We start from the raw sequence: 47,313 nt of genomic DNA on the forward strand, positions 1-47,313 counted from the left end.
CCTGATCCCTTCCCGAACTCAGAAGTGAAACCTCTTCGCGCTGATGGTAGTGTGGGGTTACCCATGTGAGAGTAAGTCATCGCCAGCTCATTATTCAAACACCCTCAACTAACGTTGGGGGTGTTTTTTTATGCAAAAAAGAAAAGTAGAATGAATAAAAAAACCCTTAAACGTAATTTAAGGGTTTAAATTTATCTAAATATCAAATGCTTAGAAGTGTGCTTCTAAGCCTAAATATGGCCCTTTAAACTCTAATTGAGTTTCCTGATTGGAATCTTGATTGAGCTTAATATCTAAAATGCGATAGCCCGCTTTTAAACCCACATCGACCAAAACGGTATCGACAAAGTTATATTTAATTTCTGCCTGAGCATCACGAACTTCATTGTCGCTATTTTTGGCGTAATTAGCTTCAGCTTTGGCACTTAAACCCGTAAACGGTAATTTGACTGCTGCTTCTGCATACAGCATAGGTAAAGTTTCACTGACGTCTTGTGTCGAAAACAAATTCGATCTTAAGTCGCCTTCAAGTACTTTGGCACCAAATCCAACATCTGCTGCAACAATGTTATCTAAAATTTCATAATATAAAATGAAGTCTGAGTAATCTAAATCCAGCTGATTGATTTTTACACCAGCAGCGCTTTGCTCGCTTTCGGCCTGCAAATTGGCATGCTTAATTTTGGCATTGGGTAAAAAAGGAACAGGATGTTCTACTGCCAGACTGAAGGGTAAGGCAAAATCGTTATCTAAGTTTGGTGATAACTGGACCTGATTCCAGTCTGCGCTATATTTCCAATAATCTACACTGGCTTTTACCCCAATAATATCGGCATGCACCGCTGAACAACCAATTAAACTGCATGCTAAAGCAAAACGTTGTAATGTAAGCATATAAACCCTAAGTATTTTTCATCATCATTTGGGATGAATAGTTTGGTGTTGTGATGTTCTCGTGACAAAAAATCATGTGAAATATTGTCCAACTTAGCGCATCATACATTTTCTTGAATTAAAATTCTTGTAAAAATATAGCCTAATTCGCGCCAAAAATAGAGGATTTCAGTATGCAAAATGTCCATCCACCTGTCGATTACCCGCTCTATCTTGCCAATAAAGCAGTAGAAACAGGGCAATGGTTAGCCGTTCAGCATAAATATTCTCAAAAAGTATATGCGCGTGTTGCACTTGCCGATACGAAAAGTATTGAAAAAGCTATTCGTGCAGCAGTAAAAGCTGAAGCAGAAATGGCAAAATTACAGCCCTTTCAAAAACAAAAAATTCTCTTGCATTGTGTGCAGCGTTTTCAAAACATGCGTGAAGAATTAGTCGAAATTTTAATTGCCGAAGGTGGAAAACCACGTTTGGCTGCGATGGCAGAAGTCGAGCGTTTAATTAATACCTTCCAAATTGCGGCAGATGCTGTGTCTCAACTAGATGAAGGACGAATTTTACCGTTGGCGGTGACGGCTGCTGCTGCGAATTATCAAGGGATGGTTAAGCATGTACCGATTGGTGCTGTGTCTTTGATTAGCCCTTTTAATTTTCCGTTGAATTTAACTGCACATAAAATTGCGCCCGCGATTGCTGCAGGTTGCCCTTTTGTATTAAAACCTGCCAGCGCCACGCCTATTTCAGCATTGAAGATTGCAGAAGTGTTGGCTGAAACAGATTTACCTCAAGGTGCGTTTTCAGTATTACCTTGTGAGCGTGAGCAAGCCGATGTTTTAGTGACTGATGACCGTTTTAAACTGCTCAGTTTTACTGGTTCAGATGTGGTGGGTTGGGATATGAAAGCCCGCGCAGGACGAAAAAAAGTAACCCTAGAGTTGGGCGGCAATGCAGCGGTGATGATTGAACCCGATACTGAACTGAATGATGCATTGATTCATCGCTTAATTAGTGGGGCGTATAATCATGCAGGGCAGGTGTGTATTAGTGTGCAACGTATTTTGGCGCATGACGACGTGTATGCTGAACTGAAAAAGAAACTTGTGAGTCAGCTTAAGAAAATTAAAGCAGCAGATCCTGATTTGGACAGTACTTTAGTCGGGCCAATGATTAAGGAAGCTGAAGCGCAGCGCTTGAAAAAGTGGATTGATAAAGCGGTGAAAAAAGGTGCAAAAATATTGGCAGGTGGTGAGCTGAAAGGTGTGATGTTTGAGCCGACTTTATTAGAACAAGTCGATCCAAATTTGGAGGTTTATAAAGATGAAGTTTTTGGCCCTGTTGCCATTTTGGAAAAATATTCATCTTTTGAGCAAGGAATTGCACGTATCAACCAAAGTCGTTTTGGTTTACAGGCGGGTATTTATACACAAAGCTTGGAAAAAATGCTTTACGCATGGGATCAGTTACAGGTCGGAGGGGTGATTATTAATGATATCCCTTCTTTCCGCGTGGATAATATGCCTTATGGTGGCGTGAAAGATTCGGGTTTAGGGCGTGAGGGAATTCAATCTGCTATTCGGGATATGCAGGAAGAGCGTTTATTAGTGATTAAGCGTTAAATATTTAATATGATGATGTATTGGCATAAACAGAGATAAAGGTGGAGTTAACTCTGAATTTTGAGATGATTCACGAAAGCGCTGGAGTTCGGTGAATAATCAGCTACAGCGCTAGTGTAAAATAGATGAAAAGTAAAATAACTCAAATAGCATCACAATTTCATTCCAAATAGTTATAGAACGTATAACTAAAAAATCAAGTCAAAATGGAGTGTAATTTGAACGTTTGATTAAAATAAGCATGCAAAAAGCATCTTTCTAAGCAGAATTTACAGAAAAATTGTTCAAAAATGAGTATTGTTAAGCCATACAAAAGTGAATATTAGGCAAAGACTTTAAGCAAGATTTTCCGAATATTTTGCTGTTTGACCTTTAGATTTTGATGCTCAAAAGGTGTGACTCTAAAGCAAACACCCAGATTATTATTTTTTGCTGGATATTTTTTGCGTGCGCTAAAGTACCGTTATATAAAGTAAATTTAAGCTAATGAAAAAGCAAATTATTTATATAAAAGGTCAGAATTAAAAAACAAGCAGCAAAAAATAGCCTGAAGTTTAGGTGTTCTATGACAGATTCTCGTGAGAGTTGGTCCGCGCGATCAGGCTTTATTATCGCAGCCATTGGTTCTGCGGTCGGGTTGGGTAATATTTGGCGTTTCCCTTATGTTGCCTATGAAAATGGCGGCGGCGCATTTTTAATCCCTTATTTAATTGCGATCTTTGCCGCAGGTTTGCCATTGCTGTTTTTGGACTATGCAGTCGGGCATAAATACCGTAAAGCACCACCAACCGCTTATAAAAAGCTCATGAACAGTGAAGCATTGGGCTGGTGGCAGGTGATGGTGACTTTGCTGATTGGTATTTATTATGCTAGCGTATTGTCTTGGGCAGGCAGTTATATGTTCTATTCCATTGGTCAGCAATGGGGAACAGACACTGAAAAATTCTTTTTCACAAGCTACTTACAAAATGGTGAAGGTTTAGCCTTTGGTTTTGTACCAACCTTATTTATTGGCTTAGTCATCGTGTGGGCGGTGGTGATGTTCATTTTATATGGTGGGGTAAAAAAAGGCGTTGAGCTGTCAAATAAAATTTTTATACCACTTTTGCTGATTTTATTCTCTATTCTCGTGGTTCAAGCGTTACGTTTACCGGGTGCAGTCGATGGCTTAAATGCTTTCTTTACGCCTAACTGGGAAGCGATGACGAATTATAAAGTATGGTTAGCTGCCTTTGGTCATATCTTCTTCTCGCTTTCAGTTGGGTTTGGGATTATGTTGACCTACTCATCATACCTAAAACGTAAAACTAACTTGACTGGTTCAGGCTTGGTGGTTGCACTTGCAAACTCATCTTTTGAAATTTTAGCGGGTATTGGTATTTTTGCTGCACTTGGTTTTATGGCGTACAGCGCAGGTTCATCGGTAGATGAAGTGGTTTCGGGTGGTATTGGTTTAGCTTTTATTGCATTCCCAAAAATCATATCTAGCTTGGGTGCTGGTGGCGATTTATTTGGTTTCTTATTCTTCGCTTCATTGACGGTTGCAGGGGTGACTTCAATGGTGAGTATTCTGCAAGTGCCTATTGCTGCGTTCCAAGACAAACTGGGTTGGTCGCGTAAGCGTGCAGTAACCATTATTGCAGGTGGTTCAGCGATTGTTTCAACTATTTTATTCTCTACCCACAGTGCGATTACTTTTGTCGACATCATTGATTACTTTGCCAACAACATTGGTATTGTTGGTGGTGGTTTATTGTCGATTATTTTGGTGACTTGGTTCCGTCGTCCATTGCTCAAAGAATTGCAGCAACACGTTAACCAATACTCAAGTATTAAATTGGGTTTGGGCTGGAATATTCTATTAACCATCGTGACTCCGCTTTCATTGCTAGTCGCATTAGCTTTAACCCTTAAATCTATTTTTGCAGAAGGCTATGGGGGTTATCCATTACACATTTTACTCATCGTGGGTGGTGGTACCGTGGCGCTCTTTATTATTGGTGCGGTATTGTTTAGTCGTTTAAAAGATCAAGACACAGCGGAGAAATAACATGAATACATCTGCATTGGTGATGTTGATTATTTCAACAGTGGTACTTTGGGGTGGTTTGGTTTTGGCGATGATTCACCTGATCAAAAACCCAGATGAACTTGAAGACTAAGCATTTTGCTGAATGGGTGCGATGCTGTAAAGCATTGCACCGACTAAATAAAATAACCCTTGATTGATTCAAGGGTTATTTTTTTGGAAAGGCTATTAAATGAGAAGGATCGTTAAAACAAAAACACCTTAGGCGGTTTTTTCAATACGACAATAATAAAAACCATCGCCGCGTCCTTCTTGCGGTAATAATTGGCGTCCATATAATTGTGGAATACCCCAATCTGCATCTAGTTTGACTTCTTTGGCATTTTGATGCTCGGCAAAGAATAGCTGCATTTGCTGTTCATTTTCGGCTTTTAAAACCGAGCAGGTAATGTAAAGCAAGGTGCCGCCAACTTTGAGTTGCTGCCACATCTGCTGCAAAATCTGTTGCTGTAAAGCCACTGTTTGCTGAATATCACTAGATTGGCGCAGCAAACGAATATCTGGATGACGACGCAAGACCCCAATGGCAGAGCATGGCGCATCCAATACAATACAGTCCACCGCTTCACTGGCATTCCATGTGGTTGCATCGGCAGCCAAAATTTCGACTTGCGCTTCTTGATTCAGTTGCAGACGTTCTAGGTTTTCGCTGACACGTAACAGACGTTTTGCATCCTGATCTAAGGCAATCAATTTTTTAGGCTGAAACTTTTCAAGCAGATGTGCTGTTTTACCCCCAGGTGCTGCGCAGGCATCCACCACCACTTTGCCATCTAAATTTGGCAAGAGCGTTGCACACAGTTGGGCATGTTCGTCCTGTACTGAAAAAATACCTTCATCAAAACCAGGCAAGTCTGGAATGTGCACATTTTGCAGCATCACAATACCAACTTCAGACACGGTGCAAGCTTCTGCAGCAATCTCTTGTTCCTGCAAAATTTCTAAATAGTCTTCACGGCTAATTTGGCGTGTATTGACTCTTAAGGTTAGCGGGGCCGTTTGCTTTAACGTTTGCGTCAGTTGTTCTAGTTGTTCGGGCCAATCTTTTTTTAGGCGTTTATACAACCAACTTGGCAAACCATGTGCTTTCGCCAAAGCCGTTTGAAATTCCGATGTTTCACGTGAAACACGACGCAGAATCGCATTGACCACACCACTGAGCGGCTGATAGCCCAATTGTTTGGCTGCAGTTACGGTTTCGGAAATTGCGGCATGACTGGCTACACGGGTACACAGCACTTGATATAAGCCAACATATAAACAGGTTTCAACGGTTTCATTGTTGAGTGGTTTTACCAACAGCGGCAAAGTAATGCTTTTTAGGGCATACCATTGACGCAAGGTGCCCAAAACCAGCTCATGAAACAAGGCGCGGTCACGTTCTGATACTTTGTTTAAATGTACAGGTAAAATGCTCGCCAATGATTGCCCTTGTTGTACAGCAAGTAGCGTACGAATAACTTGGGCACGCAAGTTCAAATGTGAGTTGCCTGATTCAGAATGGCTCATGCGAGAACTTGTCCTGTTTGAAGTTTTTGGGTTTGAATGATTTGTACAGGATTCAGCGGTTTAGCACCTGGCCATTGCAACGAGCTTAAGCACACTGCTTGTTGATCACCACAAGCGACGTGTACACCTTGTTTGTCCAGTTTTAATATTGTGCCAGGCACTTGACCTTGTGCAGATTCATCTGATAATGCTGAACCCCACACGCGTAAGTTTTTAGTGTCGTCTAAAGGGATAAATGCCACCGGCCACGGGTTAAAAGCACGGATATTACGGTCAATTTCGGCTGCAGTTTGTGACCAGTTAATTTGCGCTTCGGCTTTGGTCAGTTTGTGTGCATAGACTGTTAAGGCTTCATCTTGTACTTCACGCGCAGCCAAATAGTCTTGTAATTTTTGTTCTGAAGCCAATACTTCAACAATTGCTTCGGCGCCTTGCTGCGCCAGTTTGTCATGTAAAGTGGCAGAGGTGTCTGTTTTAGTAATTGGGCATCGGGTTTTATACATCATATCGCCCGTATCTAAGCCCGCAGCCATTTTCATAATGGTGATGCCTGTTTCAGTATCCCCTGTGGCAATAGCACGCTGAATCGGTGCTGCACCACGCCAACGTGGCAATAAAGAACCGTGAATATTCAAGCAGCCATATTTAGGTGTATCTAAAACCACTTGCGGCAAAATTAAACCATAGGCCGCAACCACCATCACATCGGCATTCAATGCAGCTAATTCTTGTTGAGCCGCCAGACCTTCTTCAGTAGATGATTTAAAATGCAAAGGTTGATAGACAGGAAGATCGTGTTGAAGTGCCAATTGCTTCACCGCAGATGCTGTGAGTTTTTGTCCGCGTCCTGCTCTACGATCAGGCTGAGTGTAAACTGCGACAATCTCATGTTCGGTGTTCAGGAGTGCTGCCAAAGCGCTTGCAGCAAATTCAGGCGTACCTGCAAAAACGATTTTCAATGGAAATCAACCCATAGTTTTAGATGACGCGGCAATTATAACAAATTGCGGCCCAAAGGTCGGAACGGGTTGTAATAAATCCACCTTGTCGCTGTGCTGCGCTAAAAATCATTATGATAAAAATTAGTAATGCAAAATTTAAAAATTATTCATGAAAGTTTTGTATTGAATTCAGTATGATCAACAAAGTGCTGTGGGTTTTCGTCACTTTTTATCCATCATAAAGTCGCTAAAGCAGCAGCCTTACTACCTCAAGCTGTAGTAAAATAGAAAGATTCTTAAACTGTTTTGCAGTGATACAGATCTTGCAAACAGTATTATTTCGCCAGAATGAATTTCAGATTCATTTCAGCACAACCCAGTTGGAACTTTATAATGCCTGACTATCGTTCAAAAACATCGACACACGGAAGAAATATGGCGGGTGCACGCGGCTTATGGCGTGCAACGGGTATGAAAGACGAAGATTTCGGTAAGCCGATTATTGCGGTGGTCAACTCATTTACCCAATTTGTACCTGGCCATGTGCATTTAAAAGACCTCGGTCAAATGGTGGCAGAACAAATTCAGGCGGCAGGTGGTGTGGCTAAAGAATTTAACACCATTGCCGTAGATGACGGGATTGCCATGGGCCATGACGGCATGTTGTATTCATTGCCATCACGTGACTTGATTGCCGACTCGGTAGAATACATGGTCAACGCGCACTGTGCCGATGCTATGGTCTGTATCTCCAACTGTGACAAAATTACCCCAGGGATGCTGATGGCTGCCATGCGCCTAAACATTCCAGTGGTGTTTGTATCTGGCGGCCCAATGGAAGCAGGTAAAGTCAAAATTCGTGGCAATGAACACGCGATTGACTTGATTGATGCGATGATTGTAGCGGCAGATGATAACTATACCGATGAAGAAGTCGCTGAATACGAGCGCTCAGCATGTCCAACGTGTGGTTCATGCTCAGGGATGTTCACTGCCAACTCAATGAACTGCTTAACAGAAGCCTTAGGTTTATCTCTACCTGGCAACGGCTCAATTCTAGCAACTCACGCCAACCGTAAAAAACTGTTTGATAAAGCAGGTCAGTTGATTGTGGAATTGGCCAAACGCCATTATGAACAAGACGATTACAGCGTATTGCCACGTTCAATTGCAACCAAAGCATCTTATGAAAATGCTATGACGTTGGACATTGCCATGGGCGGTTCAACCAACACCGTATTGCACTTGTTGGCGGCTGCCAATGAAGCAGGTGTAGATTTCACCATGGATGATATTGACCGTTTATCACGTAAAGTACCTGTATTGTGTAAAGTTGCACCTGCCAAACAAGACGTTCACATGGAAGATGTACACCGTGCGGGCGGTATCATGTCTATTTTAGGTGAGCTGGATCGCGCAGGTTTATTGGACACTTCAGTAGGCACAGTTCACGAAGCGACTTTAAAAGATGCTTTGGATAAATGGGACATCATCCGTACCGAAAATGAAGACGTTTACCAGTTCTTCCGTTCTGCACCGGGCGGCGTACCCACCCAAACTGCATTCTCACAAGACCGTTACTATTCACGTTTAGATGGTGACCGTGACAATGGTGTGATTCGTAATGCAGAACACGCCTTCTCTAAAGATGGTGGTTTGGCGGTACTTTACGGCAACATCGCTTTGGATGGTTGTATTGTCAAAACTGCAGGTGTGGATGATTCCATTTTGAAATTTAACGGCACAGCACGTGTTTTTGAAAGTCAGGATGCTGCAGTAGACGCGATTTTGGGCGGTAAAATCACAGCGGGTGATGTAGTGGTGATTCGCTACGAAGGTCCACGTGGTGGCCCAGGTATGCAAGAAATGCTCTATCCAACCAGCTATTTGAAATCGAAAGGTTTAGGCAAAGAATGTGCCTTACTGACCGATGGTCGTTTCTCGGGCGGTTCTTCAGGTCTTTCAATTGGTCACGTTTCTCCAGAAGCGGCTGAAGGTGGTGCGATTGGTTTGGTTGAAGATGGTGACCGTATCGAAATTGATATTCCAAACCGCAGCATTCACTTGGCAGTAGATGACGCCACTATGGCGGCACGTCGTGAAGCGCAAGAAGCCAAAGGTTGGCATCCTGCAGAAGAACGTCCACGTAAAATTTCTAAAGCGTTGAAAGCCTATGCCATGCACACCACCAGTGCGGCAAAAGGTGCGGTACGTGAAATCTAAGCAGTACTTGGCAATTTAAGCTGCCATAAAAAGCACTCCAAAATCGGGGTGCTTTTTTTATGAGTCTGCAATGAGCGATGTCAGTAGTGCAACAAATTCGATCAATAAAATTAGACAGGCATTTTCGTTTACATCCTGCCTGCTTTCGATACAATGAAAAATAAAATAAATCGTCATAATGAACACGACATTTCACCCATCTCGCTAAGGAATCAGCCATGAGTAAACAGAATATCCGCGAACATTCAGCCGAAGTCTATGAAGGCATTGAAAATGCACCTGCACGCTCCATGATGCGTGCGGTGGGTTTTAAGGATGAAGATTTTACTCGTCCATTTATTGGCATTGCATCGACTTGGGCCAATGTCACACCATGTAATATGCATATCGATGGCTTGGCGCGTGAAGCAGAAACAGGCGTGAATCAGGCAGGTGGTAAAGGCATTATTTTCAATACCATCACCATTTCAGACGGGATTTCAAACGGCACTGAGGGTATGAAATACTCATTGGTTTCACGTGAAATCATTGCCGATTCAATTGAAGCTGTGGTGGGCTGTCAGGCCTATGATGGTGTGATTGCCATTGGTGGCTGTGATAAAAACATGCCAGGTTGCATTATGGGATTGGCGCGTTTAAACCGTCCGGGCTTGTTTGTTTATGGCGGCACGATTAAACCGGGTGCAGGACATACCGATATTATTTCGGTGTTTGAAGCCGTGGGTCAGCACGCCAAAGGGGAAATTAACGAAATTCAGGTCAAGCAGATCGAAGAAGTGGCTTTGCCGGGTGCAGGCTCGTGTGGTGGCATGTACACCGCGAACTCTATGGCATCGGCGATTGAAGCACTGGGCATGAGTTTGCCGGGGTCTTCAGCACAAGAAGCTGTTTCTCAAGACAAAATGGATGACTGCCAACGTGCAGGCGAAGCAGTCATGAATTTGTTACGTTTGGATATTAAACCACGTGACATTATGACCAAATCTGCCTTTGAAAATGCCATTAAAGTGCTGATTGCTTTGGGTGGATCGACGAATGGCGTGTTGCATTTAATTGCCATGGCACATTCTGCAGGGGTTGAACTCACACTCGATGATTTCGTGCGTATTGGTCAGGAAACTCCAGTGGTGGCCGATGTACGTCCATCTGGTAAATATTTAATGTCGGAGCTGATTGCCATTGGCGGAATCAAACCATTGATGAAACGCATGCTAGATGCTGGCATGCTCGATGGTTCTTGCTTAACGGTTACAGGTAAAACTTTGGCAGAAAACTTGGCCGATGTTGCCGATTATCCTGAAGGTCAGCAGATTATTTTACCGTTTGATGCACCAATCAAAAAAGATTCGCACTTGGTGGTTTTAAAAGGCAACTTATCGCCTACGGGTGCAGTGGCAAAAATTACAGGCAAAGAAGGCTTGTATTTTGAGGGCCCTGCGCGTGTCTTTGAAGGTGAAATTGGTGCGATGCGCGGCATTTTAGATGGTGAAGTGCAAGAAGGTGAAGTAGTTGTGATTCGTGGTGAAGGCCCTAAAGGTGGCCCAGGTATGCCAGAAATGCTGAAACCGACATCTGCAATTATTGGCAAGGGCTTGGGTAATTCAGTCGCGTTAATTACCGATGGACGTTTTTCGGGTGGCAGTCACGGTTTTGTGATTGGACATGTGACCCCAGAAGCGTATGAAGGTGGGCCAATTGGTTTGGTGAAAAATGGCGATAAAATTTCGATTAATGCTGAAACCCGTGAAATGACTTGGCATGTGTCGGAAGAGGAAATGGCAGCGCGTAAATCGGCATGGGTCAAACCAAAGCCAAACTATACCCATGGTGCATTGGCGAAATTTGCTAAATTGGCATCGGGTGCAGAAAAAGGTGCAGTGACTGATCTGAATTTAGAGGTTTAATTGCTCATTTTTATATGAATTGATATAAATCCTTGTGTACTATTGAAGGACGAGCGCACATGATTTGCATGTGGCTTGTCCCCAAACCACAAGGATTTTCTTTTTAGAGGCTGATCTCATGTCACTGTTACGCCGTTGGTTCGATCCGATCCGATCCAGATGGTTTTATCAAAAACCATCTCGGCAAGCGGTGTTGTCCACGGAACACGGACTGAGTGTGTATTTACGTCTAGATGATGTATATAGCTATTTGGCTGTACAGCAATTGCCGCAATTAGAAGATATTCTGGCCGATGAATTAAAACCTTTAACCGTGGTGATTTCGCGGCAAAGTGGCGATGCACCGAACCAAATGTCGGCTGTAGAATGGCAAAATTATTGTATCCAAGATGCACAAATTCTTGCCAAACAGCATCGTTTTAGTTTTCACGATACCCCTGAACCGCCAACTGCAGAGGCCTTAATGCAGGCAGAAGCCATTTTGCGGCATACGCCGTTACGTGGTCAGGATTTCTTGTATTTACTCGAAGATGTGTTCCACATGCTGTGGCAAAAGCAGTCGGGTAAATTACGCACCTTATATGCCATGGCCAGTCGTCATCATCAAATTCAGGATTTTTCTGAACGGGTTTTTGATGATGTACCTGTATTGGCCAGTTATTTTGAATTTGGTGGACGTAAATATCATGCCGTAGATGATTTATTGCGTTTGACTCGCCGTTTAAAACAACAAAAATTACTCACCGATAATCCTATTTTCTTGATCAATCATATTGAATGGTGTGAGCATTTAATTAGTGATGCCGAAGAACTCAATGAAATTCAGGCACTCGACCCTGAATTGGATTTATATATCGCGCTGGAAGACCCAATTTCTTGGTTGTTATTGGCGTATATCAAAGAAGAATTGGCTGCCTATTACAATATTCATTTGAATGTGTATCCTTTGTCCTATCATGGGCGTGACTGCTTTGACTGGAGTTTGGCGACGCGATTATCTAAACGTACTGATGTTGCATTTACGCCGTTTTGCCGCCCGACCGAGCAGGCGACTTATCAAATGGCTCAACTGTATTACAGTGTGCCTGAAGAACAGCGTGTCGATGCCATATATCGTATTTTGCAGGCAGTGTGGACGAGGGGACAGGATTTATCCTTTAAAGCGCATTTTGAGCGTATGCAGCGTGAACTCGAGTTAGATCAACTGACCACAGCGGATGTGACTGAGTTGCTCAAAGAAAATGATATGCTGTGTGAAATGAAATCTCAGCCTGATTTTCCTGTGTTGGAATTGCGTATAGATGGACAAAGCTACGTGTTTAATAGCTTATATCGGGTGTGGATGATTGAAAGTATTTTCAGTAATGTGTTAGAAGAAAAGTATAAGAGTGAAACCGAAACTGAAAGTGTAGCCCAAGCCCATGAACAATGAAAAAGTAAAATCATTACAACAAGCACGTGACAAAATAGACCAAATTGATGTGGCTTTAATTGAATTGATTGCATCGCGTCAGTTTTATGTCGATCAGGCGATGCGCCATAAACAGACTGTGGATGATGTACAGTCGCCACAGCGCGTGAAAGAAGTGATTGAAAAAGTCCGTGCTTTGGCTGTGCAGCATGCAGTCGATCCTGACATGGTCGAGCGTTTGTATCACGATATGATTCAGCATTTTATTCAGCGTGAATTAAAAGAATTTCGTCCTTAACTGATCTATCTCTAAGTTTGGGTGATGCTTTAAATGCAGCCCAAACTTTGTATTTGCGCGGCAAAACCGCGTATTTGTATGCCATCTTGGTGTTCAAACCATAATTTTAAAAATAATTTGCTTATTTTTCTGCTGGCAGCTTTAAGCGCAAAGTCTTGCCTGTCTTGACTTTGACGGCTGTTTATAAAGTCGTGGTAAAAAAAAGAATCTGATTTTATTACATTTTTTAACATTGTAGGTTTGATTTATTTTGAAAAGTATATATATTGTATATACATCTTTTGCAAAGCAGTCTTTATTTTGGAGAGATCAGCAATGAACGAGCAAATCAAAAAAATAAAGACAGGCAAGAAAGATGGACAACTTTTAATTCGTATTAATAGTACTGAACGTGATGAATTTATTCGTTTATGTGAAGAACTTGATACTAGTGCTGCTCGTGAATTAAGAAAATTTATTCGTAGTTTTGTGAAACAACACAATAGCAACGAATAGCCTTACTAAGGAGTAATACCATGGCTAAGCAAGTTAAATCTTTGAAGCAAAAAATCAAAGCACGTTTGAAAAAGATTTCAAAACATAAAGGCAAATTGAAGCAACTTAAGCAAGAGCTTAAAAAACAGAAATAAGCCACAGTAAAAGCATGATCTCTTAAAAACGGTTTATTCTAGACAGACCGTTTGAGCTAAAAAAGACCGAACAATCATTGTTGTTCGGTCTTTTTGCATTGCATTGGCATCAACTTGAGATCAAGCAGATGACAGCAGGTTCTGATTAGGATGGATCACGCAAACTAAAGAACCAGTTTAGGAACAAGGCCGCAAAAGTTGCTGTACCAATCCCGCCCAAGTTAAAGCTGCCCAGTTGCAGCGCAAAGTCGCCCGTTCCTAAAATAATGGTCACGGCAGCCACCATCAAGTTTTTGTTTTTAGAAAAATCGACTTTGTTTTCAATCCAGATTTTTGCGCCAGCAATGGTAATCAAACCAAAGACCACAATAGAAGCACCCGTTAAAATAGCGCTAGGAATGGTGTGAATAATCGCGCCAAATTTGGGTGAAAGCCCAAGGAAAATTGCAAAGACCCCCGCCACCACAAAAATAATTGTGGAATACACACGGGTAACAGCCATCACGCCAATATTTTCACCATAAGTGGTCATACCTGGTGCACCGACACCACCTGCGAGTGTTGTGGCAACACCATCTGCGACAAAGGCTTTACCAATGTGTGGATCGAGGTTTTCACCTGTCATTGCTCCGACTGCTTTAATGTGTCCCAAGTTCTCTGCCACCAAAATGAAGGCAATTGGGGCAATAATCAGCATAGCATTCACATCAAATACAGGCGCGTGAAAGTCTGGAACACCAAACCATGCGGCTTGCTGAATTGGTGCGAAGTTAATTGGCGTCCCCCAACCCATGACATTGGCGATCACAAAATAGATCAGATACGACATGAGTAAGCCAATTAAAAGCAAGAGGCGTTGCAGTAAACCTTTGGTAAATACAGCAATTATGCCCATACACAGCACAGTCACCAATGCCATCCACATATTAAATGGATTGCCTGCAACCGCTTTGACCGTGACTGGGGCAAGGTTTAAACCAATGATCATTACCACTGCACCTGTCACCACAGGTGGCATCAATTTTTCAATCCAGCGGGTGCCTGTAGCCATCACCAAAAAGCCAATCAGGGCATATAAAATACCGCAGGCAATAATCCCTCCTGCCGCGACCCCAATATTGGCATTTAAACCGCCTGCTGCACCTGCATAGCCTGTGGCAGCAATCACTACCCCAATAAAGGCAAAGCTCGAACCTAAATAACTTGGCACGCGCCCACCTGTCATGAAAAAGAACAGGATGGTACAAATCCCTGACATTAAAATGGCAAGGTTCGGATCAAAGCCCATTAAGAAAGGTGCAAGTACCGTAGCACCAAACATGGCAAACGCGTGTTGTATCCCCAAGACAACGGTTTGTGCAGGCGGTAGATACTCATTGGTCCCTACAGGACGTGCATCAATGCTGCCCTCATAGGGACGCCATTTGGGAAACCAATTGGACATAAAGTGAGCACTCAAAAGCTAAATTGAGCACATCATACTCTTGTATTGCATAAATTTTTTAAAAATTTTGCGAGGAAACTGACCATCTGCTTATTTTTAGGATTAAATTTTACTATTTGTTAAAAATTGCATTTAATATAAATAAGTAATTTTATTTATAAATTTAAAGAATGTATTGCTGCATCAATGGCATGAAAACAGACTAAGAATAAATTTAATTGCACATAATTTAGGCTGGTTTTTTACCTGGTAACGCATGTCTTTGACCATCTGCTTTCACGTTATTATGTCCACTGTGTTTGGCTTTATGAAGCATGAGCCTAAGTCATTTCTAAGAGAGCAGTAGCCACAAGCAGAGTACAGACTCTGCTTGTTGTGCTATTCGTAGAGGCTTAACCTGTATTGCGTAAGCCTGCTGCAATCCCTGCAATGCTTACCATGAGGGCATGATCGACAGGGGTATGTTCGGCATTCTGTTCTGCCAAATATAAACGACGACGTTTCATCAACTCTGCCTGTAGCAAATGCAGCGGCAATAAATACGGTTTACGCACCCGCATCGATTGATCTAGCACATCATTGCTGCTGAGCAATTGTGATTCGCCTTTGAGAGTCAGTAACGTCGTTACGGCATCCCGCAGGCGTTGACGCAGTTGCTCACCGAGTTCTTTCAGGTCTTGGTCATCGGTCAGGTGTGACTCATAATACAATGCAATATTGCTGTCGGCTTTAGACAACACCATTTCCAACATATCAATTAAAGTCTGGAAATAAGGCCAATCGCTGAGCATTTCATCTAAAGTGGCTTTTTGTCCCTGATCGATTGTTTGGTTAATTGCCGCGCCTGTTCCTAACCAAGCAGGTAGCATCAGACGGATTTGCGTCCATGCAAACACCCACGGAATGGCACGTAAGGATTCAATTCCGCCGCTGACTTTACGTTTTGCAGGACGTGAACCGAGCGGCAACATCTGCAATTCTAGCTCTGGCGTAACGGTGCGTAAATATTTCACAAAATGAGGGTTTTCACGCACAGTTTGACGGTAGACCTGTACCGAAAGTTCGGTCATGTTATGCATGAGTTCGCGCCATTCTGCCTTCGGCACAGGTGGTGGCATTATCGTCGCTTCTAAGGTGGCAGCGGTATAGACTTCCAGATTTTGTAAGGCAACCCCTTCAAGTCCAAATTTAAAACGAATCATTTCGCCTTGTTCGGTCACGCGAATTGCACCTGAAATAGACCCTGGTGGCTGTGAGAATAGTGCTTGTTGAGTCGGTGCACCGCCACGGCTGATGGAACCACCACGACCATGAAATAAGGTAAGCTGCACAGCATGTTGCTGCGCTACCGCAGTCAGTTCTTCCTGAGCGCGGTACTGTGCCCAGTTGGCAGACATAAAACCTGCATCTTTGGCGGAGTCTGAGTAGCCAATCATGACCTCATGTTTACCCTGAATATGCTGTTTGTACCAATGCATATTAAATAGGGTATTCATGGTTTGGGCAGCCCCATCCAAATCTTTCAGGGTTTCAAACAGCGGCACCACACGTAAAGGATGCTGAATGCCTGCTTCTTTTTGCAGTAATAACACCGCCAACACATCACTTGGATATTCCGCCATGGAAATAATATAAGCGCCCAAGCTTTCTTGCGGCTGTGCAGCCAACGTGCGCATGGTTGCAAACACTTCTTGCACATCGGGATGTTGAATCAGGCTTTCTGCAGGTTCCTGCATGAATTTGGGCAATAATGGACGTTTACTTTGCAGTTCTTGAAGTAAGAAGTTCTGACGCGCTTGTTCAGTCCATGTTTCAAAATTGCCCAAACCTAAATATTCGGTAATGGCAGAAATGGCTTGGCGATGACGTCCTGACTCTTGGCGAATATCCAGTTTTAGTAATTCAATACCAAAACAATTCACACGATGTATTAAATCTAGCAATTTGCCGTTCGCAATGTCTGACAATTGGCAAGCCGTCAGCGAGCGATAACACAGTAATAAAGGCTGTAACAACTCGTCTTTGTTTTTAATCACCAAACTGTCATCAGCATCTTTGCCTTGTAATTTTGCTGCTAACCAGTCGCGGGTGGCTTTTAGGCGTTCACGAGTGTCGCGTAAATATTCACGGTATGGCTCTGCATGGGAATGTCCTAAAGCATCTAGCAATTCTGGGCTACATTGCTGAATGGAAAGTTCCCAACGCAGGTTTTCAATATCACGTAAATACAGTTCTGCTGCTTTCCAGCGCGACAACCACAATACTTCTTGAGTGACTTTATGGGTGACATTGGGGTTGCCATCGCGGTCACCGCCCATCCAAGAGGCGAAACGCACAGGCGCAACGTTCAGCGGCAGGCTTTGTCCACAGTGTTCCTGCACAATGCTGTCTAATTCACGTATGAATTTAGGCACTGCATTCCACAGGGTTTGTTCGATGGTGGTAAAGCCCCATTTGGCTTCATCGACGGGAGTTGGGCGATGTTGGCGAATTTCATCGGTTTGCCAAGCTGAACTGATGAGCTGTTTTAAATCTGCCAAAACTGCCTCACGTTCACGTGGCGTCAGTTTTTGTTGATCCATTTTAGACAGGCAGTCATTAATATCGTCATATTTTTGAATTAGGGTACGACGGCTGACTTCAGTCGGATGCGCAGTTAAAACCAATTCAATTTTCAGTTCGCAGACTTGTTGAAAGAGGGTTTCTGCAGAAATTTGGTTGTCTTTAAACTTGAGGAATAAGCGATCGAGAGGATTTGGAGAAACAGCATGTTCATCAAATTCGCTTTGGCGACGACTCCGCACCACATGGTATTGCTCTGCGATGTTGGCAAAGTTCAAAAAGTGGGTAAAGGCACGGGTGAGCGGTAAGATTTCGTCATCTTCTAGACTTAAAAACAGTTGTTCGAGTTGTTTTTCAGCTTCGGCTTGTCCATCGCGCGCGCCTTTAGATAAAGCACGAATTTGTTCGACCTGATTAAACAAATCTTGTCCTGCGTGTAACTTGAGGGTCTCACCCAATAAGTTGCCAAGTAAGCGTACGTCATCGCGTAGAGGAGCATCAATTTGTTGAATCATTCGTTGTTCTCCATGTTCTGTGTTTTTACTCTGTTAAGACTATACCCCGATTTAGACACAATCCAAGCGGGCTATCTACAAAAGTTGCATGGAATTTGCGCATCTGAAGTTATAGAGCCAAGCGGCAGTATTTAGGAGAGAAATACAGGGCGGAGTGGAATGCTATTTGGTAAAAGAAACTCCGATTTAGATCAACCTTTATTAGCCTGTTCAGCCATAACGCAGCATAAAAATACCAATCGCATCTTCAATAATTTTTTGAGATTGTGCAGCATCGGGCACGGCACGTACACCGAGTAAAACTTCGTGGTGACGTAAACCATGCAGTAAGGAAACGATCAATTCTGTTTGTGTTTTAGGTTCATCTGCCTGAATAAATTTTAGTTCTGCAGCTTGACGAAAGAAGCTTTCCCACATCGCGCGAAGTTTGGCATGTGAGGCATTGTAAAACTGCAATGCCAACGGATTTTGCTCCGAGGCCAGCTCCATCAGCAAGTGCTCTAATTTAATCGCTTCAGGCATATTGACCAAGTTCAAGGACAGTTCACAGGCTTGGTATAAAGCCTGCTTAAAATTGCGATGTGCAGTCAAGTCCAAAGGCTGTGCTTTGAGCAGACTTTCACAGGTTTCTTCAATGGCACAGGAAAATAAGGTGGCTTTGTCTTGAAAGTGATTATACACCGTTAATTTGGTCACGCCTGCTTCACGTGCAATCTGATTCATACTTGAACCATGAAAGCCCAACTTTAAAAACAAGTGTTTTGCCGACATTAAAATACGTTGGCGTTTTTCTAAATCTTTGGGTCTTCCGACATGAATCTGCACACGCTCCTCCTAATTTGCATCAGTACAACTAGAAAATGACGCTTCAGTTTTAATTAATGTACCTAGTGGTATATTAATTAAAAAATAATCAATTTAATATACTGCGTATTCTGCCCTAATAAAAACGTTTAAATAAGAGCACGCTAGATGAAAACGACTCAGAATCTCATTGGTAGCCTGATGCTGCTGTGCTGTATCACCCTAATGGGATGCAGCAAGCAAAAAACCGAGGTTGAACAGGAAGTCCCTTTGGTGATGGTGACTCAGCCTAGCAGTTTACATCTTGAGCAAAAAAGCTATGCAGGCGAGGTACAAGCACGTCAGCAAACTGCTTTGGCATTTCGGGTTGCAGGGCAAGTTACACAGCGTTTTGCCGATGTGGGAGATCGGGTTAAGGTTGGGCAAGTCTTAGCAACTCTGGATGTGCAAGATGCAGCATTACAGCTCAATGCCGCACGTGCGCAACTGGAAAGTGCGCAATCTGCTGCAAAAGTTGCCAGTGATGAATTGCAGCGTTTTCAGCAATTGTTACCCATGAATGCAGTCAGCCGCTCGCAATATGATGCAGTCAAAAACCAGTATCAACATGCTATGGCACAGTTGAAACAGGCACAGTCCAATTATGCGGTTAGCAGTAATCAAACCGACTATAACCAGTTACGTGCCACAAAAAATGGCGTGATTACTGAACGCAATATTGAAGTTGGGCAGGTTTTAGCGGCAGGGCAGGTCGCTTATCAATTGGCGATTGATGGAGAACGTGAAGTCGAGATTGGCGTGCCTGAACAAGCAGTTGCTGATATTCGGGTCGGGCAAGAGGCCACGGTCAGTTTATGGTCACAACCTGATAGTCGTTTTACAGGTAAGGTTCGAGAAATTTCCCCTGCGGCAGATCAGTCGCGTACTTTTAAAGTCAAAGTGGCTTTACGCGAAGGCAATGCACAGATTCAATTGGGGCAAAGTGCGCGGGTATTTCTGACTCGCCAAGCCAATCAGGGTTTATATGTACCTTTATCTAGCGTATCGGCAACGGGGCAACAAGCTTTTGTTTTGGTTTTACAGCCTGATTCAACCGTGCGCCAAGTTCCTGTTACCTTGGGCGCTTATGGACGGGACAGCGTGCCTGTACTCAGTGGCTTGCAGCCGCAAGATTATGTGGTGATGGGTGGGGTACATTTACTGCGTGATCGACAAAAAATCCGCCCAATTAACCGTGACAATCAAGCTGTACAGGCGGTCAATACTAAAGCTCAGGCAGCTCCTGCTGCTACACAGACGGAGCGTTAAAATATGAATTTTAACTTATCCGAATGGGCGTTAAAAAATAAGGGTTTAGTGGTCTACTTGATGCTGTTGTTGGGCATTGTTGGTATTTTTTCCTATTCTAAACTGGCACAAAGTGAAGATCCGCCGTTTACCTTTAAAGTGATGGTGATTCAAACCTATTGGCCAGGAGCGAGTGCCAAAGAGGTATCCTTACAAGTCACTGACCGTATTGAAAAAGAATTGATGAGCACGGGCGATTATGAACGCATCATGGCTTATTCGCGTCCGGGCGAGTCCATGGTGACTTTTATTGCCAAAGATTCCATGCGTTCCAGCCAAATTCCAGATGTCTGGTATAAGGTGCGTAAAAAGGTCAATGACATTCGCCATGAATTGCCACAAGGGGTACAAGGCCCATTTTTTAATGATGAATTTGGCGACACTTTTGGTAATATTTATGTGCTTACAGGCGCAGACTATGATTACGCCACCCTCAAAGAATATGCCGACCGTTTGCAGCTACAATTGCAGCGGGTCAAAGATGTGGCCAAAGTCAATTTGGTCGGTTTGCAAGACCAAAAAATCTGGATTGAGTTGTCTAATACCAAAGCCGCACAACTCGGAATTCCTGTTACCGCCATTCAGCAAGCCTTACAACAACAAAACAGCATGGCAAGCGCAGGTTTTTTTGAAACTCATTCAGACCGTATTCAGGTACGTGTGAGTGGTGCATTGAACAGTGTTGATGAGCTGAAACAAATGCCACTGTTGGTGAATGGCACCACCATTCAACTGGGCGATGTTGCCGAAGTCTATCGTGGGTTTAGCGAACCGGCCCAACCAAGTATGCGCTTTATGGGCGAAAACGGCATTGGCATTGCGGTGTCGATGCGTAAAGGCGGAGATATTTTGGCTTTGGGGAAAAATCTGGAAACAGAATTTGCTCGTTTGCAAAAAACTTTGCCTTTAGGCATGCAACTGCAAAAAGTGTCTGATCAACCTGTAGCGGTAAAACACAGCGTCAATGAATTTATGAAAGTCTTGGCTGAGGCGGTGATTATCGTGCTTTTGGTCAGCTTCTTTTCATTGGGTTTTCGTACTGGCTTGGTGGTGGCATTTTCCATTCCACTGGTTTTGGCGATGACTTTTGCAGGTATGCATTTGTTTGATGTCGGGCTGCACAAAATTTCACTCGGTGCGCTTATTCTAGCGCTCGGATTATTGGTGGATGACGCCATTATCGCCATTGAAATGATGGCAATTAAGATGGAGCAAGGCTATAGCCGCTTGCAAGCGGCAGGTCATGCGTGGCGAACGACTGCTTTTCCTATGCTGACTGGGACATTGATTACCGCAGCAGGTTTTTTACCCATTGCCACAGCAGCCTCAAGTACAGGGGAGTATACCCGTTCAATTTTCCAAGTGGTCACCATTGCTTTGGTGGTGTCCTGGTTTGCTGCCGTGCTATTCGTACCTTATCTAGGCGATAAATTATTGCCAGATTTTCAGCGTCATGCACAGCGAGCGCCGTGGTATCAACGTCTTTGGGCGCGTGTACGCAAACAAGCTGAGCCGCAGGTACAGCCAACAGGTGAATTACACGACCCTTATCAAACTCGCTTTTATCAAGTGTTTCGAGGTTGGGTCAATACCTGTGTACGCTATCGCAAAACTGTCATTGCAGCGACCGTGGCCATTTTTGTTCTATCCATTGCCATGTTTAAATTGGTACCGCAGCAATTCTTTCCGCCTTCCAATCGGGCAGAAATTTTAGTCGATTTAAAACTTGAAGAGGGTGCATCCTTAACAGCCACAGAAGCAGCCGTTAAAAAAGTTGAAAAGTTTTTAGCACAACAACAAGGTATCGACAATTATGTGGCCTATGTCGGCACAGGTTCACCGCGTTTCTATTTGCCCTTAGATCAGCAATTGCCGCAAGCCAGTTTTGCCCAATTTGTGGTGTTGGCATCTTCCTTAGAAGACCGCAATGAAATTCGTCGTAATTTATCAGAGCAAATTCGCTTGTTATTGCCAGAGGTGCGTACTCGCGTGTCGTTATTGGAAAATGGTCCGCCTGTGGGTTATCCATTGCAATTTCGCGTGTCAGGCGAAGACTTGGCACAAGTACGACAATGGGCGCAGCAAGTCGCAGCCACCATCAGTGCCAACCCAAACAGCACCAATGTGCATTTAGATTGGGGTGAGCCGAGCAAAGTCATTCAATTGCAGATTGATCAAGACCGTGCCCGTCAAATGGGAGTGTCGAGTCTAGATTTGGCTAACTTCCTCAATAGCTCTATCAGTGGCGCCGCAATCAACCAGTATCGTGAAAAACGTGAACTGATTGAAATTCGTTTACGTGGCGATCAAACTGAGCGCCTAGATGTCGCATCTTTAAGCAGCTTGGCGGTACCGACTTCACGTGGAACATCGGTGCCGTTGGCGCAAATCGCACAAATTGAATACCGTTTTGAAGAAGGTTTAATTTGGCATCGTAACCGCTTGCCGACCATTACCGTACGTGGCGATATTCGTAGCAATCTGCAACCTGCAACGGTGGTGGCCGAATTATCTGAACCGATGGCAGCCTTGCGTGAAAAATTGCCAAATGGCTATTTAATTGAAGTGGGCGGTACAGTTGAAGAGTCGGCACGTGGGCAAAAGTCAGTCAATGCAGGCATGCCAGTTTTCCTTGCAGTGGTGATGACCTTGTTAATGATTCAACTGCGTAGCATGTCTCGTGCGTTCATTGTATTTTTGACTGCGCCGCTTGGCATTATTGGTGTGGTATTGTTTCTGTTGCTGTTTAACAAACCCTTTGGTTTTGTGGCGATGCTTGGCACGATTGCCTTATCGGGCATGATCATGCGCAATTCCCTGATTTTAATTGATCAGATTGAGCAGGATATTCGGGCAGGAGAGTCGCCGTGGGATGCGATTATTAACGCCACGGTACGCCGTTGTCGTCCAATTGTCCTCACAGCATTAGCGGCTGTTTTGGCCATGATTCCACTTTCTCGCAGTATTTTCTTTGGCCCGATGGCTGTGGCGATTATGGGCGGATTAATTGTGGCGACCTTATTAACTCTGTTCTTTTTACCTGCGTTATACGCCCAGTGGTTTAAAGTGAAAAAAAATCCACATAATCTGTAAAAGTGACATAATAACGGGTGCGAAACTTGGAAAATTTCAATATAGTAGCACCTTATATTTTTCAGCCTTTGCATACGTTACAGCATGCGCCAGATTAAAAAATAAAGCATGGCACAGATGGGGTTTAATCACATTATGAAGCAAGATAACTTGTTAAAGTTTCGCCGTTCGGTTGCGATCTCTTACGTGTTTATGTTTTTTGCTTTATTTACTGTGGTGAGCGGCGCGTTAGCTTATTGGTATGCCCGTAAAGTGATTGTGGTCGATAGCACTGAAGTCTGGTTACAGGCGCAGGCTTTATGGGTCATGCGTAATGTGGTGATTTATACGGTATTGGCAATGTTTGCTGCATTGTGGTTTATTCCATTGGCTTTCTTTCCTTGGGATGCCTTTTTATGGGTCAAAGCTTGCACCGTGGCAGGTGTCGTCTTTGCCGTGATTGCCTTCTTGTTTTTAATCAATGCTTGGATTAAAGGGCTATCCAAATTTTTGAAAAATAAAGCCGTATTCTAAGGACTTTTCGCGTGTATTCAGCAGGCAGCTAAAATTTTTAGCAGTCTCCCCTTGTAAAACTTAGTTTTACCCCAATTTCACACATCAGTTCAGTTTTAATTAGAATTCCGTGAGGAGCATCGCCAGACATGGCTAAACGTGATTATTATGAGGTTTTGGGTGTTGCTAAAACCGCTAGTGATGATGAAATAAAAAAAGCCTACCGTAAGTTGGCGATGAAATATCATCCTGACCGCAACCCAGACAACACCGAAGCCGAAGAGAAATTTAAAGAAGCTGCAGAAGCTTATGAAGTTTTATCGGATGCCGAAAAACGCAGCATGTATGATCGTATGGGGCACAATGCCTTTGAAGGTGGTATGGGCGGCGGCGGTGGCTTCGGTGGTTTTAGTGCAGAAGACATCTTTAGCCAGTTCGGTGATATTTTCGGTGGTGCATTCGGTGGCGGTGGGCGTGGTCAGCAACGTGCGCGTCGTGGTTCAGACTTACGCTATGTGATGGAACTCACGCTTGAAGAAGCAGTAAAAGGCGTCAAGAAAACCATCACCTTTACAGCACCTGCGCCTTGTGACGCTTGTGATGGTAAAGGCTCAGAAAATCCAAATGATGTTGAAACTTGTCCAACCTGTCATGGTGCGGGTCAAGTACGCATGCAACAAGGGTTCTTCTCGGTACAGCAAACCTGTAGTACCTGTCGTGGTCAGGGCAAAATCATCAAGAATCCATGTAAAAAATGTCATGGTTCAGGGGTGTCAGACCGTCAACAAACTCTTGAAGTGACCATTCCTGCAGGGGTGGACAATGGCGACCGTGTACGCTTAACGGGTAAAGGTGAAGCGATTCGTGATGGTCAATCGGGAGATTTATACGTAGAAGTAGTGGTGCGCGAGCATGAAATCTTCCAGCGTGATGGTGCCGACCTATATATGGATGTACCTGTCAGCATTGCCGATGCTGCTTTAGGTAAGGAAATTGAAATTCCGACTCTAGATGGTCGCGTGAGCCTGAAAGTGCCTGAGGGAACACAGACGGGTAAATTATTCCGTTTGCGTGGTAAAGGGGTAAAACCTGTGCGTAGCAGTATGCAGGGCGATTTGCTCTGCCGTATTGTGGTGGAAACACCTGTGAATTTAACTGCACGTCAGCGTGAATTGTTAAAAGAATTACAGACGACGATGGAAGGTGAGGGCAGTCAGTCATCACCAAAGAAGAAGTCTTTCTTTGATCGTTTGTTTGATTAAGGAAACTTAGATTAGGTATGTCGAAGCACAACCTGATCTAAACTCAAAAAATAAAGGCGATCTTAAGGATCGCCTTTGTTGTATCTGTTGCACGCTTATTCGATTTCAGGCACATCAATCTCTAAAACATCAACCATTTCAGTCGTTGCTGTTTCAACAGTAGTTTGTGGTTGAGCGCTTGCAACAACCCCATGTTCTGCTGCTGTTTCTTCAAGTTCAGGTGTATCAACTTCAACAGCAAGCGGTTCTTGTAGTGTCACGCTAATACGGACTTTGGACAGGCTTTCTAGCGTATCCCCTTCTTGAAGTGCGGGCTCTGCAAATACGGATGCTGTGCTCATGCCTAACAATAATGCCAATACCATGTTCTTCGAATGCATGTAAATCCCCTTTAATTTTTGCAGTTGTTATCATTCGTGCAGGCTAGTCTGCGCATGCAAGTTTGCAAATTTGTGAAATAAAAACAAAAAATGAGTATTTTCAGATAAATTTTTAGCATCGCTTCGTTAAAAGTTTACCTGAGGGGTGTAAAGTGACCATCAGTAGTACAGCTAGGGTTACTTTCGGATAAAAATAAACCCAGAAACTTGGCAGACAAACTTAGTCTAGGCAGCGAGTTTTGCTATAGTAAGCACAATTGAGAATCTATTTTAGGAATATGCTATGACAGCAACTCCACGCATTGGTGTATTAGGCGCAGGCGGCCGTATGGGGCGCATCTTAATTCAAGCCGTTCAAGAAGCAGGCTACCAATTGGCAGCCGCAGTCGAACGCCCAGAAAGCAGCCTCTTGGGGACAGATGCAGGAGAGTTGGCAGGTGTGGGTACACTCGGTGTGAAAGTCGTGGGCAGTCTAGAACAAGTATTAGCTGACTGTGATGTCGTAATCGACTTTACCGCACCAGTTGCTACTGCACAGCACTTAAAGCTTTGCCGTGAAGCAGGTGTAGCGATTGTGATTGGTACCACAGGCATGAATGATGAACAAAAAGCACTCTTAGAAGAATCGGCTCAACAGACGCCAGTAGTGTATGCTGCCAACTATTCAGTTGGGGTAAACGTATCTATTAAACTGTTGGAACTGGCAGCCAAAGTCTTTGGTGATAGTGTAGATATTGAAGTGATTGAAGCGCATCATCGTCATAAAGTCGATGCACCATCAGGCACGGCATTGATGATGGGCGAGGCCATTGCAGCAACCTTAGGTCGTGATTTAAAACACGATGCTGTTTACTGCCGCGAAGGACACACAGGGCGACGTGAACGTAAAAGTATAGGTTTCCAAACCATTCGTGGTGGCGACATTGTGGGTGAACATACTGCGATGTTTATTGCCGATGGCGAGCGTGTGGAAATTACCCACAAAGCCACCAACCGCATGAACTTTGCTGCAGGTGCCGTGCGTGCTGCAGCGTGGGTGGTGGGACGCGAAGCGCGTAAATACGATATGAAAGATGTTCTTGGATTTAACGATATTCAGGTTTAAAAACTGCACAGGAATCCGAAATAGATAAAAATTGCTTGAACAATTTTCAATCTGCCGCTAAAACTAGGGTCTGATGTCATGGATGATGACGCATCAGACCTCACATAAAACTAAAATAAGATGCAAAATAAAATGAAAAAATCTCTGTTGATGCTTGGGTTAAGCACCTGTATTTGTGCGGCCTCTGCACAAAATATTGAACATGCCAAACTGAGCATACATAAAAACAATATTAAAGTCTGGACCTTTCAACAGCAGTCTAGCCCTGTGTTTTTGTATAAGGCCGAAACCACCTTTAATGTACCTTTAGAAAAAGCTGCTGCCTTAATTTTAGATGTTGATCATGCCGTGAAATGGGTACCTTATGTGGGCAGTGTCAAAGTTTTGTCACGTGATGACCAAAAAGGTGAGTTCTTGCTGTATATGGTGCTGGATTTTCCTTTTCCACTAAAAGATCGTGATTTGGTGGTCAAAGGTAAAATGAGTAAAGATGCGCAAGGTATGGTTAGTATTCAAAATAAAGCGATTGAGGGGGGTTATCCCTTGAACCCAAATTATGTGCGTATTCAGAACTACGAAGGCGACTGGACCTTTAAAAAACTGGGCAATCAAAAAGTCAAAGTCAGTACCTATGGCTATGCCAACCCTGAAGGCTCGATTCCTTTAAGTTTTGTGAATATGTTTGTGCAGCAGCAACCGTATCAAATGCTGCAAAAAATGAAAATTGAATTAAGCAAAAGCGGTAGTTATAAGGCGTTGCCTGAAATTTTGCGTTAAATAATTGAGTTGCGCTGAATTTTTAATCTTAGAAAAATGGATGAAATCGGTGTCGATCTCATCCATGAAGTATTTCGGTCTAGCTGGTAGACTTAATAAGAAAATAATCCTTTTTCTAAAGGAAATTCAATTCCAATCGATGCACCAGCATCATTGCCATGGACATCGGAATCGCTAATCCAGCCATTCAGTTTAAGTGGAATATCTGGGCGTAAATAGTGTGTCCAAGTCAAATCCAAAGCTTTTAACTGATCTTTTTCTGGGAAAGCTTTATTGGTTTCGCTTCTCGCTGGTGAATTAGCCGCCTGATCAAATTTGGCAAACAGCATACGTGCATTCACGCGGTTCATACGATCAAAACGAATATCACCACCGACTGAAATCATTTGTCCATCACCGCCAATAGCATGCGCTAAAGGATAGCCATGTTGGTAGAAACCGTCAGTATAATTGGTATGGTTATAAGTGATGCCTAATGCTTTACCATTGGTACGAGTGTCAGCCCATTCAGTATAGAGTTGGAATGGCATATTTTGATAGCTTGATGAGTAATCTACCCCAGCTAGATACATTTTTTTAGCGGGTAAGCCACCCGCTTCATCTTCACCTGCATATTGTGCATAGACACCCATTGGCACTTGTACCAATGGCTGTAGGTTTAAGCGTGCATCAAAGCCAGCAATCTGGTTAGATGGGTCAGGTTCACCAGTACCACCATTGTCTTTATTGCCAACAAAAGCATCCCAAAGTGAGTTCAAGCTTTCTGGACGATCTTCACCCCCCCATTGAAAGGCACGTGAAGCACCCAATTCCAAATAAGGCAGCGGTTGTGCAGTGACACGTAAACCAATCAATTTGGCATCGGGTACAGCATCATAATCATGCAACTGACCTGCAAAGGCTTGATATTGCCATGGACCAATCCATGACAACCATTTGTTGCTGAAAGCTTGTTGTTCGGCACGTTGCATAGTTACGCCGTAAACTGGGCGGCTAGCATCGCCACGAATTAAACTGCCGTCATGTGCAGGCCCCCAGTAGGTTGGAATTTGCCCAGCAATGAGCCATTGATTCCAAAGCTTGGCTGCAATATAGGAACCTTCAACATTGACATCTTGATCGTTATCAATTTGTGGGTCTTTTTCTGCATTGACCCGAATTTTAGCATCCCAGTGTTGATTGCCTGCATTGAGTTCCAAGCCTGCTTGATATTGCGCTTTTTGTTGGTCGCCAAAGGCTTGTGGAATATTTTTTTGATCTGTTTCTGCAAAAAGCGAGGCTTTCAGCAGTTGGTTATTGGCATTTAAATGTGCCACCACTGCATCGATGACTTTTTGTTGATTGTTGTTGCTGACTTTGGCTTGAGAAAGTGCACGTTGAATTTCATCACCACTCATAGGCCAAGTTGACGTACTAATTTGAATGACGCCTTGCTGATTTAGCCAGTTTAAATCGGTACGTAAGTTTTGGTCATTTAAGACAATGCCTTGGGCAAAGGTTAAGGATGAGCTTAATGCCAGTGTCGCCAACAGCGCTTTGGGTGGAAACATGCTTATATATTCTCAGCGTTTATAAACTGTAAACAAGATAGGTTTTTGAGTGGAGTTTTGCAATCTGAATTGTTGAGTATTGTTGTAAATTTCAATAGAAAATTCTTTAACAATAGGTGAGTATTGCGGTGGTGGGCTGATTTCAGCCCACCGATCATTTCAAATTAATTCTCATCCTTATTAGCTTTATAGGCATAAGCATAGTTATAACCATAACTGCCACCCGCTTCACGTTGAATATCATTCAAAATAAAGCCGTTTACTTTAACGCCAGCTTGTTCAAAGCGGTTGACAGTCATTTCAAGCTCTTTCATTTGCGTCTTGGCATAACGTGCCACAACCAAATTCACACCCGCATATTGTGAAATAATAATCCCATCGGTGACCGCAAGAACTGGTGGGGTATCAATCAGAATATGGTCAAACTGACTCGACAAGTGCGTTAGCATATCTGCAAATTTTTGCGTACTTAACAATTCTGACGGATTAGCAGGGCTTTTACCACGACTGATGATGCTTAAATTTTCAACTTCAGTACTGCGTACAATATTGCCTAACTCGTGTTGACCATTTAAATATTCAGCCAAACCAGGTTGCACATCATAGTTAAAATATTTGTGCATATAACCGCGACGTAAATCGGCATCAATCAATAATACGCGCTTATCACTTTGCGCCAAAATGGTGGCTAGGTTAGTTGAAATAAACGATTTACCCAACTCTGGTGCAGGGCCAGAAATCATAATGATATTGTTTTTGGCACTGCTTAAAGCAAAGTGAATAGCAGTACGCATGCTGCGCAGGCTTTCAATGGCAATATCATCACTGTGTTTCACCGCAAGAATAGGAATATTCTTTTTCTTTTTCAGTATGTTAATACGGCTTTCTTGCACAGGTGATCGTGGTACAGTGGCATAAACAGGTAAATCAAGTTCATTTTCAATTTGATTCGAGTCTTTAATACCTGAACGCAACATATTACGCAGTAAGGCCAACAATGTACCCAGAAAACCACCTACAAAAATAGCAAGTACTAATGTGATGAGCTTTTTAGGTTTAATTGGTTTTACAGGTTCAATTGCCGTATCAATAATGCGCACATTACCAATTTCACCTGCTTTGGCAATTTTGAGTTGTTGGTAGCTATTCAATAACGCAGTGTATAACTCAGTATTTACCTTAACATCGCGGTACAGTTGTAAGTACAGTCGCTGGGTTTCAGGTAAACGCTTGATGGATTGAGTCATTTCTGAAGTTTTTTTGTTAATTTCAGAAAGTTGAGCGTTAATTGCTGACATTAATGGGTGGTCAGGCGTATATTTTGAAGAGAGTTCTGCTTGTTGCTGTTGTAGTTGGATTTTTAATTTTTCCAGCTCAACATTCTGCTTTAGCATTAACTCCGCTTCTTGTGTTACATCAATTGTGTTGTATTGTTCTCGGAAACGGTTAAATTTAATTTCAGAGTCTTCGAGTTGTTGTTTTAACTCAGGCAGTTGCTTTTCAAGGAAGCTCAATGTTTGAGCCGATTCCAGTGATTTGCGTTCAATATTTTGTGCTTGGTAAATATTTAAGATGTGGTTAAGTACTTGTGTGATATGTTCTTTATCTTCACCATTGTAGTTAAGACCAATCACACCAGAGTTTTTACCTCTTTCCGCTACGCCGTAATCTTTTTTTATCCATTGTACGGCTGAAGGCATAGATAATTTAGTGACTGAAAAATCATGCGATATAGGGTTTTTCGCATAAATTTGAATTTTCCATAAACCTTTCTGATCTAGGCTTTGATTGATCGCATTTAATTTTCCTTTAAATACAACATCTTTTTTATAAGACAGGCTAAACTCTTGTCCATTGATAAAGTTTAATGTAAGTTTTTTATCTAGATAAAAATTAGGCACATCAAAAGATTGAATAACAAATACATTTTTTTTATCTTGCCAAGTCACAACATTATTTTTATAGATAACTTTACTTTGAACTGTGTTGAGCAAACGATGCGTCAAGCTATTTTGTTTATCGGTGATGCGAATATCTAGCTTTAAGTCTTGTATGGTTTGTCCGAGCACTTTGCGCGAGTTTAAGATTTCAATTTCCGCATCTGCAGCTGACTTTCCACCCACTCCTCCAGGTAGTGCGCTTCCTAAATCCCCTAAAAGAGCTGCGGCACCAGCACCTTTAGCGTCCTCAACCTGAATCATAGCATCCGTTGAGTAGACATTTGGCGTTACTTTTAAGTAAAGGAGAGCGAAAACGAGGCTAAGGAGTGTACATAGAGCAATGAGCTTCCATTGCGACAGCAAAGAAAAGAATAATTCTTTTAAGTCAATGGTATCGTCTTGAGGTGTGCTATTCGAATTCATGAAATAAAACTGCTAAAAATTAAAAATGGGATTGCCAGTCAGAAACGTATTTTTGAATGTTGCGACAAGTTTCATCAAAAAAAGCTTGATCATGTTGATAAGGATCGGGCACATTTTGATTTTGCCAATGCCCCAAACGAAAAACCTTTCCTTTGGCAAAAGACCAAGTTTGCTCAAGATGTTTTTTTTGATTATTACTCATGACTAAAATTAAATCTGATTTTTTAATCATTTCGGCAGTAATTTGTCTGGCAATGTGTGGACGCATATCAATATTCAGCTGATCCATACAGTGTATAGCTTTTGCATCTGCCGAATGTCCAGACATTGCAGAGAGACCTGCAGACTCAATATTTAAATTGGGATGATTGTTTTTTAGGAAATATTCAGCCATTGGACTACGACATATATTTCCAATGCATACAACTAAAACATTTTGAATTTGCATGCTATTTACCTAACTGGTCAAATGTGTAAAGTGCACTCGAGAAAGGCACAATTTGATTCATGATACGTTGCCAGCGTGTAAGCCCCGTTGCATCGATATATACAATATCATTTTTTTGCATCTGAAATTGATTGGCTAAAGCCAAATTGCCTAAGCTGCTTAAGTTCAAATGATAAATTGTAGAGGTTTTAGTGCTTAAATCTGTGCGCATCACAAAAATACGTGCAGCACTTGCAGAATAAGGGTTAACACCTTCACTTTCACCCAATACATCACTTAAGGTCATGCCTTGATCACGTAAAGTAAGTGCCTGGCTTTTATTTGACTCACCCATAACGTATAACTTTTGATTTTGTTTTGCATTTACAAAAATTGTGTCATTGGGTTGAATAAGTAAGTTGTGCAAAGACAACCCTTGCTTTTCTAATTCTACAGCATTTAAGTGATAGGTTTGTCCTTGTCGGATCAGTTGAATATTGGTGTTATCACCTGTTTCAGTATTTACGCCACCTGCTTGTCCCAAAGCTGTATAAATACTGATAGGTTGGTCATTTAATGTGTACTGACCACTACGCATGACTTGACCATTTACAAAATAGCGGCGTCCTTCATAAGAAAGAACTCGCACAACTACATCTGGGTGTTTTAAGTAGCGCGAAAATTGTGAGCGTAAATATTGGTTGGTTTCAGCCAGTGTTTTGCCAGCAACTTTGACTTGTCCAAGCAGAGGTAAGTATACATTGCCATTTGGGTCAATAGGATAGCCAGCCGCTTTGATATTACTAATATCTTGGATAGGTGGTGTAATCTCAGGGTAAGCCCAAAGCTGAATTGAAAGTACATCACCTGCAGTTAAACGGTAAATGTGTTGCTTATTGTTAAATAAATGATAGGTAGAATTTGCACTCTGAATATTATTGAGCAAGTGGCTAGGTAAATTGTCCTGTGTTAGCTGAACGACCGTTAGTTGGGCGCCTTGGTCTGTTTGATACGCACCTTGTGTAGGTAGGTCATAGGTTTGTAAGCCAGAGGTCACAGCACAGCCAGTGGCGGCAATGCCACATGCCATTAAAACAGCCAGTTGAAAGTGTCGCACGCGAGATTCCATTTTTAATTTATAAAAATTTTTAAATCAATTGCCGCCATTTTACCGAACTTGTCAAATAGGTACATAGCAATTTGTAATCATTTTGCAGATTCTGTCAAATTCCTCGCGAAAAAAATGATAAAAATCGCAAATTGTGAATTTAATCTAAATTAAAAAAGTTGAATAGTCACAAAAACTATACACTGATGCATCTTTCAACTAATTTGAGCACAAATCATAATAGAAATTTCATAAATTTCTGCTAGTATTCCCGCCGAAAGATTCTTTCTTCATAAAATTCAGATATAAATTTAAAGGCGCTCAAATGCTACAGCTTTCAGACCTAAAAATTGCCATTATTGGTTTAGGCTATGTCGGGTTACCCCTAGCGGTTGAATTCGGTAAGCAGTTGCCTGTGGTGGGTTTTGATATTCAGCAAAAACGCATACAAGAATTACAAAGTGGGCAAGATCATACCTTAGAAGTGTCGTCAGAAGAACTTAAACAAGCGACACAATTGACTTATTCTGCTCATTTAGATGACCTACGCAGCTGCAATTTTTTTATTGTGACTGTCCCAACCCCAATTGATGAGTTTAAACAACCCGATTTAACCCCGCTCATTAAAGCCTCTACCAGTATTGGGAAAGTACTTAAAAAAGGCGATGTAGTGGTGTATGAGTCTACCGTTTACCCCGGTGCTACCGAAGAAGCCTGTATTCCAGTTTTGGAACAAGTGTCTGGATTAAAATTCAATCAAGATTTTTTTGCAGGCTATAGCCCAGAACGGATTAACCCAGGCGATAAGCTACACCGTGTGACCAATATTTTAAAAGTGACTTCGGGTTCTACCCCAGAAGTTGCAGACTTTGTCGATGCAGTCTATCAACTGATTGTGACTGCAGGTACACATAAAGCACCGAGTATAAAAGTGGCTGAAGCCGCTAAGGTTATTGAAAATACCCAACGTGATGTGAATATTGCTTTAATTAATGAATTAGCTGTGATCTTTAATAAGTTGGATATTGATACTGAAGCTGTTTTAGAGGCTGCGGGAACCAAGTGGAATTTTTTACCTTTCCGTCCAGGTTTAGTCGGTGGGCACTGTATTGGGGTAGACCCGTATTATTTAACCCATAAAGCACAGTCTTTAGGCTTGCATCCAGAAATTATTTTAGCGGCACGTCGTTTAAATGACCGTATGGGTGAATATGTTGCAACACAATTGATTAAAGAGATGGTTAAGCAGCGTATACAAGTGGTCGGTTCAAAAATTTTAGTGATGGGCCTGAGTTTTAAAGAAAACTGTCCAGATATTCGCAATACTAAAATTGTAGATATGGTCAAAGCTTTAAAAGAATATGATTTAGATTTAGATATTTATGACCCGTGGGTGGATCCGTTAGAAGCTGCAAAGGAATATGGTATAGACCCTGTTTCTAGTTTGGCGAACGCTAAATATGATGCCATTGTTTTAGCAGTTGCGCATGATCAATTTAAGCAGATGTCTATAAATGAGTTTAAAGCAGCGGCAAAAGAAAAATATGTTTTATACGATTTAAAATACATTCTAAATCAGTTAGATGCGGATATTCGACTGTAAGTATGTATAAGTTAATTGTAAGATCAGCTAAAGATCCTAGAATAAAAAATTCTATTTGGATGATGTCTGAAAAGCTCATTGCTATATTTGGATTAATTTTCGTAACTTCATTCGTAGCAAAATATATTGGTCCTGAGAACTTTGGTAAATTGACTTTCGTTGGCTCCATATTTGCGATTTTACAAACGTTATCCTTGATGGGAACAGAGAACATTATTTTTCAAAAAACAGCCAAGAATCGTAAAATTGGAGAAAATATAATTTATGCCTCCAAAAGGTTAAGAGATTATATTTATGGTTCACTTTCAATAATTACTTTAGGTGGATTGTATTTTTATACAGATCGTTTAACCTATATTTTTGGTATATCAACTTGTATTGCAATTTATTTTGCTGTACATGATGTTTATAGTATTTATTTTAATGCAATTCTCGAATCAAAGATAAATGCATATTGTAATATCACAGCGCTAATCATTTCATTAAGTGTGCGCTATTTAATTGTTTTATTTCAACTTCCGATTGAAACACTCGGTATTCCCATTATTTTACTAACACTAATACCATTTTTATTAAGAAAATATCTTTATGCGAAAAAAAAACTGTCTGTTGGCATCATGCTGCCATATGCTATAAAAAGATATAGACAGTATACTTTTGCAGTCGGTCAAAAGCTCTTATTGTATTCACTTTCGGTTGCAATTTTTACTAAAACGGCACAGCTCTTCCTAGGTTTAGAGTCACAATTTGATCTTGGTATTTATACTGTAGCTATGACATTAGGTAACAGTTTTTACTTTGTTCTTCTCGCAATTATTTCATCTTATTTTACTGGAATCTATCAAGAGGAGAGCTTAGAAAAAAGTCAAAATAATGTTGCGCAACTTTATATGGTAGTGGTGGTTATTTCTTTGTTTGTCACACTAGGGTTATATCTTTTTGGACCTTGGGTTGTAAGCGTACTTTATGGCGTTGAATTTATTCGGGTTACTGAGATATTGTGGCTAGCAGGTTTGGTAACCTTGTTCTCAGGACTGTCTACAATTGCAGAAAAATATTTGATTAAGTTCAATGCATATGAATATTTGAAACGGAAGACATTTATACTTGTGTTCTTTAATGTAATATTAACTTTTTTAATGGTCAAGTTGTATGGGTTATACGGGGGTATCTATGCCATTTTAACGACAGAAATCTTATCGGTGACCCTGTTTAATTATTTTTTTAGAAATGGGCTTATTTGGAACACTCAAAAAAGAATGTTCCTAATATCTACTTATTTAAAACGGTAGCAGTATGCTTTTAAGTTTAATTATACCAATTTATAATGTTGAAAAATATATTGAGGAGTGTTTGGAGAGTGTATGCTGCCAACTTGTTGCGGGTGTAGAGGTTATTCTAGTGAATGACGGTACGCCGGATAGCTCTATGCTAATTGCACGCAAATATATATCTGAGCGATATAATAATTTAAAAGAGCAGTTTGTTTTTATAGATCAAGAGAATCAAGGGTTGAGTGGAGCTAGGAATACTGGTATCCAACATGCGACAGGTAAATATTTAGCATTCTTGGATTCAGATGATAAGGTAGATCCAAAATATTTAACAAAAATACTAAATATTATAAAGGAAGTAAAGGTTGATATTATTCAATTTGAAGCAAAAAGATTTAATGAATGCGGGAAGGAATTTCCATTCTTAAAAGATATTAACTTAAAAGGGGTGGTGGAGTTAAATGATAAAATTTATGAAAATATTTTTAAAAATTCAGCTTGGTTTTGCTGGTTACGTGTATATAAGAAAGAACTTTTTGAAAGTTTAAAATTTCCTTTAGGTCGTAACTTTGAAGATGCTTATTTGGTTCCTAAGCTTTTCTTAAATAGTAAAACTGCATTTTTTTTAGAAGATACACTAATATATTACCGCGAAAATTTTAAAGGAATAACATTTACTTTTTCTAGTAAAAATCTTGCTGATTTAGAGTGGGTGGTTATACATATGATTGAACAGATTGTATTAAATAAAAATTTTTCTTTTTCAAGTATTAATTTGTTTTTTCATCTTTGTTTATTAAGTAGTAAGAATGAAAGCTTTATAGATTTTTGTAAGAGGGTGTTGCATTTAAATAGGTTGTTTAAATGTAACTTAAGTTTAGTTGATGTGAAATCTTATAAAGTTAAATTTTTTTTATTATTTCCATATTTATTTTCCTTGTTGTTTTTTATTAAAAATAGGGTTAATTCTTAATTGGGAGTAATTAAATTGAAAGTAAAAATATATAATATTATACTATTGTTAAATTTTTTATTTTGCATGATTTCGTTGGGTATATATTACAATGCTCCAGTAAGTTATAGTTATAATTATAACTTATTTGTATTTGTTATTTTTTTATTTATTAATTTTTATTTTTTTTATTTTAATAGGAGTTTCGAGGCAGGGGTTGGCTTTGAATTTTTATTTTTTATTGGTTTTATGATGGGTAACTTTATATACCCAATATTTTACTATCCTACCAATCCTTATATTTCAGTTTTTCAATTTCCAACAAACTATTCTGTCATCAATAAATCCACTGCTTTGGCTTTGGTAGCATATACTTTCTATATGCTTTTTGTTAGTGATTTTAATAAAAGTATTGTAAATATAAAATATAGATATACTGTTTCATCAAAATTAGTTTATACGGTTACTATAATATCCTTTTTTTTACTTGTTATCTTTTTTTATACAGGTGGTATTTCACGTTTAATAAATGTATATAAAGGTATTGTAAATTTAAATGATGTAACGAATTCATCTTATGTGGGTTTGCTGTTTGAAGTCGTAACAATGCTTTTAGCTTGTTTAGTATTTTTAACTAAATCTATAAAACTTAGATTTTTTGTGATTTTTTATTTAATTCTTGTAGCTTTAATCTTATTATCTACAGGGTCAAGGGGGTTCTCCATAAGTATATTCTTAATACTTATGGTTGGATATTCTTTGCTTGTAAAGAAGATAAAAGGAATTTTGCTTCTTGTAATGCTTTTTCTTGGAGCTGTATCTATGTACTTTCTAATGATTTTGAGAGAGTTGGGGATAGATCAAGTTGATAATACTAATAAAGCCCTTAACCGGTTAAGAGATTCACAGAATGTATTTGATCCATTTCTTGATTTGATTGTGAATAATAGAAATTTATATATTTTAGTGGATTTTGTTGACGAATACAATAGTGTATATTTTGTTAATGCTTTTACATCACTTTTAAATATTGTGCCTGGTATAGGTAAGTTGACAGATTTTTTTAATATTCCTGATTATTTGGTTTCTGGTAATCTTCCAACGTATTTACATTTTGGTAGGAATGCTGATTTTGGTTTAGGGACTAATATCGTGGGTGAAGCATACTTGTCCTTAGGTCTTCTAGGAGTAATAGTAGTTTTTTCTTTACTTGGGTCTTTGGTTAAATTTCTTAAATTTAAAAATAATTTAATTTTATTCATTGCATATTTAATGTTGGCCGGGCAAGCATTATTTATTATAAGATCTGATTACCTTTTCCCTCTTCGTAAAATTAGTTGGGCTATCTTTTTGTTTTTTATTTTAACAAAAATATTTCCTGTTAAGTCTCATATAAAATAAAGGTATATTTTATGAAAATTCTCTATTTTATTCCTTCACTAGCACATGCAGGTGGTATGGAACGAGTGTTGACTCAAAAGGTTAACTATTTGGCTAAAAGTGGCAGACATAATATATATATTATTACAACTGATATGCTTGATGGAGAAGAACCTTTTTTTCAATTGGATAAAGGGGTTGAAGTATATAAATTTAAGTTATTTTTTAACATGATTTATAATAATAATTTTATATCAAAGACAATTAATACATATAAGAAGTTAATTGAATATAGAAAACTTTTGGATTTATTTTTATCAAAAAATAAAGTAGATGTTCTAATAAGTATGGGGGGGAAAGAGCTGGAGTTTTTATATAAAGTTCAGTATCCTGCTAAAAAAATTTATGAAGCACACTTTAGTAATGGTATTCGTACAAGAAATTTATTAGCAAATAAAGGTAACAGTTTTTTTTGGCAGTACATAGCTAAGTTACGAGAATTACAGATTGTAAAACAAACAAAAAAATTAGATGTTTTAGTTGTTTTAACTGAAAAGTCAAAAGATGAGTGGTTGAAAACTAATGAGAATGTATTAGTTATTCCTAATCCTTCCTCTATAAAAACTTTTCCTAATCAATATGATGTTGACTCTCGTAGAGTAATTTCTTTAGGTCGTTTAGAGTATGAAAAGGGTTTTGATCTATTAATAAAAGCATGGAGTCGAGTAATTACTTTATATCCAATGTGGAAGCTTGATATTTATGGTAGCGGTTCTTTAGAAGAAAGTCTTAATGGTTTGATCAATGAGTTAAATCTAAAAAAAACTGTACAATTATGTGGTGTTACTCAACAAGTTTCTTATGAGCTAATGAAGAGTTCTTTCTATGTGTTGCCATCACGATACGAAGGTCTTCCTTTAGTGATGTTAGAGTGTCTGGCATGTGGTTTACCTATGGTTGCTTTTGATTGTGAAACTGGTCCTTCTGATATTATAGAAAATAATGATTGCGGCTTACTAGTTAGTAATGGCGATATTGAAGAATTATCTCTTAAAATAATTGATATGATTGAAATGGCTGAAAAAAGACTAGTATTATCTAAAGCATGTACTCTTAAATCTGAAAAGTATGCTGTTGATAATATTATGTCCAGATGGGAAGATTTGTTTGAGTCGATGGTTTAAGGTTGTTTATGATTTTATTAGATGCTGTATATATAAATAATGGAGGTGGTTTTGTTCTCCTTAAATATCTAATTGATTTTTTTGAAAAGAAATCATTGGATGTTTTTTACTTGCTCGATTCAAGAGTTGAGAATTGCTTTAATGAGATAAATATAAATAAAAAAAAATTCATATCTAATTCTATTTTGGAGCGACACTTTTTCTATAAAAAAAATAAAGATAAATTTGATAAGGTTGTTTGTTTTGGTAATCTACCTCCCACAATTAGATTGAATGCTAAAGTTTTAGTTTATTTCCATCAACCACTTTTTTTAAAAATTCCAAAAGAATTTTCTTTAAAAAACAAAATAATATATGTTTTTAAACAAAATATATTAAACTTTTTAAAAAGTAATGCAGACTTATGGTTAGTGCAAAGTGAGTTTATTCGAGTAGAGCTATCAAAAAAATACTTTAGTAATGAAAGTGAAAAAATTATTAAATTACCTTTTTATCCTGAATTAAATTTCTCTTATTATAATATGAATAGAGTAAAGGATAGTTTTTTGTATGTTAGTAACAGTTCTCCCCATAAGAATCATTATAGGTTAATAGAGTCTTTCTGTTTGGCTCATGATGAGTTGCAAAAAGGTAGTTTGACAATTACTGTACCAACTTCTGATTTGAATTTATGCGAGTTGATTCAGAAGAAAATTGATTTGGGTTATCCTATAAAAAATGTGGGTTTTATAGATAGAGAAAAACTAACTGAACTTTATTTGAGTCATGAGTATTTGATATTTCCTTCATTGGCTGAAAGTTTTGGTTTGGGACTCGCAGAAGCTATTGATGGGGGATGTAAAATTATTGCGGCAGATTTGAATTATACTTATGAAGTGTGTAAACCTTCCTTAGTTTTTAATCCTTACAGTGTAGAATCTATGAAAAATGCAATAGTAACTGCTGTCCAGAATGAATTACCGTATGCCCAAAAATTGATTGAAAACGATATTTCTCAGATTATGCAACTTTTAGCGGATTAAATTATGTATTTTACAAACAAAACTCTACTTATTACAGGTGGTACTGGATCATTCGGGAATGCAGTTTTAAAGCGCTTTTTAGAAACTGATATAAAAGAAATTCGAATCTTTAGCCGGGATGAGAAAAAGCAAGATGATATGCGTAAAAGGTATCAATCATCGAAGTTAAAATTTTATATTGGTGATGTACGAGATTATAACAGCATCTTAAGTGCTACTCGTGGTGTTGACTACATTTATCATGCGGCAGCCTTAAAGCAAGTACCTTCTTGTGAATTCCATCCTATGGAAGCGGTAAAAACCAATGTGCTGGGTACGGAAAATGTATTGGAAGCAGCCATTCAAAACCGCGTAAAACGTGTGGTGTGCTTAAGTACAGACAAAGCTGTTTATCCTATCAATGCTATGGGCATCTCCAAAGCCATGATGGAAAAAGTCATGGTAGCAAAATCACGTAACCTAGAAGAACTAGAAACAGTAATTTGCGGTACGCGTTATGGTAATGTGATGGCATCTCGTGGTTCAGTCATTCCATTGTTTGTAGATCAAATTCGCCAAGGTAAACCGCTTACCATTACAGACCCTAACATGACCCGCTTCATGATGACTTTGGAAGACGCGGTTGATCTAGTCTTATATGCGTTTGAACACGGTGAAAATGGTGATATTTTTGTACAAAAAGCACCTGCAGCAACCATTGAAGTTTTGGCTCAAGCATTAAAAGAACTACTTAAAGTAGAAGAACATCCTGTTTCTATTATGGGTACGCGTCATGGTGAAAAAGCCTATGAAGCCTTGCTTAGCCGTGAAGAAATGGTGGTTGCGATAGACCAAGGCTATTACTTCCGAGTGCCTGCAGATCAACGTGACCTCAACTATGAAAAATATGTAGAAGAGGGCGACTCAAAAATTTCTGAATTTGAAGATTATAACTCACATAATACCGACCGCTTAGATGTTGAAGGTATGAAGAAGTTATTATTAAAACTTGAATTCGTACGTGCTTTAACCCAAGGTCAGTATATAGATCCAGAGGCTTAAACATGAAAATTCTAGTCACAGGCTCTAACGGCTTTATTGCAAAAAACTTAATTCAATTTCTGTCTGAAAAATCTGAAATTGAAGTTTTAACATTTAACCGTAATTCTAGTTCAGCAGAATTAGAACAATCTGTACTTGCTGCGGACTGGATTGTGCATTTAGCAGGGATTAATCGTCCTTTAAATGAACAAGAATTTATAGATGGAAATATCACACTTACGCAAAAAATTGCAGATATTCTCAAACAATCAAAAAAGCAGACTCCAGTTATTCTTTCTTCATCGATTCAGGCAGAACGTGACAATGCCTATGGGCAGAGTAAGCTAGGTGGTGAGCAGGTATTATTAGAGTTGAATCAGCAACAGGGCAATGCAGTTTATATTTGCCGTTTAGCCAATGTATTTGGTAAATGGTCACGCCCAAATTATAACTCAGCTGTGGCAACCTTCTGTTACAACACCGCACATGATTTACCTATTCAAATTCATGATGAAAATGCCATGATTCGTCTGGTTTATGTAGATGATGTGGTGGAATCATTTTGGGACATTATTCAAGGTACAGCACAGGTAGAACAAATTTTTGCAGTACAACCTGAGTATCAAATTAGTGTGGGAAATTTAGCAAAAACTTTAGCGGGTTTTAAGCAATCACGTGAAAGTTTAATTACAGATCGTGTAGGTACAGGCTTAACCCGTGCGTTATATTCGACTTATTTAAGTTTCTTGAAGCCTGAACAATTTGACTATAGCGTACCTAAATATGGTGACCAGCGCGGTGTATTTGTAGAAATGCTGAAAACACCAGATGCAGGACAATTTTCTTACTTTACTGCACATGCAGGTATTACCCGCGGCGGACATTATCATCACACTAAAACAGAAAAGTTTTTGGTCATTAAAGGTAAGGCATTATTTAAGTTTAAGCATGTGGTGACAGGTGAGTTCTATGAGCTTGAAACTTGTGGGGATGAGCCAAGAATTGTCGAAACTGTGCCAGGCTGGACGCATGACATTACCAATATTGGTGAAGATGAAATGGTTGTGATGTTATGGGCAAATGAAATATTTGATCGTGAAAAACCTGATACTTATGCAATGCCATTAACCCATTAAAGAGTAAAAATTGTGAAAAAATTAAAATTAATGACGGTGGTGGGCACACGCCCTGAAATTATTCGTTTATCGCGCGTGATGGCAGTATGTGATCAATATTTTGATCATATTTTGGTACATACAGGCCAAAATTATGATTATGAACTCAATGAAATTTTCTTTACCGATTTAGGTATCCGTAAACCTGATCATTTTTTAAATGCTGCAGGTGCAACGGGTGCAGAAACCATTGGTAATGTGATCATTGCTGTAGATAAAGTATTAGAGCAGGTTCAGCCAGAAGCATTGTTGGTGTTAGGCGATACCAATAGCTGTATGGCAGTATTACCTGCAAAACGTCGTAAAATTCCAACATTCCATATGGAAGCAGGAAACCGCTGTTTTGATATGCGCGTACCTGAAGAAATTAACCGTCGTATTGTCGATCATACAGCGGATATTAACTTGACCTATAGTACGATTGCACGAGATTACTTGTTGGCAGAAGGTTTGCCAGCCGACCAGGTGATTAAAACAGGTAGCCCAATGTTTGAGGTTCTTCATCATTACAAGGCTAAAATTGAAGCATCGGAGGTATTGGCGCGTTTAGGTTTAAAAGAGCATCAATATTTTATTGTAAGTGCACATCGTGAAGAAAACATTAACTCAGACCAGAACTTTTTAGATTTGGTTCAAATGCTGAATGCAGTAGCTGAAAAATATCAATATCCGGTTATTGTGTCTACCCATCCGCGTACCCGTAAGCGCATTGAAGAACTAAATATTGAGTTTCATCCACTTATTCAGTTATTAAAACCACTTGGATTTAGTGATTACAATAAGTTGCAGCTTTCTGCTAAAGCAACATTGTCTGACAGTGGCACGATTAATGAAGAATCTTCAATTTTGAATTTCCCTGCTTTGAACTTACGTCAGGCACATGAACGTCCAGAAGGGATGGAAGAGGCTGCCGTGATGATGGTGGGCTTAACTGCAGAGCGTGTTTTGCAAGGTTTGGAAATTTTAGATCATCAACCACGTGGTGAGGAGAGATTATTACGTTTAGTTGCTGACTACAGTATGCCAAACGTGAGTGAAAAGGTGGCACGTATAATTTTAAGCTATACCGACTATGTTAACCGTGTGGTATGGAAGAAGTACTAAAATATGAAAATTCTTCTTTTAACGCAGTGGTTTGATCCTGAACCTACTTTTAAAGGACTGGCTTTTGCCAAAGAGTTAAAACGACAAGGTCATGATGTTCAGGTACTCACGGGGTTTCCAAATTACCCAGGTGGGAAAATTTATGATGGGTATAAATTAAAACTTTATCAACGTGAAGAAGTAGATGGAATATCCATTTTACGTGTTGCTTTATATCCTAATCATGATAGCTCTGCGTTAAAAAGAATTTTTAACTATATTAGCTTTGCATTTATGGCAATACTTTTTGGCATTTTTTCGACCAAAAAAGCCGATGTCATTTATGCTTATCATCCCCCATTAACTGTGGGAATAGCTGCTATTTTCATTAAGTTTTTTAGACGTACACCGATTGTCTATGACATTCAGGATATGTGGCCTGATACCTTAAAAGCAACAGGCATGTTGAATAACAATAAAATTTTAAATCTTATTGGTTCAATCTGTAAGCTGGTTTATAGATTTGTTGATCATATTGTCGTGCTATGTCCTGGCTTTAAAAAGCTGCTGACAGAACGTGGTGTACCAGAAGAAAAAATTAGCATTATTTATAATTGGTGTGATGAGCAGAGTTTAACTCAGGCTCAGTCTGCAAAGGTTGAATATCAACAACTCGTGCAGAACAAATTTAATATCGTTTTTGCAGGAAATATGGGGAAAGCTCAAGCTTTAGATATTATTTTAGAGGTTGCTAAAAATCTTCAGGATTTTCCAGATATTCAGTTTGTATTTGTTGGTGGAGGGACAGAAACTGAGCGCTTAAAACAACGCTCAATTATTGAAGGTATACCTAATGCTGTTTTTATCCCACGTATGCCTATGGCTGAAGTTGGAGGTGTATTAGAGCTGTCTAATCTATTACTAGTACACTTAAAAAAAGACCCATTATTTGAGATTACCGTACCGTCTAAAACGCAAGCATATATGGCAATGGGTAAACCAATATTAATGGCGGTAGCAGGAGATGCTGCTGAACTTGTGCAAAAAGCGGAATGTGGATGTATTGCTATTTCAGAGGATGTAGAAAGTATTCAGCAAGCTATTTTGAAAATTTATCACTTGTCTGCTAGTGAACAGTTGCAAATGGGTATAAACGCAAGAAACTTTTATATCCAGGAATTATCTTTAGAAAGTGGAGTTAAGCAGTTCGTTTCAATTTTTGAAAAGGTGAAACATGATTAAACGCCTCCTCGATATTATTATTGCTTCCATAGCTCTGATCTTGCTTTCACCCCTTTATGCCTTCGTGGCCTACAAAGTAAAAAAAAATCTGGGCTCTCCGGTCTTGTTTCGGCAGGTGCGCCCGGGTTTACACGGCAAACCTTTTGAAATGATCAAATTTCGTAGCATGAAAGACGCGGTAGATGCACAAGGCAACCACTTACCAGACAGTGAGCGATTAACCCCTTTTGGCAAAATGCTGCGTTCTAGTAGTTTGGATGAAATGCCAGAATTATGGAACGTCATTAAGGGCGATATGAGCATCGTCGGACCACGTCCATTACTCATGGAATACCTACCGTTATATAATCAAGAACAAGCCAAACGCCATTTAGTCCGCCCAGGTATGACAGGGTATGCACAGGTCAATGGACGTAATGCCATTAGTTGGGAAGAAAAATTTAAACTCGATACGTGGTATGTCGAAAATCAATCAGTCTGGTTAGATTTTAAAATTATGCTAAAAACGGTGAAAAAAGTGCTCGCCAAAGATGACATCAATGAAGCGGGTGAAGCCACAATGTCTAAATTTACAGGTTCAGAAAAGGATTCAAATTCATGATTTCTTATATTGGTGTATATGGTGCAAGTGGTTTTGGTAAAGAAGTCATGCCTTTGGCTAGACAACAATATCCCACATTAGAGAAACAACAATTTGTATTTATTGATGATAGTGGGGCAGGTACTAGATTAAATGGATATCAGGTCTTAAGTTATGAAGATTTCTTAAAGTATCCTGACCAAAAAAAGGCAGTAACGATTGCAATAGCCAATAGCCAGGTTCGTGAAAAACTGGTGAAACGTTTAACTGAAGATCAAATTCAGCATTTGAATATTCAGGCAAGTAATACAGTTATTTTAGATGAAGTTCAGATTGGTGAAGGTAGTTTACTTTGCCCTTTCACTTGTCTGACATCCAATATTAAAATTGGAAAATTTTTTCATGCCAATATTTATAGTTATGTCGCCCATGATTGCGTGATCGGCGATTATGTCACTTTTGCCCCTGGTGTAAAATGTAATGGCAATATTCATATTCATGATCATGCCTATATTGGTACAGGTGCAGTCATTAAGCAGGGTACTCCAGACCAACCGCTAGTTATTGGTAAAGGAGCTGTGGTGGGTATGGGAGCTGTTGTCACAAAAAGCGTACCACCCAGTGTAACTGTTATTGGTAACCCAGCGCGTATACTTGAAAAGAAGTAGTTTTTAATATTTAAAGAATCAGATTATTCCAGGATAAACCATGCTAAATACTGCCTTTGAACCATGGCCAAGCTTTACTCAACAAGAGGCAGATGCCGTATCTCAAGTTTTACTGTCCAACAAAGTCAACTACTGGACAGGGCAAGAGTGCCGTGAATTTGAAAAAGAATTTGCCCAATTTGCGCAAACCCAATATGCCGTGGCACTTGCTAACGGTACTGTCGCTTTAGATATTGCACTCAAAGCCTTGAACATTGGCACGGGTGATGACGTGATTGTCACTTCACGCACCTTTTTAGCTTCGGCAAGCTCCATTGTGACAGCAGGTGCCAACCCCATTTTTGCAGATGTAGAGCTCGATTCACAAAACATTTCTGCCCGCACCATTGAAGCGGTACTGACTCCAAATACCAAAGCCATTATTTGTGTGCATTTGGCAGGCTGGATGTGTGATATGGACCCGATTATGCAACTGGCAAAAGAAAAGGGTCTGTATGTGATTGAAGACTGTGCACAGGCACATGGTGCGATGTACAAAGGCAAAGCTGCCGGTTCAATTGGACATATTGGTGCGTGGTCTTTCTGTCAGGACAAAATTATGACCACAGGTGGCGAAGGCGGTATGGTCACCACTAATGATGAAAACCTATGGAAAAAAATGTGGTCGTACAAAGACCATGGTAAAAATTACGACAGCATTTATCACAAACAACATCCACCGGGTTTCCGCTGGTTACATGACTCATTTGGCACCAACTGGCGCATGATGGAAATGCAAGCCGTGATTGGACGTATACAATTACAGCGCATGCCAGAATGGACCCAAAAACGTACTGAGCATGCACAGCGCATTTTGGCAGCATTTCAGGACAGTTCATATTTTACTGTGCACTATCCAAACAGCGACTATGTACATGCCAACTACAAGTGCTATGTGCAGGTCAATAGCGAACACTTACCTGCTGGTTGGTCACGTGATCGTATCATGCAGGAAATCAATGCGCTTAATGTACCTTGTTTTAGCGGTTCATGTTCAGAAGTGTATTTAGAACACGCCTTTGATGGTACAGCATGGCGACCTGCACAGCGTTTAGTAAATGCACAGCAATTGGGCGAAACCAGTTTAATGTTCTTGGTTCATCCAAATTTAAGCAATGACAGCATAGAAAAAACCATTGCAGCCATTCAGCAGGTGATACAACAGATGGCAAGCTAAGCTATACTTGTGATGCAGCCCTCAAGTGGTGATCTTCATCTTGTGATAGCGCGTAAAGGGCAGAGGTGGTCCCACTTGTTTGAACAACTAAAAGCGTATTTATAAGTGATATTCCGCTCTAGTTAAGCCACCTTGTTTTGTTGGGGTAGCTGATCATAGTAAAACTCATTT

39 protein-coding genes and 1 rRNA gene are annotated in these 47,313 nt (G+C 40.3%); 28 read left to right on the top strand and 12 right to left on the bottom strand.

From position 1 onward, the window contains the following. Positions 1-88, top strand: a 5S ribosomal RNA gene (gene rrf, locus L6C30_RS10070); the annotation flags it as partial. A 122-nt stretch (positions 89-210) separates the two neighbouring features. Here the strand turns inward: rrf and L6C30_RS10075 are convergent. Further along, positions 211-894, bottom strand: coding sequence for a TIGR04219 family outer membrane beta-barrel protein (locus L6C30_RS10075; RefSeq protein ID WP_070154882.1), 684 nt, complete (start codon positions 892-894; stop codon positions 211-213). Positions 895-1,067: 173 nt separating this feature from the next. On the opposite strand from L6C30_RS10075, the gene L6C30_RS10080 reads away from it, so the two are divergent. From L6C30_RS10080 to L6C30_RS10090, 3 genes are all read left to right on the top strand, one after another. Beyond that, positions 1,068-2,510, top strand: a complete 1,443-nt coding sequence (locus L6C30_RS10080) for an aldehyde dehydrogenase family protein (protein ID WP_070154884.1) — start codon at positions 1,068-1,070, stop codon at positions 2,508-2,510. Positions 2,511-3,075: 565 nt separating this feature from the next. Beyond that, entirely contained in the window at positions 3,076-4,560 is a 1,485-nt protein-coding gene (locus L6C30_RS10085) for a sodium-dependent transporter (protein WP_236163011.1), read from the top strand. A 1-nt stretch (position 4,561) separates the two neighbouring features. Next, positions 4,562-4,672 carry a methionine/alanine import family NSS transporter small subunit gene (locus L6C30_RS10090; RefSeq protein ID WP_004970370.1) on the top strand — a complete coding sequence of 37 codons (111 nt, stop codon included), beginning with the start codon at positions 4,562-4,564 and terminating at the stop codon, positions 4,670-4,672. A 128-nt stretch (positions 4,673-4,800) separates the two neighbouring features. Here L6C30_RS10090 and rsmB read toward each other — a convergent pair whose 3' ends face one another. Both rsmB and fmt read right to left on the bottom strand, forming a co-directional pair. Further along, complete coding sequence (gene rsmB / locus L6C30_RS10095) at positions 4,801-6,108, bottom strand: 16S rRNA (cytosine(967)-C(5))-methyltransferase RsmB (protein WP_236163010.1); 1,308 nt, start codon at positions 6,106-6,108, stop codon at positions 4,801-4,803. Next, positions 6,105-7,067 (bottom strand): methionyl-tRNA formyltransferase, encoded by a 963-nt coding sequence (gene fmt / locus L6C30_RS10100; RefSeq protein WP_070154891.1) that lies wholly within the window; start codon positions 7,065-7,067, stop codon positions 6,105-6,107. The genes rsmB and fmt overlap by 4 nt, the downstream gene beginning before the upstream one ends. A gap of 375 nt (positions 7,068-7,442) precedes the next feature. Here fmt and ilvD (L6C30_RS10105) point away from each other — a divergent pair, with 375 nt between their 5' ends. From ilvD (L6C30_RS10105) to L6C30_RS10120, 4 genes are all read left to right on the top strand, one after another. Next, complete coding sequence (gene ilvD, locus L6C30_RS10105) at positions 7,443-9,272, top strand: dihydroxy-acid dehydratase (RefSeq protein WP_070154893.1); 1,830 nt, start codon at positions 7,443-7,445, stop codon at positions 9,270-9,272. A gap of 218 nt (positions 9,273-9,490) precedes the next feature. After that, the gene (ilvD, locus tag L6C30_RS10110; RefSeq protein WP_070154895.1) at positions 9,491-11,176 is read left to right on the top strand and encodes a dihydroxy-acid dehydratase; all 1,686 of its coding nucleotides are present in this window, start codon (positions 9,491-9,493) and stop codon (positions 11,174-11,176) included. A gap of 118 nt (positions 11,177-11,294) precedes the next feature. Further along, positions 11,295-12,608 (top strand): hypothetical protein, encoded by a 1,314-nt coding sequence (locus L6C30_RS10115; protein ID WP_070154897.1) that lies wholly within the window; start codon positions 11,295-11,297, stop codon positions 12,606-12,608. Further along, positions 12,598-12,885, top strand: a complete 288-nt coding sequence (locus tag L6C30_RS10120) for a chorismate mutase (protein WP_019837337.1) — start codon at positions 12,598-12,600, stop codon at positions 12,883-12,885. Before L6C30_RS10115 ends, L6C30_RS10120 begins: the two co-directional genes overlap by 11 nt. Before the next feature lie 29 nt (positions 12,886-12,914). On the opposite strand, the gene L6C30_RS10125 is transcribed toward L6C30_RS10120, so the two are convergent. Continuing rightward, complete coding sequence (locus L6C30_RS10125; RefSeq protein WP_019837338.1) at positions 12,915-13,118, bottom strand: hypothetical protein; 204 nt, start codon at positions 13,116-13,118, stop codon at positions 12,915-12,917. An 82-nt stretch (positions 13,119-13,200) separates the two neighbouring features. On the opposite strand from L6C30_RS10125, the gene L6C30_RS10130 reads away from it, so the two are divergent. Next, positions 13,201-13,380, top strand: coding sequence for a hypothetical protein (locus L6C30_RS10130; protein ID WP_019837339.1), 180 nt, complete (start codon positions 13,201-13,203; stop codon positions 13,378-13,380). A 279-nt stretch (positions 13,381-13,659) separates the two neighbouring features. Here the strand turns inward: L6C30_RS10130 and L6C30_RS10135 are convergent, their stop codons facing one another. The 3 genes from L6C30_RS10135 to L6C30_RS10145 all read right to left on the bottom strand — a co-directional run bounded on the left by L6C30_RS10135 (position 13,660) and on the right by L6C30_RS10145 (position 18,860). Then, complete coding sequence (locus L6C30_RS10135; RefSeq protein ID WP_236163009.1) at positions 13,660-14,958, bottom strand: solute carrier family 23 protein; 1,299 nt, start codon at positions 14,956-14,958, stop codon at positions 13,660-13,662. A gap of 392 nt (positions 14,959-15,350) precedes the next feature. Continuing rightward, on the bottom strand, positions 15,351-18,035 hold the full coding sequence (gene ppc, locus L6C30_RS10140; protein ID WP_236163008.1) for a phosphoenolpyruvate carboxylase: 2,685 nt from the start codon (positions 18,033-18,035) through the stop codon (positions 15,351-15,353). 210 nt (positions 18,036-18,245) lie between these two features. Further along, positions 18,246-18,860, bottom strand: a complete 615-nt coding sequence (locus L6C30_RS10145; RefSeq protein ID WP_070154906.1) for a TetR/AcrR family transcriptional regulator — start codon at positions 18,858-18,860, stop codon at positions 18,246-18,248. A 147-nt stretch (positions 18,861-19,007) separates the two neighbouring features. Here L6C30_RS10145 and L6C30_RS10150 point away from each other — a divergent pair, with 147 nt between their 5' ends. The 4 genes from L6C30_RS10150 to dnaJ all read left to right on the top strand — a co-directional run bounded on the left by L6C30_RS10150 (position 19,008) and on the right by dnaJ (position 25,033). Continuing rightward, positions 19,008-20,147 (top strand): efflux RND transporter periplasmic adaptor subunit, encoded by a 1,140-nt coding sequence (locus L6C30_RS10150; RefSeq protein ID WP_236163007.1) that lies wholly within the window; start codon positions 19,008-19,010, stop codon positions 20,145-20,147. A 3-nt stretch (positions 20,148-20,150) separates the two neighbouring features. Beyond that, positions 20,151-23,279 carry an efflux RND transporter permease subunit gene (locus L6C30_RS10155; RefSeq protein ID WP_236163006.1) on the top strand — a complete coding sequence of 1,043 codons (3,129 nt, stop codon included), beginning with the start codon at positions 20,151-20,153 and terminating at the stop codon, positions 23,277-23,279. Between the two features lie 135 nt (positions 23,280-23,414). Beyond that, on the top strand, positions 23,415-23,792 hold the full coding sequence (locus L6C30_RS10160; protein WP_136143567.1) for a hypothetical protein: 378 nt from the start codon (positions 23,415-23,417) through the stop codon (positions 23,790-23,792). Between the two features lie 128 nt (positions 23,793-23,920). Beyond that, entirely contained in the window at positions 23,921-25,033 is a 1,113-nt protein-coding gene (dnaJ, locus tag L6C30_RS10165) for a molecular chaperone DnaJ (RefSeq protein ID WP_019837347.1), read from the top strand. 95 nt (positions 25,034-25,128) lie between these two features. On the opposite strand, the gene L6C30_RS10170 is transcribed toward dnaJ, so the two are convergent. Further along, positions 25,129-25,413 carry a hypothetical protein gene (locus L6C30_RS10170; RefSeq protein WP_236163005.1) on the bottom strand — a complete coding sequence of 95 codons (285 nt, stop codon included), beginning with the start codon at positions 25,411-25,413 and terminating at the stop codon, positions 25,129-25,131. A gap of 283 nt (positions 25,414-25,696) precedes the next feature. Between L6C30_RS10170 and dapB the strand changes: the two genes are divergently transcribed. Both dapB and L6C30_RS10180 read left to right on the top strand, forming a co-directional pair. Beyond that, positions 25,697-26,518 (top strand): 4-hydroxy-tetrahydrodipicolinate reductase, encoded by an 822-nt coding sequence (gene dapB / locus L6C30_RS10175; RefSeq protein WP_236163004.1) that lies wholly within the window; start codon positions 25,697-25,699, stop codon positions 26,516-26,518. Positions 26,519-26,650: 132 nt separating this feature from the next. After that, on the top strand, positions 26,651-27,295 hold the full coding sequence (locus L6C30_RS10180; RefSeq protein WP_374706592.1) for an START domain-containing protein: 645 nt from the start codon (positions 26,651-26,653) through the stop codon (positions 27,293-27,295). 92 nt (positions 27,296-27,387) lie between these two features. Here L6C30_RS10180 and L6C30_RS10185 read toward each other — a convergent pair whose 3' ends face one another. From L6C30_RS10185 to L6C30_RS10200, 4 genes are all read right to left on the bottom strand, one after another. Further along, positions 27,388-28,845: a capsule assembly Wzi family protein gene (locus L6C30_RS10185; protein ID WP_236163003.1), complete on the bottom strand. Its 1,458-nt coding sequence runs from the start codon at positions 28,843-28,845 to the stop codon at positions 27,388-27,390. 164 nt (positions 28,846-29,009) lie between these two features. Further along, positions 29,010-31,208: a polysaccharide biosynthesis tyrosine autokinase gene (locus L6C30_RS10190; protein WP_236163002.1), complete on the bottom strand. Its 2,199-nt coding sequence runs from the start codon at positions 31,206-31,208 to the stop codon at positions 29,010-29,012. Positions 31,209-31,227: 19 nt separating this feature from the next. Then, positions 31,228-31,656 carry a low molecular weight protein-tyrosine-phosphatase gene (locus L6C30_RS10195; RefSeq protein WP_004680161.1) on the bottom strand — a complete coding sequence of 143 codons (429 nt, stop codon included), beginning with the start codon at positions 31,654-31,656 and terminating at the stop codon, positions 31,228-31,230. A 1-nt stretch (position 31,657) separates the two neighbouring features. Continuing rightward, positions 31,658-32,725 carry a polysaccharide biosynthesis/export family protein gene (locus L6C30_RS10200; protein WP_374706593.1) on the bottom strand — a complete coding sequence of 356 codons (1,068 nt, stop codon included), beginning with the start codon at positions 32,723-32,725 and terminating at the stop codon, positions 31,658-31,660. A 343-nt stretch (positions 32,726-33,068) separates the two neighbouring features. Between L6C30_RS10200 and tviB the strand changes: the two genes are divergently transcribed. The 13 genes from tviB to L6C30_RS10265 are packed head-to-tail and all read left to right on the top strand — an operon-like array spanning position 33,069 to position 47,142. Then, positions 33,069-34,346, top strand: a complete 1,278-nt coding sequence (tviB, locus tag L6C30_RS10205; RefSeq protein WP_236163001.1) for a Vi polysaccharide biosynthesis UDP-N-acetylglucosamine C-6 dehydrogenase TviB — start codon at positions 33,069-33,071, stop codon at positions 34,344-34,346. Between the two features lie 2 nt (positions 34,347-34,348). Then, on the top strand, positions 34,349-35,638 hold the full coding sequence (locus tag L6C30_RS10210; RefSeq protein WP_236163000.1) for a polysaccharide biosynthesis protein: 1,290 nt from the start codon (positions 34,349-34,351) through the stop codon (positions 35,636-35,638). Positions 35,639-35,642: 4 nt separating this feature from the next. Continuing rightward, the gene (locus L6C30_RS10215) at positions 35,643-36,593 is read left to right on the top strand and encodes a glycosyltransferase (protein ID WP_236162999.1); all 951 of its coding nucleotides are present in this window, start codon (positions 35,643-35,645) and stop codon (positions 36,591-36,593) included. A 15-nt stretch (positions 36,594-36,608) separates the two neighbouring features. Then, positions 36,609-37,973, top strand: a complete 1,365-nt coding sequence (locus tag L6C30_RS10220) for an O-antigen polymerase (RefSeq protein ID WP_236162998.1) — start codon at positions 36,609-36,611, stop codon at positions 37,971-37,973. 11 nt (positions 37,974-37,984) lie between these two features. Next, on the top strand, positions 37,985-39,136 hold the full coding sequence (locus L6C30_RS10225; RefSeq protein WP_236162997.1) for a glycosyltransferase family 4 protein: 1,152 nt from the start codon (positions 37,985-37,987) through the stop codon (positions 39,134-39,136). A gap of 8 nt (positions 39,137-39,144) precedes the next feature. After that, positions 39,145-40,158: a glycosyltransferase gene (locus tag L6C30_RS10230; RefSeq protein WP_236162996.1), complete on the top strand. Its 1,014-nt coding sequence runs from the start codon at positions 39,145-39,147 to the stop codon at positions 40,156-40,158. Positions 40,159-40,161: 3 nt separating this feature from the next. After that, the gene (locus L6C30_RS10235) at positions 40,162-41,199 is read left to right on the top strand and encodes a polysaccharide biosynthesis protein (protein ID WP_236162995.1); all 1,038 of its coding nucleotides are present in this window, start codon (positions 40,162-40,164) and stop codon (positions 41,197-41,199) included. A gap of 2 nt (positions 41,200-41,201) precedes the next feature. Next, positions 41,202-42,314 carry an NAD-dependent epimerase/dehydratase family protein gene (locus L6C30_RS10240; protein WP_236162994.1) on the top strand — a complete coding sequence of 371 codons (1,113 nt, stop codon included), beginning with the start codon at positions 41,202-41,204 and terminating at the stop codon, positions 42,312-42,314. Between the two features lie 12 nt (positions 42,315-42,326). Then, positions 42,327-43,457 (top strand): non-hydrolyzing UDP-N-acetylglucosamine 2-epimerase, encoded by a 1,131-nt coding sequence (gene wecB / locus L6C30_RS10245; protein WP_236162993.1) that lies wholly within the window; start codon positions 42,327-42,329, stop codon positions 43,455-43,457. Positions 43,458-43,460: 3 nt separating this feature from the next. Next, positions 43,461-44,678 carry a glycosyltransferase family 4 protein gene (locus L6C30_RS10250; protein ID WP_236162992.1) on the top strand — a complete coding sequence of 406 codons (1,218 nt, stop codon included), beginning with the start codon at positions 43,461-43,463 and terminating at the stop codon, positions 44,676-44,678. After that, on the top strand, positions 44,671-45,279 hold the full coding sequence (locus tag L6C30_RS10255) for a sugar transferase (protein ID WP_236162991.1): 609 nt from the start codon (positions 44,671-44,673) through the stop codon (positions 45,277-45,279). The genes L6C30_RS10250 and L6C30_RS10255 overlap by 8 nt, the downstream gene beginning before the upstream one ends. Beyond that, the gene (locus L6C30_RS10260) at positions 45,276-45,926 is read left to right on the top strand and encodes an acetyltransferase (protein WP_236162990.1); all 651 of its coding nucleotides are present in this window, start codon (positions 45,276-45,278) and stop codon (positions 45,924-45,926) included. The genes L6C30_RS10255 and L6C30_RS10260 overlap by 4 nt, the downstream gene beginning before the upstream one ends. A 40-nt stretch (positions 45,927-45,966) precedes the next feature. Beyond that, entirely contained in the window at positions 45,967-47,142 is a 1,176-nt protein-coding gene (locus L6C30_RS10265; protein WP_236162989.1) for a DegT/DnrJ/EryC1/StrS aminotransferase family protein, read from the top strand. The last annotated feature ends 171 nt before the right edge of the window (positions 47,143-47,313 follow it).

Origin of the sequence: Acinetobacter sp. KAM396 (assembly GCF_021602765.1) — a bacterium.
In the GTDB taxonomy this organism is placed as follows: domain Bacteria; phylum Pseudomonadota; class Gammaproteobacteria; order Pseudomonadales; family Moraxellaceae; genus Acinetobacter; species Acinetobacter towneri_A.

Coding starts and splice junctions, on each gene's coding strand:
- L6C30_RS10075 (WP_070154882.1), bottom strand. CDS start 894: ATGCTTACATTACAACGTTTTGCTTTAGCATGCAGTTTAATTGGTTGT.
- L6C30_RS10080 (WP_070154884.1), top strand. CDS start 1,068: ATGCAAAATGTCCATCCACCTGTCGATTACCCGCTCTATCTTGCCAAT.
- L6C30_RS10085 (WP_236163011.1), top strand. CDS start 3,076: ATGACAGATTCTCGTGAGAGTTGGTCCGCGCGATCAGGCTTTATTATC.
- L6C30_RS10090 (WP_004970370.1), top strand. CDS start 4,562: ATGAATACATCTGCATTGGTGATGTTGATTATTTCAACAGTGGTACTT.
- rsmB (WP_236163010.1), bottom strand. CDS start 6,108: ATGAGCCATTCTGAATCAGGCAACTCACATTTGAACTTGCGTGCCCAA.
- ilvD (WP_070154893.1), top strand. CDS start 7,443: ATGCCTGACTATCGTTCAAAAACATCGACACACGGAAGAAATATGGCG.
- ilvD (WP_070154895.1), top strand. CDS start 9,491: ATGAGTAAACAGAATATCCGCGAACATTCAGCCGAAGTCTATGAAGGC.
- L6C30_RS10115 (WP_070154897.1), top strand. CDS start 11,295: ATGTCACTGTTACGCCGTTGGTTCGATCCGATCCGATCCAGATGGTTT.
- L6C30_RS10120 (WP_019837337.1), top strand. CDS start 12,598: ATGAACAATGAAAAAGTAAAATCATTACAACAAGCACGTGACAAAATA.
- L6C30_RS10125 (WP_019837338.1), bottom strand. CDS start 13,118: ATGTTAAAAAATGTAATAAAATCAGATTCTTTTTTTTACCACGACTTT.
- L6C30_RS10130 (WP_019837339.1), top strand. CDS start 13,201: ATGAACGAGCAAATCAAAAAAATAAAGACAGGCAAGAAAGATGGACAA.
- L6C30_RS10135 (WP_236163009.1), bottom strand. CDS start 14,958: ATGTCCAATTGGTTTCCCAAATGGCGTCCCTATGAGGGCAGCATTGAT.
- ppc (WP_236163008.1), bottom strand. CDS start 18,035: ATGATTCAACAAATTGATGCTCCTCTACGCGATGACGTACGCTTACTT.
- L6C30_RS10150 (WP_236163007.1), top strand. CDS start 19,008: ATGAAAACGACTCAGAATCTCATTGGTAGCCTGATGCTGCTGTGCTGT.
- L6C30_RS10155 (WP_236163006.1), top strand. CDS start 20,151: ATGAATTTTAACTTATCCGAATGGGCGTTAAAAAATAAGGGTTTAGTG.
- L6C30_RS10160 (WP_136143567.1), top strand. CDS start 23,415: ATGAAGCAAGATAACTTGTTAAAGTTTCGCCGTTCGGTTGCGATCTCT.
- dnaJ (WP_019837347.1), top strand. CDS start 23,921: ATGGCTAAACGTGATTATTATGAGGTTTTGGGTGTTGCTAAAACCGCT.
- L6C30_RS10170 (WP_236163005.1), bottom strand. CDS start 25,413: ATGCATTCGAAGAACATGGTATTGGCATTATTGTTAGGCATGAGCACA.
- dapB (WP_236163004.1), top strand. CDS start 25,697: ATGACAGCAACTCCACGCATTGGTGTATTAGGCGCAGGCGGCCGTATG.
- L6C30_RS10180 (WP_374706592.1), top strand. CDS start 26,651: ATGAAAAAATCTCTGTTGATGCTTGGGTTAAGCACCTGTATTTGTGCG.
- L6C30_RS10185 (WP_236163003.1), bottom strand. CDS start 28,845: ATGTTTCCACCCAAAGCGCTGTTGGCGACACTGGCATTAAGCTCATCC.
- L6C30_RS10190 (WP_236163002.1), bottom strand. CDS start 31,208: ATGAATTCGAATAGCACACCTCAAGACGATACCATTGACTTAAAAGAA.
- L6C30_RS10195 (WP_004680161.1), bottom strand. CDS start 31,656: ATGCAAATTCAAAATGTTTTAGTTGTATGCATTGGAAATATATGTCGT.
- L6C30_RS10200 (WP_374706593.1), bottom strand. CDS start 32,725: ATGGCATGTGGCATTGCCGCCACTGGCTGTGCTGTGACCTCTGGCTTA.
- tviB (WP_236163001.1), top strand. CDS start 33,069: ATGCTACAGCTTTCAGACCTAAAAATTGCCATTATTGGTTTAGGCTAT.
- L6C30_RS10210 (WP_236163000.1), top strand. CDS start 34,349: ATGTATAAGTTAATTGTAAGATCAGCTAAAGATCCTAGAATAAAAAAT.
- L6C30_RS10215 (WP_236162999.1), top strand. CDS start 35,643: ATGCTTTTAAGTTTAATTATACCAATTTATAATGTTGAAAAATATATT.
- L6C30_RS10225 (WP_236162997.1), top strand. CDS start 37,985: ATGAAAATTCTCTATTTTATTCCTTCACTAGCACATGCAGGTGGTATG.
- L6C30_RS10230 (WP_236162996.1), top strand. CDS start 39,145: ATGATTTTATTAGATGCTGTATATATAAATAATGGAGGTGGTTTTGTT.
- L6C30_RS10235 (WP_236162995.1), top strand. CDS start 40,162: ATGTATTTTACAAACAAAACTCTACTTATTACAGGTGGTACTGGATCA.
- L6C30_RS10240 (WP_236162994.1), top strand. CDS start 41,202: ATGAAAATTCTAGTCACAGGCTCTAACGGCTTTATTGCAAAAAACTTA.
- L6C30_RS10250 (WP_236162992.1), top strand. CDS start 43,461: ATGAAAATTCTTCTTTTAACGCAGTGGTTTGATCCTGAACCTACTTTT.
- L6C30_RS10255 (WP_236162991.1), top strand. CDS start 44,671: ATGATTAAACGCCTCCTCGATATTATTATTGCTTCCATAGCTCTGATC.
- L6C30_RS10260 (WP_236162990.1), top strand. CDS start 45,276: ATGATTTCTTATATTGGTGTATATGGTGCAAGTGGTTTTGGTAAAGAA.
- L6C30_RS10265 (WP_236162989.1), top strand. CDS start 45,967: ATGCTAAATACTGCCTTTGAACCATGGCCAAGCTTTACTCAACAAGAG.